Origin of the sequence: Pseudomonas sp. TR47 (assembly GCF_044143025.1) — a bacterium.
GTDB classification, from domain to species: domain Bacteria; phylum Pseudomonadota; class Gammaproteobacteria; order Pseudomonadales; family Pseudomonadaceae; genus Aquipseudomonas; species Aquipseudomonas putida_E.
In genome coordinates, this window is sequence record NZ_JBHFCS010000008.1 from 173,015 (window position 1) to 218,988 (window position 45,974).

Here is a 45,974-nt window from a genome sequence, read left to right on the forward strand (position 1 = left end):
GAGGTGCAAGAGAGAAAGCGGTAGTCATGGTCATAAACTCCTGAGATTCAGCAAGTAAAGTCACTACGCGACCCGGCTTCGGCATCGCGTACTGAATAAATAGGGCTCAGGAGATGGCTTTCAAGGGGCAAAAACAAAAAATTTTGCGGCGGCTTTACCGGCCCCAGGCAGAACTGATCACGCGACACATTCCTCGAATGCCTGCACTTCAACGCCCAGTAACCGGCTGATCCGCTGGCAATCATCTTCCCTGCGCAGCTCGGCAAACAGCAGCACCGCCTCGGGGTAGCTACGCGTCAGCATCGCCAACCACTGCTTCATCCGCCCCGGTGCGTAGCGCGGCGACAGCTTGGCCTGGGCCTGACGCCAGAACTCGCGCAGCAAAGGCAACAACGCCTCCCAACTCATCGGCTGGTACTCACGCCCGTCCCGCGCAGCCGCAATCTGCAAGGCCAGGTCCGGCCGCGACACCAGCCCCCGCCCGAGCATGATGTCCTCGGCGCCGCTCACCTCGCGGCAACGCCGCCAGTCGTCCACGGTCCAGATCTCACCGTTGGCGAACACCGGCACCTTGACCACATCCTGCACCCGCGCCACCCACTCCCAATGCGCTGGCGGCTTATAGCCCTCGACTTTGGTGCGTGCATGTACCACCAGGTGCGCCGAGCCGCCCTCAGCCAGCGCGGTCGCACAATCGAGCGCACCGTCCGGGGTATCGAAGCCAAGGCGCATCTTGGAGGTGACCGGGATGTGCGCCGGCACTGCGCGCCGCACTTCACGCACGATGGCGTGCAGCAGTTCGGGTTCCTTGAGCAGCACTGCGCCGCCGCGTGACTTGTTCACGGTCTTGGCCGGGCAACCGAAATTAAGGTCAATCACCGGCGCCCCCAGCTCACAGGCCAGCGCAGCGTTTTCGGCCAGGCAGACGGGGTCCGAGCCCAGCAACTGCACACGCATGGGTACACCGGCAGCCGTGCGCGCGCCCTGACGCAGTTCAGGTGCGAGCTTGTCGAAGGAAGAAGCAGGCAACAGGCGGTCGCACACGCGGATGAACTCGGTGACGCACCAATCGATGCCGCCCACTCGGGTCAGAACGTCGCGCAGGATGTTGTCGACCAGCCCCTCCATAGGGGCCAGGGCAATTTGCATTTCGAGGTCTCGGCGGGAAAAGCCGGCAGTCTACCAAAAAATGCCGGGTATTCAGGCGCCGATCAGCGCAGGACCGTACCCGTCGATGAACTCGGCCGGCATGCGCCTGGGTTTGCCACTGGACAACTCGATGCAGGCAAAGGTGGTCTGCGCGCGCAGCAGCGTCACACCGTCACGCGGGCGCTTGAGCTGGAAGCGCCGGGACATGCGCAGGCGCTGATCCCAATCGATGATCCAGGTTGCCAGTTGCAACTCGTCATCTTCGTAGGCTGCAGCGAGGTAGTCGATTTCATGGCGCACCACCGCCATGGCCCGGTCCAGGCGCCGGTATTCGGCCAGGTCCAGCCCCAGGCGCTGGGAGTGGCGCCAGGCGCAACGCTCCAGCCACGTGACGTAGACCGCGTTATTGGCGTGCCCGAGGCCGTCGATGTCCTCGCTGCCGACGCGCAGGTCGATGATGAATGGCGTTGCCAGGTCCCAACTCATGCCCGCTCCCAATGTCAGTGAACGGGCAGAGTGTATCGGATGTTCAAGCGCTTTGCCGGGCGGGCGCACTGACACGCGCCAGTAATTCGAGCACCGCCTCGCTCACGCGCGGGTCGGCGAGCACGCGCTGGTGGCCACCCTCCTCCAGCCGCAGCAGGCGGCTGTCGAACCAGGCCTTGTGGATGATCTCGGCCTCACCGGCGGGCACCAAGGCATCATCGGCGGCATGCACGACCAGCCCTGGCAGCTCCAACTGGTAACCACTGACATCCAGGCGATTGATCTGCATGCCGACGTCCTGTTCGACCTTGCGGATGAACGCGGCCCTGGCTCGCGCCGGCAGGCCAAGGTGGCGGGCGAAGCCGCGCAGCACACCAAGCAGCTGGGCCGGCGCTGCAATACTCACCGCAGCCTCGGCCCGGAGCCCCATCTGCAGTGCCAGCAAGACACTGGCACCGCCCATGGAATGGCCTATCACGGCACGCAACGGCGGCAGTTCGGCGGCAGCCTCCAGCAGTGCACGGGCAAACAGCACCACGTGCGCTTGCTGCCCAAGCGAACAGCCATGGGCCGGCCCCTCCAGAGAGACCACGGTATGCCCGGCCTTTACCAGGGTTTCGATCAACGCGGCAAACTGGGTCGCACGCCCTTCCCAGCCGTGCATCAGCAACACGGTCGGGCCTTGCCCCCAACGCAATGCCGACAGCCCGAAGCGCAGGGTGATGCGCTCGGCGCTCGCCAGCAATGGCAACTCCCACTGCCTTGGCGGCAGGTTGCGCGGGGTCATGAAGGCCCGGCGCATCTTGCCGGCCACATGCTCGGGGGCCAGACGCCCCAGGGTGCCATTCACGCCGCGAATCCAGCTCAGGGTAGTCATCGCCTTGCTCCAGGGTCAGAAGCTTAGATAACCGCCGATTTGGCGGCACGCAGGATGCGGTCAGAAAGCTCGCCCGTGCCCAAGGCACGCGCCAGGGCCAGGCCGCCTATCATCAGGGCCAGATCAGCCAGGGCCTTGTCGGCATCTTCAGGGCGGTCAACCATCGCCGCAGTCATCAATTCGATGTGCTCGGCCAGTACCTCGCGAAACACGTCTGGCAGGCGCTGCATCTCGCCGATCGAATTGGGCAGCGGGCAGGCATGCACCTGCGCATCGCGGTGCTTGCGCGACAGGTAGAACGCGCTCACCAGCGCCCGCCGCCCTTCCCCGTCCAGGCTCGGGTCAACGTGAGCCAGCAGGGCCCTGCGCTCGCTGAGCAACTGGCTAAATGCCTCGAGCATGAGCTCGTCCTTGCTGTCGAAGTGCGCATAGAAGCCTCCCACGGTAAGCCCTGCAGCACCCATGACCTGGCTGACGCTTGGCTCGGCGGGGCCGTGCTGGATCAACGCGCTTCGCGCAGCCTCAAGGATCCGCTCGCGGGTCTTGGTCTTCTTGTCGCTCATGGCTGGCTCACGATCAGAATATGATGATCGAAATATTATTCTCATAATATTTTTTGGCAAGCAGAATCGACCACCGCCTGTCGGTGCACATTTTTCAGGGAGGGAAAAAACAAAAGGCCCATTCAATAATCGAATGAGCCTCTAAAGTCCCGCAAAACGCGGGTAAAAATGGCGTCCCCTAGGGGACTCGAACCCCTGTTACCGCCGTGAAAGGGCGGTGTCCTAGGCCACTAGACGAAGGGGACATAACCTTCGCGAAGATCCGCTGCTGCGAACCCTGGCTAAATTGGTGGAGCTAAGCGGGATCGAACCGCTGACCTCCTGCATGCCATGCAGGCGCTCTCCCAGCTGAGCTATAGCCCCGAAAACAAAAGGCTCATCCAATATGCGAATGAGCCTCTTTAAGTCCCGCAAAACGCGGGTAAAGTGGCGTCCCCTAGGGGACTCGAACCCCTGTTACCGCCGTGAAAGGGCGGTGTCCTAGGCCACTAGACGAAGGGGACGTAACCTTCGCGAAGATTCGCTGCTGCGAACCCTGGCTAAATTGGTGGAGCTAAGCGGGATCGAACCGCTGACCTCCTGCATGCCATGCAGGCGCTCTCCCAGCTGAGCTATAGCCCCGGATTTCTAGCCTCTCGGCCCAGCGATGCATTGAACATCGCTTGTGCAAAACTGGCGTCCCCTAGGGGACTCGAACCCCTGTTACCGCCGTGAAAGGGCGGTGTCCTAGGCCACTAGACGAAGGGGACGAACCTTCTTACCTTCAAGACCCGGTTGCTGGACCCGGTCTTGCTTACCAGCCGAAGCTGTTAAGCGGAATTTGGTGGAGCTAAGCGGGATCGAACCGCTGACCTCCTGCATGCCATGCAGGCGCTCTCCCAGCTGAGCTATAGCCCCACAATGTCGCTTTGAACTGAATTACCGGCTGGGTGCCTGGCACTTCGTTTCGTTCATCGCTGTGGACGGGGCGCATATTAAGTTCGGATTGCAGGGCTGTCAAACGAAATTTTGAAAATATCCAAAAGTTTTTTCACAGATAACAACCACTTACCACCCTGCCCTGATTTGCGCACTCTGCTTTTGAGCACTTGAACCATTGCCAGCGGCATAGCCCGCTGGCAATGGCCCCGCGTCAAAGCCGCATCAAGCGATGTTGGCCAGCAGCTTTTCCCACTCTTTGTTTTCTTTCTTCGACACACCACCGAGCAGGTCCAGGGCTTGGCGCAGGCGATAGCGGGTAAGGTCAGGGCCGAGGATCTCCATGGCATCGAGCACCGACACCGAGCTGGCCTGGCCGGTGATGGCGGCGAACATCAGCGGCATGGCGTCACGCAGCTTCAGCTCCAGCGCTTCGACCACTGCCTGGATGCAGCCGGTGATACGCTCTTTTTCCCACTGGCGAAGGCTTTCCAGTTTCCACAGGATCAACTGCATCACCTGGCGCACCTGGTCGGCGGAGAGCTTCTTGCTTTCGAACAGTTTGGCGTCGAGCTTGAGCGCGCCCTCGAAGAAGAAACCACCCAGCGGAGCAACCTGGCTGAAGGTTTCGACCCGCCCCTGCACGTGCGGGGCGATTTTCATCATGTAGTCGCTGTTGAACGCCCACTTCTGCACGCGCGCGGCGAATTCTGCCACCGGCAGTTCGCGCAGCCACTGGCCGTTGAGCCACGACAGCTTCTCGATGTCGAAGATCGGGCCGCCCAGAGAGATACGCGACAGGTCGAAGTGCTCGACCATTTCGGCCAGGGAGAACTTCTCGCGCTCGTCCGGCATCGACCAGCCCATGCGGCCGAGGTAGTTGAGCATGGCCTCAGGCATGAAGCCCATGCGCTCGTAGAAGGTCACCGAGGTCGGGTTCTTGCGCTTGGAGAGCTTGCTCTTGTCCGGGTTGCGCAGCAGCGGCATGTAGCACAGCTTGGGCTGCTCCCAACCGAAGTATTCGTACAGCTTGATCAGCTTGGGTGCCGATGGCAGCCACTCTTCACCGCGCAGTACGTGGGTGATGCCCATCAGGTGGTCGTCGACCACGTTGGCCAGGAAGTAGGTCGGCAGGCCGTCGTTCTTCATCAGCACCTGCATGTCCATGCGGTCCCATGGGATCTCGACATCGCCACGGAGCATGTCCGGGACCACGCAGATACCTTCGCTCGGTACCTTCATGCGGATCACATGGGGCTCGCCAGCGGCCAGGCGGCGCTGCACTTGCTCGTCGCTCAACAGCAACGCGCGGCCATCGTAGCGCGGGGTTTCGCCACGGGCCATCTGCTCGGCGCGCATCTGCTCCAGCTCTTCGGCGGTGCAGAAGCAGTAGAACGCATGGCCGGCATCGACCAGTTGCTTGGCGTACTGGGCGTAGATCTCGCCGCGCTCGCTCTGCCGGTACGGGCCGTGCGGGCCGCCCACATCCGGGCCTTCGTTCCATTCGATGCCAAGCCAGCGCAGGGCGTCGAAGATCTGCTGCTCCGACTCGCGGGTCGAGCGCAACTGGTCGGTGTCCTCGATGCGCAGGATGAACTCACCGCCATGCTGCTTGGCGAAGCAGTAGTTGAACAGGGCGATGTAGGCGGTGCCGACATGGGGGTCGCCCGTGGGCGATGGCGCGATACGCGTGCGTACGGTGGTCATGGAGGGTCTCGAACGAAAGATGAAACAAAGGCACGATGTTAGCAGGGTGCGGGCACCGCGCTCCAGCGCGGGAGGTGGGTTATTGGGCTATCGGACGCCTGGAGACCGCCAAACATCATGCCGCTCCCCAAGGACCGAACCAGGCTTCAACTGGTAATCAACCGCTCGCGCAGCTTGGTAATCTCGTCGCGCAACTGCGCCGCCGCCTCGAATTCCAGGTCGCGGGCAAACTGCATCATTTTCTCTTCCAGTTGCTTGATGCGCTTGGTGATCTCGCCCGGCGTGCGCAGTTCGGCCTCGTAACGGGCGCTCTCCTCGGCGGCCTTGGCCATGCCCTTGCGCTTCTTGCTGCGCGACCCCGGCACGGTGGCGCCTTCCATGATATCGGTGATGTCCTTGACCACGCCCTTGGGCACGATGCCATTGGCCTGGTTGAAAGCGATCTGCTTCTCGCGGCGGCGCTCGGTTTCATCGATGGCACGCTGCATGGAGCCGGTTATCTGATCGGCATAGAGAATCGCGCGGCCATTGAGGTTGCGCGCGGCACGCCCGATGGTCTGGATGAGCGAGCGCTCGGAGCGCAGGAACCCTTCCTTGTCGGCGTCCAGGATCGCCACCAGTGACACCTCGGGCATGTCCAGGCCCTCGCGCAGCAGGTTGATGCCCACCAATACATCAAAAGTGCCCAGGCGCAGGTCACGGATGATTTCGACCCGTTCCACGGTATCGATGTCCGAGTGCAGGTAGCGCACCCGCACATCGTGATCGGCCAGGTAGTCGGAGAGATCCTCAGCCATGCGCTTGGTCAACGTGGTGGCCAGCACCCGCTCGCCCAGCGCCACGCGCTTGTGGATTTCCGACAGCAGGTCGTCGACCTGGGTCAGCGCCGGACGCACCTCGACCTGCGGGTCGACCAACCCGGTCGGGCGCACCACCTGCTCGACCACCCGCCCGGCGTGCTCGGCTTCGTAAGGCCCGGGCGTTGCCGAGACAAAGATGGTCTGCGGGCTGACCGACTCCCACTCATCGAAGCGCATCGGCCGGTTGTCCAGCGCCGATGGCAGGCGAAAGCCGTACTCGACCAGCGTTTCCTTGCGCGAGCGGTCGCCCTTGTACATCGCCCCGACCTGCGGAACGCTGACGTGGGATTCGTCGATCACCAGCAGCGCATCGTCCGGCAGGTAGTCGTAGAGGGTGGGTGGCGGCGCACCGGCCGGGCGCCCGGACAGGTAGCGCGAGTAGTTCTCGATGCCGTTGCAGTAACCCAGTTCGAGAATCATCTCCAGGTCGAACCGGGTACGCTGCTCCAGGCGCTGGGCTTCGACCAGCTTGTTGGCCTTGTGCAGGTACTCGAGGCGGCCCTTGAGCTCGTCCTTGATCCCTTCCACCGCCTCCAGCAGGGTTTCCCGCGGGGTAACGTAATGGCTCTTGGGGTAGAAGGTGAAACGCGGCAACTTGCGGAAGACTTCCCCGGTGAGCGGGTCGAACGCAGCGATGTTCTCCACCTCGTCGTCGAACAGCTCGATGCGGATGGCTTCGAGGTCCGATTCGGCCGGGAAGATATCGATGACGTCGCCGCGTACCCGGAAGGTGGCACGGGCAAAGTCCATCTCGTTGCGCGTGTACTGCAGATCGGCCAGGCGGCGCAACAGCGCGCGCTGGTCAAGCTTGTCGCCGCGGTCGACGTGCAGGACCATCTTCAGGTAGGTTTCGGGGCTGCCCAGGCCGTAGATGCACGAAACCGTGGTGACGATGATCGCATCGCGACGCTCCAGCAGCGCCTTGGTCGCAGACAGCCGCATCTGCTCGATATGATCGTTGATCGAAGCGTCCTTCTCGATGAAGGTGTCCGAGGAAGGCACGTAGGCTTCGGGCTGGTAATAGTCGTAATAGGAAACGAAATACTCGACGGCGTTGTTCGGGAAGAACGCCTTGAACTCGCCATACAACTGCGCGGCGAGCGTCTTGTTGGGCGCCAGCACCAAGGTCGGGCGCTGCACCTGCGCAATGACGTTGGCAACGCTGAAGGTCTTGCCCGAGCCGGTCACACCGAGCAGGGTCTGGTGCGACAGGCCTGCCTCGATGCCCTCTACCATCTGGCGGATAGCCTCGGGCTGGTCGCCGGCCGGCTGAAAACGGGTGACGAGCTGGAACTCGGACATGTCGGACCTCGCGGTAACGCAGCAACTGTAAATTTAGCCAGTAGTCTATACCCAAATGCGCCCGCCTGGGGCCACATTCAAGGCGGCGGTGTGAACGCTCACTGCGGTGGACCGGGCAATTCGACCAATGGTTGAAAAAAAATTGCGCAAATAGCCGGAAAAGCTGCGCCACACTGTCGCAGTGACCGGTCGGTATCACTATACTGACTCCCCGTTTGTGCACCGCTTCAGTGCATTCGGCTGGAGCGTGTACGCCCTATCACTCTCCATTCAGAGCCAAGGTAACAATGAGCCTGTTTTCCGCTGTCGAGCTGGCACCCCGCGACCCCATTCTGGGCCTCAACGAAGCATTCAACGCCGATCCCCGTACCGACAAGGTCAACCTGGGTGTGGGCGTGTACTGCAATGAGGAAGGCCGCATTCCGCTGCTGCGCGCCGTGATCGAAGCCGAAACCCAGCGTGCCGCCCAGCACGCTTCGCGCGGCTACCTGCCGATCGACGGCATCGCCACCTACGACCAGGCCGTGCAGAAACTGATCTTCGGCGCCGAGTCGCCACTGCTGGCCGCTGGCCGCGTGGTTACCGTGCAGGCCGTTGGCGGTACCGGTGCACTGAAGATCGGCGCCGACTTCCTCAAGCGCCTGTCGCCCAATGCCGTGGTCGCCATCAGCGACCCGAGCTGGGAAAACCACCGCGCCCTGTTTGAAACGGCCGGCTTCCCGGTACAGAACTACCGCTACTACGACGCCCCGAGCAACGACGTCAACCGCGCCGGCATGCTCGAAGACCTGAACAACCTGCCGTCTGGCTCGATCATTGTCCTGCACGCCTGCTGCCACAACCCGACAGGCGTCGACCTGGGCCTGGACGACTGGAAAAACGTTCTGGAAGTGGTCAAGGCCAAGGGCCACGTACCGTTCCTCGACATGGCCTACCAGGGCTTTGGCGAGGGCATCGGCGAAGACGCCTTCGCCGTGCGCCTGTTCGCCGAGTCGGGCCTGGACTTCTTCGTTTCCAGCTCGTTCTCCAAGTCGTTCTCGCTGTACGGCGAACGCGTTGGCGCACTGTCGATCGTGACCGGCAACAAAGACGAAAGCACCCGCGTGCTGTCGCAGGTCAAGCGCGTGATCCGCACCACCTACTCCAACCCGCCGACCCACGGCGCAACCATCGTTGCCACCGTACTCAACAGCGCCGAACTGCGCCAGATGTGGGAAGCCGAGCTGGGTGAAATGCGCCAGCGCATCCACGGCATGCGCAAGCAGATGGTCGAACTGCTGGCCGAATACGGCGCCAAGCGCGACTTCAGCTTCGTTGGCCGCCAAGCGGGCATGTTCTCCTATTCGGGCCTGACCGTAGAGCAAGTGGCACGCCTTAAGAACGAGTTCGGCATCTATGCACTGGATACCGGCCGCATCGCCGTGGCTGCACTGAACCAGAGCAACATCCACGTGGTCACCAAGGCCATCGTGGAAGTGCTGTAACTGCTTGATTTGGCTGGCTGATTCGCTGGGGGCGGGTTGACTTGCCCCTGGCAATCGGTAAGATATGCGCAGATTCCGCGATAGCTCAGTCGGTAGAGCAAATGACTGTTAATCATTGGGTCCCTGGTTCGAGTCCAGGTCGCGGAGCCAAATACCAAAAACCTCCAGATGCGCACGCACTGGAGGTTTTTTTATTGCTACGCCGAGGTATTCAGCAGTTGCGCCCGATGGGATAGAACTGCCCATGGCTCCAGACGCCCAGCCATTGCTCGCCATCGATCTCACGAGGCACCGCCAGCTCGACCAACTGGTAGAACACATTGCGATGGATCAACGCCTCTAGATTGTTGCGCATCAGCACATAAGGCGAAGGCTCCTGAGTGACAGGGTCAACCTCTACCCGCAGCGGATTGCGCGGCCCGGCCTCTACCTGATCCTCGACGTTGCTGGTAAAACTCAGCACCTGCTGCTCGCCCGTGCCCCGCACATCCAGCGCAACGGCAACGAACGGCGCATCGTCGACCCGAATACCCACTTTCTCTACCGGCGTGACCAGGAAGTAGTCGTCGCCATCCCGGCGGATGATGGTGGAAAACAAGCGCACCATCGGCTTGCGCCCGATCGGCGTGCCCAGGTAGTACCAGGTACCGTCACGGGCAATACGCATATCGATATCGCCACAGAAGTCCGGATTCCACAGATGCACCGGCGGCAGGCCCTTGTGCTTGGGTAACTGCGCCAGAAGATCATTGGCCTTGCCGGAATCTGTCATCACCCTGCCCTCACTCACTCATGCCCAGAAGGCTACGAGCGTACTCGCGCATCGGCGCTGCGAGCAAATCCTGCGGAGCATTGTCGTGGAACGTCAACAAACCGCCACGGCTTTTGATTCGCGCAGTGTCGATGAGGTAGCGGGTACTGGTTTCGATCAGCATCATCTGCACCACACCGGTGTCCCAGCCCAGGCGGTCGACAGCCTGCTCGTCATACCACTCATTGCCATTGCCGATACGGTCGTCGGTGCGGGCAAAACGGGTATACAGCACATAGTCGGCGCCGACCGACCGGGCCTCGGCGATGGCCTCTTCGAGGCCCAGCGGGCCCTGGGCGCGCCGTACCAGCGGGAAATACTCGACGAAGCTCTTGAAGGCCTCCTCGGCAACCACGTTCTGCTTCGGTACTGGCCCTTTGCTTGGCGGCATGAAGGCGCCCTGGCCGATGAAGATGAACGAATCGGGCTGCAGGCGAATCGACAGCGTGCGGCGTGTGTCGCTGTGATCCAGCAGGCCGGCATCGCTCATGTGGTAACGGACGCCCTCGCCCATATCGCTGACATTCATGCAGCCGCCCAGCGCCATAAGCGCCAGCAGCAAGACCAGGCTACGCATCTTTCCTCCAGTGACCGGCGACGAAAAACCGGCGAATAGCCGGCGGATGCAGCTTTTGCGCCAGATCAGCCGCCAATCACCTTCATCACCATCACGTCACCGGAAAACGCCAGCGCCTGTTTGTCGGCCAACGCCTTGACCAGCAACCGCTGCAGGGCTGGGAGCGCCTGATGACGGGGCTGCTCCAGCAGATCGCCGACAAAGTGACGGTTGCTCGACGACAGGCACCCGTGCAGCCAGCCGGTAGATGACAGGCGCAGGCGCGAGCAGCTCCGGCAGAACGGTACGCTCTCGTTGGCGATCACGCCGAAATGGCCCTTGCCCGGCACCTGGTAACGCAGCGCAGTGGCATCCAGCGGCGCATCGGCCCTCTCAAAAGCATGCGCGTGGCCAATCAGATCCAGCAGTTGGTCGAGCCCCACAAACTGCTGCAGGAATGCGTTGTGATCACGGGCCAGATGGCCCATGCGCATCAGTTCGATGAAACGCAGTTCGAAACCGCGGGCCAGGCAGTAGTCGAGCATGGGCACAACCTGGTCCAGGTTCTGCCCACGCATGGGTACCATGTTGACCTTGATCTGCATGCCCCTGGCACTGGCCTGCTGCATGCCCGCGAGAACGCTGGCCAGGTCGCCACCACGGGCGATGCGCCGAAATGCCTGGGGGTCGAGCGTATCGAGGGACACATTCAGACGACGGATGCCGGCCGCCTGCAACTGCGGCAACTTGCGCCCGAGCAACTGACCATTGGTAGTCAGGGTGATGTCCTGGAGCTCGAGCTTGGCCACTGCAGCCAAAAAAGCATCCAGCCTGGGGCTGACCAGTGGCTCACCGCCGGTAATACGCAGGCGCTCAATACCGGCTGCCTCGATCAGATAGGCCACCCCGCGGGCCAGCGCCTCGGCGGACAGCTCATCCTGCGCCGCAACCAGGCGTTTGCCGTTGGGCACGCAGTAGCTGCAGGCATAGTTGCAGGCAGCCGTCAGGCTGACGCGCAGGTTGCGAAAACGCCTGCCTTGACGATCGACAATCATGAATGACTCCGGCATGGATGAAACGGGGCCGGCAAAACCTGACTCAAAATTCAGGTTTTTGCAAGCCCCCGTTCCACACCGGATTCAACCGAGCGGGACGGAGCGCTTCAGTTCGCGGGTTCCGGGTCACGCTTGCGCTTGTTGCCCATGCGCACGCCGATGTCCATGAGGAACTGGAAGAAACCTTCCTGGTCCTCGAGCACATTGCTCCAGAATGGCGAGTGGTAGAGCGCCACGGCACCGTGCACCAAGGCCCAGGCGGCGCAGTAATGGAAGTATGGCGGCACGTCTTCGAGCTTGCCTTCGCTGATGCGGCCCTTGATCAGCTGGGTCAGCCGATCGAAGTTGGAAGCACGGATGCTGTGCAGCTCCTCGACCATCTCCGGCACCTGGTTGCCCTTGACCACCTTTTCTTCCAGGCGATCGAACAACCGGTAACGCTGCGGGTCGCGCATGCGGAACTCGAAATAGGCGCGCGACAGCGCCTCCTTGTCGCGGTCGACATCGGCCGAATGCAACAGCGCATTCAGGTCACGCTCGTAGTCGAGCATCAGGCGCAGGTAGATCTCCGCCTTGGACTTGAAGTGCTTGTAGATCGTACCTTTGCCGATACCTACAGCGTCAGCGATCATCTCGACGGTGACACTGTCTTCACCCTGTTCGAGAAACAGCTTGAGCGCAGTATCGAGGATTTCCTGTTCGCGACGGCGAAACTCACGGACCTTACGAGGTTCTTTCTGCATGGGAAGGACTGGATGACATTGAAGCGGTTTATTATGCCTAACTTGCAGCAAATTGCACGGATCATCCAACCATGTCTATGTTTCACGATGAGTTTGACCAGGCTCCGGGGCTGCGCTACCTGAACCACGCGGCCATCGCCCCCTGGCCACGCAGGGCCAGCGAAGCCGTGGCGCGCTTTGCGCGGGAAAACGTGAACCTGGGCGCCAGTGACTACCCGGCATGGTTGGCCACCGAGCGACGCCTGCGTGAGCGGCTCGCGCGCCTGCTCAACGCACCCTCACGCGGCGATATCGCGCTGGTCAAGAACACTTCCGAGGCGCTGTCACTGGTAGCTTTCGGCCTGGACTGGCAACCCGGCGACCAGGTGGTGATCAGCGACGAGGAGTTCCCCTCCAACCGGGTTGTCTGGGAGGCGCTGACCGATCGCGGCGTCGAGGTGGTTCAGGCAAGCCTCGCCGGGGCCGATCCGGAGGCTTCGTTACTGGCGGCCTGCAACCGGCGCACACGCCTGCTGGCGATCAGCGCCGTGCAGTTCGGCAGCGGCCTGCGCCTGGACCTGACGCGCCTGGGCCAGGGGTGCCGGGCACGCAAGGTACTGTTCTGCGTCGATGCCATTCAGCAAATTGGCGCCCTGCCTTTCGACGTGCAGCGCTATGAGTGTGATTTCGCCATGGCTGACGGGCACAAATGGATGCTGGGCCCTGAAGGCCTGGGGGTATTTTACTGCAGGGCCGCGCTGCGCCCGCAGCTAAGGCTCAACGCCTATGGCTGGCACATGCTGGATAATCTGGGTGACTTCGAACGCCGCCAGTGGCAACCCGCCCGCAGCGCACGGCGGTTCGAATGCGGCAGCCCGAACATGCTCGGCGCCTGCGCGCTGGAGGCCAGCCTGTCGCTGCTCGAGGAAGTCGGCATGGACGAAGTTGCCCGGCAATTGCAGCAACGTGTCGAGCAGTTGCACCAAGGGCTGGCGGGTATTTCCGGGGTCCAGTTACACAGCCCGGATAGCCCGGAGCGACGGGGTGGAATCGTCACATTCAGTATTTCCGGCCAGAACAGCGCAGACATTCATCGCACCCTGACCGCAGAGCGGACGATCTGTGCCCTACGAGGTCCAGGTGTGCGCTTTTCGCCGCACTTCTATACCAGTGAGCGGCTTATCGACGAAGCTGTGCAGCAAGTACGGCGCCTGGCCATGCGCTGAGGAAGGAAGCGGGCCCGGGCGTATTCCAAATCTGTTTAAAAAACGAACAATTGGCACTGGCACTGCGCCAAACCTGACCAATACTTGAAGTGTTGGCGCGGCGCATCCCCCCCAGTGGCGCGTCGATAAAGGTGCTCACGGACCGCGTACCTTTGTTTTACTCCTAATGGTCTTAACCCGGATTCCTCCCCCAGAACCCGGGTTTTTTTTGCCTCAATGGCGCAGCTGGGGCCACGGGCAGATTTGCAGCGCCCTTGAGAGTCAGCGCCCGGCTCAGACCACCCGGGCCAAAGGGAACAACCGCTTGAAGTTGTCGGTGGTCTGCCCGGCCAACTGCTCATAGCTGACGCCGCGCAAGGAAGCCACGTACTCGGCCACCTCACGCACATACTGCGGCAGGTTCGGCTTGCCACGGTAAGGAATCGGAGCCAGGTACGGCGAGTCGGTCTCCACCAGCAAGCGATCGACCGGCACCTGTCGCGCCACCTCGCGCAAGGCATCGGCATTGCGGAAGGTGACAATACCGGACAGCGAAATGTAGTAACCCAGGTCCAGGGCCGCCTTGGCCATCTCCCAGTCCTCGGTGAAGCAATGCAGCACACCAGCCTGCGGCAGGCTGGCCTCACGCAGCAGCGCCAAGGTGTCGGCTTTGGCTGCTCGCGTATGCACGATCACCGGCTTGCCGGTCTGGCGCGACGCCTCCAGGTGCAGGCGGAACGACGCCTGCTGCAGCTCGGCCGCCTCCGGCTCGTAGTGGTAGTCCAACCCGGTTTCACCGATCGCGACGACATGCGGGTGCGCCAATTCGCGCAGGAGCCATTCCAGCGCCGGGGTCTCGCCGGGGGCCAGGTCAAGCGGGTGCACGCCCACCGAGCAGTCGACATCGGCGTACTGCTCGCTCAGCGCCTTCACTGCCCCGGCATTTTCGGCGCTGACACCGATACACAGAAAATGCCCGACCCCGCGCTCGCGGGCCGCCTGCAGGGCGGCATCGAGGGAGCCCTGATGGGCACTGAGGTCAAGACGGTCGAGGTGGCAATGAGAATCTACGAGCATGGGAGACGTCACACATGAAAAAATGAAACATCAGCGGGAGCCGGGCAACTGCACCCAATGGGCCAACAAGGCTTCCAGCAGCAGCACGCGGTTGAGGTTGGCCTTGCCCAGCACCTTCTGGCGCTGCTCGAGAATCCACGCCTGCACCTCGAGCACCTTGGCCTGCCGGCTCTTCTGCGCAAGGTATTGCACCACCTTGCGCATATCGGCCAAGCCTAGCCCCTCCTCGTCCTGGGTCAATTGATAACGCAGGATCAGGTGCGACCAGTCGAAGAACCAGTCGAACAGCAGCAACAAGGGCACACCACTCCACGCCTCGGCCAGCTGACTGGGTGATTGCTGCTGCTTGAGCAGCTTTTTCACCCCATCGGTCACCAGCGCACGTTGCTCGCGCACACCTTGGGCCTGCAGGTTCACCGCCATCAACGGCGAGCCGGCAGCGAGGGTCAGCAGCTCGTCACGCTCGGCCTCGTCACTGCCGGCCAGCGCGGTGGCCAGCCAGGCCTGGCTCTGGGCAAGGCTCGGCTGCGGGCAGCTGACCTGCTGGCAGCGGCTCTTGATGGTCGGCAACAGCCGGCTGGGCTGGTGGCTGACCAGCAGCAGCACGGTGTCGCCGGAAGGCTCTTCCAGGCTTTTGAGCAGGGCGTTGGACGCATTGACGTTCATCGCCTCGACCGGCTCGATCAGGATGACCTTGCGCCCGCCCAACTGCGCCGTCTGCACGACGAACGACACCAGCTCGCGCACCTGATCGACCTTGATCGGCTTGTCAGCCTCTTCAGGCTCCAGCACAAAGTTGTCCGGATGGCTGCCCGCCTTGAGCAGCAAGCAGGACTTGCACTGCCCGCAGGCATCAAGCCCCTGTGGCTGCTGGCACAACAAGCGGGCCATCAGGCGCTCGGCCAAGGCGCGCTTGCCGATACCCTGCGGCCCGTGCAGCAGGTAGGCGTGGGCATGCTGCGCACGGCCCGCCAACTGCTGCCACAGCGCCTGCTGCCAAGGGTAGGCTTCAGCCACGGCAACGCTCCAGGATGCCCGGCAACAGCGCGTCAATGGCGCGCTGCACGGCTTCCAGCGGCTGCGCCGCGTCCAGCAGGTCGTAGCGCTGCGGCTCGCGCCGGGCGCGCTGCAGGTAAGCCTGGCGCACGGCCTCGAAGAAGGCCTGGCCCTCCTGCTCGAAACGATCCAGCCGCCCACGGGCGGCAGCACGGGCCAACCCTACTTCCACCGGCAGGTCGAAAACCAGCGTCAGGTCGGGGCGCAGCTCGCCTTGAACGAACTGCTCGAGCACGGCGATCCGCTCTACCGAAAGGCCGCGGCCACCGCCTTGGTAGGCGTAGGTAGCGTCCGTGAAACGATCACATAGCACCACGGCCCCACGCTCCAGCGCCGGGCGGATCACCTGCGCCAGATGCTGAGCGCGCGCGGCGAACACCAACAACAGCTCGGTGTCGGCAGCCATCACTTCATCACTCGGTGCCAACAGCAGTTCGCGGACCTTTTCAGCCAGCGGAGTACCGCCAGGCTCGCGGGTAAGCACCACATCCAGCCCCTGCTCTCGCAGGCGTGCTGCCAGGTAATCACGGTTGGTACTTTTGCCCGCGCCTTCGGGGCCTTCCAGGGTAATAAACAAGCCGCTCACAGGCAGTCCTTAATGTTGTTCGTCAGCCGCAGGCGCGTCGGCCGGCGCGGGGTCGCTGGCCGGTGCCGGGTCCTGGGCAGAGGGTTCGCCAGACTCTGGCGACGCTTGGGGAGCGGGGCTTGACCGGTAGTCTGCACGGCGCTTGAGCTGATACTCGCGCACTGCAGAATTGTGATCGTCCAAGTCATCGGAGAACACATGGCTGCCATCACCCCGGGCGACGAAGTACAGGCTGGTGCCATCGGCTGGATGGAGCGCAGCGTGGATCGCCTCTCGCCCGACCATGGCGATCGGCGTGGGCGGCAGACCAGAGATGGTATAGGTGTTGTAAGGCGTTGGCTCACGCAGGTCGGCACGGGTGATTCTGCCGTTGTAGCGTTCGCCCATACCGTAGATGACCGTAGGGTCTGTCTGCAGCATCATGCCCAGCCGCAGGCGACGAACGAACACCCCGGCAATTTGCCCGCGCTCCTGGGGGATGCCGGTTTCCTTCTCCACCAACGAGGCCATGATCAACGCCTGGTACGGGTCACGATAAGGCAGGTCGGTGGCGCGCTCGGCCCACTCTTTGGCCAGCACTTCGTCCAGCCGCATATAGGCCTGTTGCAGCAGCTCGACGTCACTCATGCCCCGCACGAAACGGTAGGTATCAGGGAAGAACCGGCCCTCCGGAAACACGCCGGTGTGGCCAAGCTTGTCCATGACTTCGGAGTCGGTAAGGCCATCGAGGGTGTGCTTGATCTTCTCGTGCCTGGCGATCGCCGAACGCACCTGGCGGAATGTCCAACCCTCCACCAGGGTCAGGTTGTACTGCACCACATCGGCACGGCGCCAGGCGTCGAACAACGCTTCGACGGTCATGCCCGGCGTGATGCGATATTCGCCGGTTTTCAGGGGTGTGCCGGCCATGTTGAAGCGCCAGTACAGGCGCAACCAGAAGGCGTCATCGAGCAACCCCTCGCCCTCCATGCGGTAGAACATGCGATTGGGGTTGGTGCCACTGGGCACGTCGAGCAGTTGCTCCTGCGTCACGCGCAAGGGCTGCTCCAGCACCGAGTTGACCTTCCAGGCAGACCAGCCCAATGCCAGGCCGGCCAGGATCAAGCCCATTTCCAGCAGCAGCAGGATTTTGCGTCTCACGAATTCAGGTATCCAGTAACGTACGGGCAAAGGCCTGCAGTTTACGGGTGAGCGGGCCCGGCGACCAGTTCAGCGCAGCAAAAGCCCGCACCGGCCAGACCCCATAAACGCTGTTGCAGATGAATACCTCATCGGCCAGCGCAAGCTCGTCGAACGGCAGGTCACGCACCTGCACCGGAATGGCCAGTGCCTGCGCCTGTTCCAGCAACGCACCGCGCATCACCCCTGCCACGCCGCAACGGCTGAGCTCGGCAGTAAGCAACACGCCGCCGCGCACCAGGAAAAGATTGCTGTAAACACCTTCGACCAGCCTGCCTTGCCCATCACACATCAAGCCTTCGGCATGTTCACTGTCCTGCCATTCGGCACGGGCCAGCACCTGCTCCAGGCGGTTGAGGTGTTTGAGGCCTGCCAGCAACGGTTGTTCCCCAAGCCGGGTCTGGCAAGGAAAAAGACGCACACCGTGTTCGGCATGTTCGGCAGGGTAGCCGGGCAGCGGGCTGCCCAGCAGGATGCGCCGCGGCGCGGCACCTGCCATCGGCGCATAGCCACGCTGGCTATCGCCCCGGGTGAGGATCAGTTTCGCGACACCGTCACCCAGTTGGCTGGCATAACGCAGGATTTCATCGCGCACCAACGCCAGGTCGGCATCGATTGCCAGGCGCTGGCAGCCCAGGGCCAGACGCGCCAGGTGACCGTCCAGCATGCTGGGGCGGCCACTGCGTACGGCGATGGTCTCGAACAGACCATCGCCGTAGGCCAGGCCACGGTTCTGCAGGTTGACCGCAGTCGCGGGCTGGCCGTCGATCCAGCTGTGCATCAGCCGGCGAACCGGCGGAACACCAGCGAGCCGTTGGTGCCACCAAAGCCGAACGAGTTGGACAGCACTACGTCGATCGGCATGCTGCGCGCCTGATGGGGCACGAAGTCGAGGTCGCAGCCTTCGTCCGGCTCATCAAGGTTGATGGTTGGCGGTGCCATCTGGCTGTTGATCGCCAGCACGCTGAAGATGGCCTCTACAGCGCCCGCAGCCCCCAGCAGGTGACCGGTCATCGACTTGGTCGAGCTGACAGCCAGCTTGTAGGCGTGCTCGCCAAACACGCGCTTGATCGCCGCGACTTCAGCGATATCGCCAGCCGGAGTCGAGGTACCGTGGGCGTTGATGTAGCTGACCTCAGCCGGCTGGATGCCAGCATCACGCAAGGCGTTGGCCATGCAGCGCGCAGCGCCTTCGCCACTGTCGGGTGGCGAAGTCATGTGGTAAGCGTCGCCGCTCATGCCGAAACCAACCAGCTCGGCATAGATGGTCGCACCACGGGCCTGGGCATGCTCCAGCTCTTCGAGCACCAGCGCACCGGCGCCGTCGGAGAGTACAAAACCGTCACGCCCCTTGTCCCACGGGCGGCTGGCACGGGCCGGCTCATCGTTGCGGGTCGACAGTGCGCGAGAAGCACCGAAGCCACCCATGCCCAAGCCGCAAGCGGCCATTTCGGCGCCACCGGCGATCATCACGTCGGCTTCACCGTAGGCGATGTTGCGAGCAGCCATGCCGATGCAGTGGGTGCCAGTGGTGCAGGCAGTGGCAATGGCATAATTGGGGCCCTGCAACCCCAGATGGATCGACAGGAAGCCGGAGATCATGTTGATGATCGAGCCTGGCACGAAGAACGGCGAAATGCGGCGCGGGCCTTGATCGTGCAAGGTGCGGCTGGTTTCTTCGATATTGGTCAGGCCGCCGATCCCAGAGCCCATGGCCACGCCAATGCGCTCGCGGTTGGCGTCGGTGACTTCCAGGCCGGCATTGCGTACCGCCTGGAAACCGGCCGCCAGGCCGTACTGGATGAACAAGTCAAGCTTGCGAGCTTCCTTGGCCGACAGGTACTGCTCGACCTCAAAGCCCTTCACCGAGCCGCCAAAACGGGTGGAGTAGGCAGAAAGGTCCGTATGCTCGATCGGACCGATGCCACTGCGGCCAGCCAGAATGCCCTGCCAGGTGCTCGGTACATCCGTACCCAGTGGCGACAGCATACCCATACCAGTGACCACGACGCGTCTACGCGACACAGTACTCTCCTTTTCTAATAACAGAGTCTCTTGCCATTGCATTCAAGGCAATGGAATGAAATGGCAACAGGCTCTCGAAGCCCGCGGATCATTGCAGGACCTTCGCAAAGAAAAAACCGCACGCCGGCAAAGGCAGTGCGGTTCTTCTCGACAAGAAGCGTCGACTACAGCGTCTTAAGCCTGGTGGGCGTTGACGTAGTCGATGGCAGCTTGAACGGTAGTGATCTTCTCGGCTTCTTCGTCAGGGATTTCGGTCTCGAATTCCTCTTCCAGAGCCATCACCAGCTCAACGGTGTCAAGCGAGTCGGCACCCAGATCATCAACGAAAGAAGATTCGTTCTTGATTTCCTCTTCCTTGACGCCCAGTTGCTCGGCGACGATTTTCTTGACGCGTTCTTCGATGGTGCTCATACCTAGTTTTCACTCCTAATGGATATATGTCAGGCAGCTGGCCGGTGACCAATTTTATAGAAAGACGTTCGCTTTTCAAGCGGAACGCACCTTCGCTTCAGTCACCCTGCCCCCTGCCTGGAATCTGGTTGCAGCTTTATAACGGATTTTAGGCTGGGAGTATGACTCTTTTTTTAAGCAATCCGTCACATTGAGTTGCAGTGTTACATGTACATCCCGCCGTTCACCGGCACGGTAGCGCCGGTGACATAGGCTGCGCCGTCGGATGCCAGGAAGGAAACCACCTTGGCGATTTCTTCGGCCTGACCCAGGCGGCCCAGCGGAATCTGGGTCTGCAGGACTTCGCGCTGCGCTTCTGGCAATTCGCGGGTCATGTCGGTATCGATGAAGCCTGGGGTCACCGAATTGACGGTGATGCCGCGCGAGCCGACTTCACGCGCCAGGGCGCGGCTGAAGCCTTCCAGGCCGGCCTTGGCGGCCGCATAGTTGGCCTGGCCAGCGTTACCCATGGCACCGACGACCGAGCCGATGCTGATGATACGACCCCAACGCGCCTTGGTCATGCCACGCAGCACGCCCTTGGACAAACGGTAGAGGCTGTTCAGGTTGGTGTCGATCACGTCGAACCACTCGTCGTCCTTCATGCGCAGCATGAGGTTGTCGCGGGTGATGCCAGCGTTGTTGACCAGAATGGCCGGGGCACCGAACTGCTCGCCGATGGCACCCAGTACCGCCTCCACCGACTCGGCGCTGGTGACGTTCAGCTCCATGCCGGTACCGGTGATACCGTGCTCTTTCAGGGTGGCAGCGATGCGCTCGGCACCGGAAGCCGAGGTGGCGGTACCGATCACGGTAGCGCCCTGGCGGCCCAGCTCGAGGGCGATGGCCTGGCCGATACCTCGGCTGGCGCCGGTAACCAATGCAACTTTACCTTGCAGGCTCATGCAAGCTTCTCCAAATTCAGGCCAGCGCCGCACGGGTGGCGGCGACGGCGTCGGGGGTATTGAGGTTGTAGGTGGTCACACCGTCGGCGCAACGCTTGTTCAGGCCAGCCAGCACCTTGCCCGGGCCACATTCGACCAGGTTGACCGCGCCGTTCGCAGCGAGGGTCTGCACGCATTCAACCCAGCGAACCGGCTGATACAGCTGCGCCAGCAGATCCTGCTTGAGGGTGTCGAGGTCGGCGGCGACGGCGGCAGTAACGTTCTGCACTACCGGAATCTGCGGCGCCTTCCATTCGACGGCATTGACGTGCTCGGCGAAACGATCGGCAGCCGGCTTCATCAGGGCGCAGTGCGACGGCACGCTGACCGGCAGCGGCAAGGCGCGCTTGGCGCCCTTGGCCTTGCACAGCTCGATGGCACGATTGACCGCCGCGACGTTGCCGGCGATGACCACCTGGCCCGGCGAGTTGAAGTTGACTGCGCTGACCACTTCATCTTCGGCCGCTTCGGCGCAAATGGCCTTCACATCATCGTCGCCCAGGCCGAGGATGGCGGCCATGGCGCCATGACCGGCCGGCACGGCTTCCTGCATCAGTTCGCCACGGCGCTTGACCAGCTTGACGGCGTCTTTGAGCGACAGGCTGCCAGCAGCGACCAGAGCGCTGTACTCGCCCAGGCTGTGGCCCGACACGAAGGCCGGCTGCGCGCCACCCTCCTCCAGCCACAGGCGCCACAGGGCGATGGAGGCAGTGAGAATGGCCGGTTGGGTCTTGTCGGTTTGATTGAGTTGCTCTTCCGGGCCTTCCTGGACCAGCTCCCACAGGTCGTAACCCAGAGCCTCGGAGGCTTCCTTGAAGGTCTCAACGATCACCGGCTTTTCAGCGCCCAGTTCTTTGAGCATGCCCAGCGACTGGGAACCTTGACCGGGGAAGACGAATGCGAGGGATGCAGACATTGAACAAGCCCTTATGATCTTGTCGTCGGATAGGGTGCGCCGAGCCAAAGACTAGACGCGGAAACTGAAAACTTGGATGGAAACGCGGACCAAGCGGTCACATTTAAGCACTTCATCGGCGAAATGCCTAAGGCAACAGGTCTTCAAGGCGCCCGTGCAAGCGCTGCGGGAGGTTTTCCTGGATCTCGATCAGCGCACGCTGGATGGCGCTTTGAAAGCCCTGCACGCCGGCCGAGCCATGGCTCTTGATGACGATACCCTGCAGCCCCAGAAAACTTGCCCCATTATGCCGCGCCGGCGCCAGGTCGGCCTGCAGACGCTTGAGCAGCGGCATCGCGACGGCCCCGGCAACACGTGACAACGGGCCACCCTTGAACAGTTTTTCGATGCGCGCAGCGATCATCGTCGCCAGGCCCTCGCTGGACTTGAGCAGGATATTGCCAACAAAGCCGTCGCACACCACCACGTCCGCCTCCCCCCGATAAAGGCCATCACCCTCGACGAAGCCGACATAATTGAGGCCGCGAGCGTTCTGCAACAGCGTGGCAGCCAGCTTGACCTGCTGATTGCCCTTGATGTCCTCGGTGCCGATATTCAACAGTGCCACCCGCGGGCGCTGGACACCCAAGGCCTGTGCGGCCACCGAGCCCATTACAGCGAACTGGTAGAGGTTTTCGGCACTGCAGTCGACATTGGCACCCAGGTCGAGCAACTGGCAGTACCCCGCCTGAGTCGGGATAGCCGCGACCATGGCAGGCCGATCGATACCCGGCAGCGTCTTGAGCACCAAGCGCGACAACGCCATCAGCGCGCCGGTATTGCCGGCACTGACGCAGGCCTGGGCCTTGCCATCACGCACCAGTTCAAGGGCGATGCGCATCGACGAGTCCGGCTTGCCGCGCAGCGCCTGGGATGGCCGCTCGTCCATACCGATCACCTCACTGGCAGCGACAATCTGCAGGCGCGCACGATCCGCAGCCGCAAGGCCACTGACAAGATCTTCTAGGAGGGATGGTTGACCGACGAGGGTCAGGTGCAGCGAGGGGGTAGCCGAAAGGCAGGCTATGCTAGCCTGGACAATGCTGCGGGGACCGAAGTCCCCGCCCATTGCGTCGATCGCGATGATCTGAGCAGACAAGGATTACTCGTCAGCGCCCTTGTCGATCACTTTACGACCACGGTATACGCCTTCTGGCGATACGTGGTGACGCAGGTGTACTTCACCGGTGGTCTTTTCTACCGACAGCGCGTTTTCCGACAGAGCGTCGTGCGAACGGCGCATGTCACGGGCAGAGCGGGATTTTTTGTTCTGCTGAACAGCCATAATTGATTAACTCCTAAACGTTTGGGTCACGCTTTAACTGCGCCAAAACACTGAACGGGTTGGACCGCGATACCTCGTCCTTGCTCGATTCGGGCTCGTCTGCGCCCGCCGGCTGCTGGCATTCTTCCGGATGATGAGCAGGCACGATGGGCAAGGCGAGCAGAAGCTCCTCCTCGATCAAGGCCTGCAGATCCAAAGGATCTTCGCCCAGTTCCAGCACGTCATAGCCTTTCGGCAACGACTGGGTATTCGCACCCTCCTTCACCACAGCGTAAGTGCATTCGCTGTGAATCGGCAGGGTGACCAGCTCAAGACAACGCTGGCAAACCATTTTGACTTCGACATCCAGCTCGCTGTGGATAACCACCACGTGCTGTTCATCTCGTTCAAAATCGAACTTCGCCTGCACCGTACCGACATTGTCGGAAAGCGGGTCGCAGAGTCTTTCCAAATCAGCGAGTTGCAGCGAACCGTTAAGGGTTACGCCACGATCGGCTAATTTGCGCGGGTCAACGTGAGGTGGAATCGGGTCATTCAACATAGGCGCAGCATTCTAGGGATGCCCCCTGCACCTGTCAAAGGAAATTCGGCGGTATGTTGCATGTTAGAATCGGGATCAACTGATCAGGAGTCTACCATGCTGCCTTTGTTGCTGGCTTCCAGCTCCCCTTACCGGCGCGAACTGCTCGCGCGCCTGGGCCTGCCTTTCACCTGGGCAAGCCCCGACCTTGACGAGCGGCGGCTCGCTGACGAGCCCGCCACAGAGCTGGTGCGACGCCTGGCCAGGCAGAAGGCCGAGGCACTGGCCGGCAGCCACCCGCAGCACCTGATCATCGGCTCCGACCAGGTCGCGGTACTGGGCGAGCAGATTCTGGGCAAGCCGCACAGTTTCGAGCGCGCCTGCGAGCAATTGCTGGAGGCCAGCGGACAGCACGTCACCTTCCTGACCGGGGTGGCACTGCTGAACACCGCCACAGGGCAATGCCAGGTCGATTGCGTGCCGTTTACCGTAACGATGCGGGAACTGGACCGGGAGCGCGTGGAGCGCTACGTGACGGCCGAGCAGCCGCTCGATTGCGCAGGCAGCTTCAAGGCCGAGGGGCTGGGTGTGAGCTTGTTCAAGAGCACCCACGGGTGCGATGCCACCAGCCTGATCGGGCTGCCGTTGATCCGGCTGGTGGATATGCTGAGCACGGAAGGCGTGACAGTGCCCTGAGACCACCAGAGGCGGTCTTGCGCCCCATCACCCGCAAGCCTTATGCAGCAATTGCCGGCGATGGGGCCAGGCAAGCACTCAGCGCAAGGCAGGCCCCTGGAAGCCCATGTACATGGCCAACTTCTCCGCCACGCTGGCACCAATGCGCTTGGAGAAGCGATCGAACGGTGACTCTTCGACCGTGAAATCGACCAACTCCTTCTCCCCCACGATCTCACGCGCCACATAGCTCGCGCTACCCAGGCCATCGACAAGCCCCAGCGCCTTGGCCTGCTCACCCGACCACACCAGGCCACTGAACAGCTCAGGGTGCTCCTTGTCTTTGAGGCGATCACCCCTGCCCTGCTTGACCATGGCAATGAACTGCTGATGGGTGGTATTCAGCACGCCCTGCCAGAACGCCCGCTCTTCAGGCTTCTCCGGCGAGAACGGATCCAGGAAGGCCTTGTGCTCACCGGCGGTATACGTGCGCCGTTCCACACCAAGCTTCTCCATCGACCCCACAAAGCCATACCCGGCCGCCGTCACACCAATGGAACCCACCAGGCTGGCCTTGTCGGCATAGATCTCGTCCGCCGCACTGGCAATGTAATAAGCACCCGACGCACCCAGGTCAGCGATTACCGCGTACAGCTTGATGTCCGGATACTCGCCGCGCAGCCGGCGAATCTCGTCATAGACATAGCCTGCCTGCACCGGGCTGCCTCCGGGGCTATTGATACGCATGACCACGGCCTTGGTCTTTGGATCCTTGAACGCCTCGCGCAGGCTCTTGACCAGATTGTCGGCACTGGCAGCTTCCTGATCGGCGATCACCCCGCGCACTTCCACCAATGCGGTATGGCTGGTGCTGCGCGAAGCGGCCTTGTCCATATCCGTCCAAGGCAGGAACAGGGCCAATACACCGAAGAGGTAGACGAAGGTCAGCAGCTTGAAGAAGATCCCCCAGCGACGCGCCCTGCGCTGCTCCTGGACACCGGCCAGCAGGGTCTTCTCCAGCAGCTTCCAGCTTTTGCGCTCTACACGCTCATCCTCTTGACGGTCTTCGCGCGCCAGGCGCTCTTCTTCAGTCTCGGAACCGGGTGCTTTCCACTCGTCAACCATGCTCACCTACCTTGGAATTGGATTTGCGCAGAACCTGCCAGCCACTCGCGCAGCTGGGAAAAGTGATCGATGCACACTTGCGGACCGAACTCGGCCAACGCCTGCAGCGACATGGCACCATAGCCCACGGCCACAGAATGCATACCGGCGTTATTGGCCATCAGCAGATCGAATGCCGAATCTCCGACCATCAGCGCCCGCCCAGGTTCGACACCGCAATGCCCTAGAATTTCCTCGAGCATCAGCGGGTGCGGCTTGCCACGGGTCTCATCAGCGGCGCGGGTGATGTCGAAAAACCGCTCCCAGCCATTGGCCTTGAGCACCCGATCCAGACCACGACGCGCCTTGCCGGTCGCCACTGCCAGGCGATAACCCTCGACCCGGAAGGCATCCAGCGACTCGACCACCCCCTCGAACAACGGAGAAGGCTGCTGATCAAGCGCCGTATAGATGTCGGCATAGTGCTGACGGAAGGTTTCGACCTGCACAGGATCGAGGTGCGGATAGAGGGTTGAAATGGCTTCACCAAGCGCCAGGCCGATGATGCCCTTGACCGCCTCCTCCGGGCTTGGCGCCTCACCGGCGCGCTCGGCGGCGGCATTCATCGCCTCGACGATCCGCCCGATCGAGTCGGCCAAGGTGCCGTCCCAGTCGAAGATCAGCAACTCGTAAGACTTTTTCATGAATCAGGACGCCCCCAGACGCTCCACGGTTTTCGCCCAGACTTCGTCCACAGGCGCTTCGAGCTTGAGCTCACCACCATCAGGCAGCGGCACCGTGAGGGCATAGGCGTGCAGGAACAGGCGCTTGCCTCCCAAGTCACGAATCTCGCGACTGAAATCCTCGTCGCCGTACTTGCTGTCACCAGCGATCATGTGGCCAGCGTGCAGAGTATGTACGCGAATCTGATGGGTACGCCCCGTGATGGGGCGCGCCTCGACAATGGTGGCGAACTCGCCGAAACGGCGAAGCACACGGAACATGGTGAGCGCCTCCTTGCCCTCGTCATTCACCTCGACCATACGCTCGCCCGAACGCAGGTTGCTCTTGAGCAACGGGGCATTGACCTGCTTCTTCGAGGTAGGCCAGTGCCCACGCACAAGCGCCATGTAGCGCTTGTCGACCCCATCGCCACGCAGCGCGGCATGCAGATGGCGCAGCATGCTGCGCTTCTTGGCAATCATCAGCAGGCCCGAGGTGTCGCGGTCCAGGCGGTGCACCAGCTCCAGCTCCTTGGCATCGGGGCGCAACTGGCGCAGCGCCTCGATCACACCGAAGCTCAGGCCACTGCCGCCATGCACGGCGATACCGGCCGGCTTGTTCATCACGATCAGCGCCTTGTCTTCGTAGACGATGGCGGCTTCCAGGCGCTGCAGCAGCCCCTGGGCAACCGGGGCCGGCTCGTCACGCTCGGGGAGGCGCACAGGGGGCACACGGACGATGTCACCCGCCTGGATCTTGTACTCAGGCTTGACACGGCCCTTGTTGACCCGGACCTCGCCTTTGCGCAGGATGCGGTAGACCAGCGTTCTGGGTACACCCTTGAGCGCCGTGATGAGGAAATTGTCGATGCGTTGGCCGGCAAGCTCCGGCGCGACTTCGATCAGCTGAACGCCGGAAGTCGGAGGGGTATTGGTCGTCATCAAGGGATCATAACAATTTTTTATGGAATTGAAGCACTTAATCATTACTGCTATAGTCGCGAACGCCGCCAAAAGCGGCAGGCCAGCGGAACCAGGCCCTTGGCCGGTCCCTGACCAACGCAATTCTGCAGGACGCGAGGCCGTCCTACGGGGTTTTCGCCAGTTTACCGAATTGCCTGGAATCGCCACCAGCGCTGTGTAGAGAAGACCGAAAAAAAACGACAAGTGCGGTGTTTCACCTGCTTACCCGCTTCTTTTCGCTGCACCTCTGCCCGCCCCGACGCTTGCACGCAACGCACGGCGAATGCTTCGGAAATACCTGCCTTGGACATGAATGGCGTCAGCGCGGAAACTGCGCTGGCGAAAAATGCAACCCGTTGCGGATTCAGCGCGCGGCAGCACCCGAATTATCAGGGATACGTGCAGGGTGGAGATGCACAGCCCTCGGACCGTGTAGCACCGCGTCCGGCCACCGGCCCAGTGAATGGCCGGCGAGCGGATAAGGTCCTGAACAGATGCCCCATGGGCGTCCACGGCTGACGGTTGATTCCTCCTCCTGACTGAGTGCACGAGGCCTGCTGGGTTGATTCGGATATCGATTCGGATATCTCTGCAGATACCGCAGGGGCCTCTTGGCACCGCAGCAAACAGGACGCGTCGTCGCGACAACGGCAGGCTGGGAAACCGGCTGGTGCCGAACGTTGCTCGACACGGGGGTGGCCCGGCCACCCTTTGCGCACCTTGGCACCGACCATGAGAAGTCGTGTGTGCCGAACGCCGTTTCCGGCAGCCCGGAAACCGACGGTACAACATGAAAAGAATGCTGATTAACGCAACTCAACCCGAAGAGTTGCGTGTAGCCCTGGTGGACGGCCAACGTCTCTACGACCTGGACATCGAGTCCGGCGCGCGTGAGCAGAAAAAGGCCAACATCTACAAAGGCAAGATCACCCGGATCGAGCCCAGCCTCGAAGCCGCCTTCGTCGACTTCGGCTCCGAACGTCACGGCTTCCTGCCGCTGAAGGAAATCTCCCGCGAGTACTTCAAGAAAGCCCCTGAAGGCCGCGTCAACATCAAGGATGTCCTGAGCGAAGGCCAGGAAGTCATCGTCCAGGTCGAGAAGGAAGAGCGCGGCAACAAAGGCGCCGCCCTGACCACCTTCATCAGCCTGGCAGGTCGCTACCTGGTGCTGATGCCCAACAACCCACGCGCTGGCGGCATCTCCCGCCGCATCGAAGGCGAAGAGCGCAACGAACTGCGTGAAGCCCTCAACGGCCTGACCGTGCCAGGCGACATGGGCCTGATCGTGCGCACCGCTGGCCTTGGCCGCAGCAGCGAAGAAATGCAGTGGGACCTCGATTACCTGCTGCAGCTGTGGACCGCCATCAAGGAAGCATCCCTGGATCGCGCTGCACCCTTCCTGATCTACCAGGAAAGCAACGTCATCATCCGCGCCATCCGCGACTACCTGCGCCAGGACATCGGCGAAGTGCTGATCGACAGCATCGATGCCCAGGAAGAAGCCCTGACCTTCATCCGCCAGGTGATGCCGCAGTACGCCAGCAAGGTCAAGCTGTACGAAGACAGCGTGCCGCTGTTCAACCGCTTCCAGATCGAAAGCCAGATCGAGACCGCCTTCCAGCGCGTCGTCGACCTGCCATCGGGCGGCTCGATCGTGATCGACCCGACCGAGGCCCTGGTTTCCATCGACATCAACTCGGCGCGCGCCACCAAGGGCAGCGACATCGAGGAAACCGCCCTGCAGACCAACCTGGAAGCGGCCGAGGAAATCGCCCGCCAGCTGCGCCTGCGTGACATCGGCGGCCTGATCGTCATCGACTTCATCGACATGACGCCGGCGAAAAACCAGCGCGCCGTCGAAGAACGAGTACGCGAAGCCCTCGAGGCAGACCGCGCCCGCGTGCAGGTCGGCCGCATCTCGCGCTTCGGCCTGCTGGAAATGTCCCGTCAGCGCCTGCGCCCGTCGCTGGGCGAAAGCAGCGGCATCGTCTGCCCGCGCTGCTCCGGCACCGGCATCATCCGTGATGTCGAGTCGCTGTCCCTGGCCATCCTGCGCCTGATCGAAGAAGAAGCCCTGAAGGACCGTACTGCCGAAGTACGCGCCCAGGTACCGATTCCGGTGGCCGCCTTCCTGCTCAACGAGAAGCGCAACTCGATCACCAAGATCGAACTGCGCACCCGTGCCCGCATCATCATTCTGCCGAACGACCACCTGGAAACCCCGCACTTCGAAGTCCAGCGCCTGCGCGACGACAACCCGGAAGTGCTGAACAACCAGTCCAGCTACGAAATCGCCGCCACCGAAACCGAAGAAGCGCCGCAGCCGACCGCCACGCGCACCCTGGTGCGCCAGGAAGCAGCGGTCAAGACCGCACCGGCCCGCGCCAACGCTCCGGTACCGAGCGCTGTCGAAGAACAGCAGCCTGCCGCACCGGCAGCCCCGGCACCCAGCGTACCGGAACCAAGCCTGTTCAAAGGCCTGGTGAAGTCGCTGGTCAGCCTGTTCGCCGGCAAGGAAGAGCCTGCCGCCGCACCGGTGGTCGCCGCCGAGAAGCCTGCCACCGAGCGCACTCAGCGTAACGAAGAGCGTCGCAACGGCCGCCAGCAGAGCCGCAACCGCAACGGCCGCCGTGACGAAGAGCGCAAACCTCGTGAAGAGCGCGCCGAGCGTGCGCCGCGTGAAGAGCGCCAGCCGCGTGAAGAGCGCGCACCTCGTGAAGAACGTGCCCCTCGTGAAGAACGCGCACCTCGCCAGCCACGCGAAGACCGCCGCGGCAACCGCGAAGAGCGCGTCCGCGAACTGCGTGAGCCTCTGGATGCAGCACCGGCCGCTCGTGAAGAGCGCCAGCCACGTGAAGAGCGTGCTCCACGCGAAGAACGTGCGCCTCGCGAAGAACGTGCTCCACGTGAAGAGCGCGCACCTCGCGAAGAACGTGCGCCTCGTGAAGAGCGTGCCCCACGCGAAGAACGCGCTCCACGTGAAGAGCGTGCACCTCGCGAAGAACGCGCTCCACGTGAAGAGCGTCAGCCTCGCCCGCCACGCGAAGAGCGCCAGCCACGTGAAGCTGAGCAGGCTGCAGAGAAGGCTGCAGAGGTCGCCGATGAGCAACTGCCGAACGAGGAGCTGCAACAGGACGAGCAGGAAGGTTCCGATGACGAGCGTCCGCGCCGCCGCTCCCGCGGCCAGCGTCGCCGCAGCAACCGTCGTGAGCGCCAGCGCAACGCCAATGGCGAGCTGATCGAAGGCAGCGAGGAAGACGGCAGCGACGAGCAACCGCAACAGCACCAGGCCACCGAGCTGGGTTCCGAACTGGCTGCTGGTCTGGCCGTCACCGCCGCTGTCGCCAGCAGCAACATCAGTGCCGGCGCCGAAGCGCAAGCCAACCAGCAGGCTGAACGCGCCAGTGCCGAAGCCGCGACCACCGACAACAGCGAAGTCGCTCAGCCGGCCGAGCAGGTCGAAGCCGTCGCCAAGGCCGAGGAAGTCGCCATTGCACCTGTGGTCGAGCAGCCGCTCAGCGAGCCGGTCGCCGCGGTCCAAGCCAGTGCCGAGCCTGTGGTTGAAGTTGCGCCTGAACCGGTAGTCGAACAGGCCCCTGCGGTCGAGCCGGTAGTGGTTGCCGAGGCGCCTGTAGAGGCACCTGTCGAAGCACCGGCCATCGAAGCAGGTGAAGCAGAGAAAGCCCAGGCCGCCGCTGAACAAGCGCCGGCTGCCGAGCTGCCTTCTGCTGTCGTCGAAACCCAGCCAGAAGTAGCTGCCGAGCCTGTAGCAACCGTAGTTGAAGCAGCACCTGTAGTCGCCGAGCCTGCCCCGGTAGAAGCACCGGCAGCGGTCGAAGCGGCCACCGTCATGCTGCCTAACGGCCGCGCCCCTAACGACCCACGCGAAGTGCGTCGTCGCAAGCGTGAGGCCGAAGCGGCAGCCAAGGCTGCGCAGGAAGCGGCCGCTGCTGGCACGCCAGCGCTGGAGACCGCCGATGAGCACAAGCCTCATCACGGTTGATAGCCACGGCTGAATGAAAAAGCCCCGCCAGTGTGAACTGGCGGGGCTTTTTCTTGGCCGTTTGTCGTGCCTGCACCGGCCTCAGTACAGGTTGGGCTCCATCTCCAGCTCAACCCCGAACCGCGCCAGGATATCCGCCTGGATGCGCTGCGCCAGGCCATGCAACTGCGCCCCGCTCGCCTGGCCATAATTGACCAGCACCAGCGACTGCAAGCGGTGCACGCCGGCATCGCCATCCCGATAACCCTTCCAGCCGGCCTGCTCGATCAACCAGCCTGCGGCCAGCTTCACCTGCCCGTCAGCCTGGGGATAAGCCACCACACCTGGAAACTCAGCGCGGATGCGCGCCACCTGTTCGACGGCAACGACCGGGTTCTTGAAAAAGCTGCCGGCATTGCCCAACTCTGCCGGGTCGGGCAGCTTCTCGCGGCGAATGCTGCAAATAGCGTCGCTGATCGCCTGCGCCGTCGGCTCCTGCACGCCCTGCTCGGCCAGACGCTGACGCACCGGGCCGTACTCCAGATGGGCCTGCAGCTGGTGGCTCAGGGCAAAACGCACCCGCAGGATCAACCAACGCCCAGGGTTACGCTTGAACAGGCTGTCGCGGTAACCGAAGGCGCATTCCTCAAGCCCGAAGTCACGCAGCTCGCCCGTCTGCCGGTCCAGTGCCGTCAAGCCGGCGAACACATCCTTGATCTCCACCCCATAGGCACCCACATTCTGCATTGGCGCCGCGCCCACCGTGCCCGGGATAAGGCTGAGGTTTTCAAGGCCACAAAGGCCTTGCTGCAACGACCATTGCACGAAGGGATGCCAGGGCTCACCCGCCTCGGCCTCCACCAGCACACGCCCCGCGTCATCGCCAAGGACGTGGCGGCCACGGCTGGCCATGTGCAGCACCAGCGCGTCGACATCACGGGTCAGCAGCACGTTGCTGCCGCCGCCGATCACCATCACCGCAAGCCCTCGCTGGCGCGCTTGCGCCAGGGCCTCGCGCACCTCATCGTCGGTATGTACCTGGGCGAAGTAGCGGGCTTTAACATCGATGCCGAAGGTGTTGTAAGGCTTGAGCGAAACCTGCTCCTGCCAGTGCGCCGTCATAACCGCCCCTTGATTTCGACAACCAGCTCACGGCAGGCCGCCTCGATCAGGTCCAGCACCTGCTCGAAGCCCTCTGCACCGCCGTAGTAAGGGTCCGGCACTTCATCCACAGCCGCCTCATAGCGGCGCAGGAACAGGTCCAGCTCGCCAGTCGCATTGTGCGGACGCATGGCGCGCAAGTGGCCCAGGTTGCTTTCATCCATGGCCAGAATCAGGTCGTACTCGGCAAAGTGCTCAGCCTTGACTTGCTGGGCACGCTGTCGCGACAGGTCATAGCCCCGCGCCAGGGCGGCCTTGCAGGTGCGGCTGTCAGGCCCCTTGCCCACGTGCCAGTCACCGGTACCGGCAGAGGCCACGTGAACCTGCCCAGCCAGGCCTGCGGCCTGCAACTGATGACGCAGCACACCTTCGGCGGTGGGCGACCGGCAGATATTGCCCAGGCAAACGAACAGGACGCGCATCAGGCCTCCAGCAAGCGCCGTACGCGCTCGAGGTCTTGTGCAGTATCGACACCCACTGCTGGCGCCTCGATGGCGTCCGCCACATGAATACGCACGCCATGCCACAGCGCACGCAGCTGCTCAAGCGCCTCGGTCTGCTCGAGCCAGCACGGGCCCCAGCTGACGAAGTCCTGAAGGAAACCGACGCGGTAGGCGTACATGCCGATATGGCGACGGTAAGGCACGCCCTGCGGCAGTTGATCGCGGTCCTTGGCGAAAGCGTCACGCGCCCACGGCAGCGGCGCACGGCTGAAGCTCAAGGCCAGGCCGTTCTTGTCGCTGACCACCTTGACCGCATTGGGGTTGAACACGGTTTCGGGGTCGTGGATCGGCTCGGCCAGGGTCGCAATACCTGCCTCCGGATGCGCCGCCAGGTTGGCTGCGACCTGATCGATGATCACCGGCGGAATAAGCGGCTCGTCACCCTGGACGTTGACCACGATGGCGTCGGCAGGCAGGCCAAGCTGCGCAGCCACTTCAGCCAGGCGGTCGGTACCCGACTCATGGTCGGCGCGGGTCATCAGCACTTCGGCGCCAAAGGCCTGACAAGCCTCGACGATACCGGCGTCGTCGGTGGCGATGACCACACGGCCGGCACCGCTCTTGCGCGCCTGCTCCCAGACATGCTGAACCATCGGCTTGCCGGCGATCAGCAGCAACGGCTTGCCCGGCAGGCGCGTCGAACGCAGACGGGCGGGAATGACCACGGTGAAGTTCAGGCTCATTTGTCCAGACGCTCGTCGTCGGTCAGGGTACGCGCCTCGCTTTCCAGCATCACCGGGATGCCATCGCGAATCGGATAGGCCAGGCCTGCGCCCTTGCTGATCAGCTCGGTCTTGTCAGCGCTGAGCTTGAGCGGGCCCTTGGTGATCGGGCAGGCCAGGATGTCGAGCAGTTTGGTGTCCATGGAAGCGTCCTTGAGGCCAGATGGCCGGAAATTGAAAAACGGGCTCAGGGCGTTCGATGCCCAGGCAGCAAGCGTTGCAGCTGGCTGTCGAACCAGTCGCAGAAGGCCGGCGTAGGCAGGGCCTCCACGGCCAGGTACCACCAGTCATCGGCAGCGAAGGCCCGGCACTTCACCGCATCCTTCTCGGTCATCACCAACGGCAGCGGCGGGCTGAAAGCCAGGCTCTGAGCGCTGAACTGGGCGTGGTCGGCGAACGGATGCGGCACCGGCTGCCAGTTTAGCCCCAGCAGGGTATTGAAGAAACGTTGCGGGTTGCCGATACCGGCTACCGCATGCAGGCGCTGGCCCGCCGGGAAGAAGTCGAGCGCGCGGCGCTCGCCACTGCGCAGGTTGACCAGCGCACTGGGTTGCAGACGAAAGGCGAAGCCCTCCGGGCGGTCGGCGCTGGCGCCGTTGAACAGCACCGCATCAGCCTCTTGCAGGCGCTCGGCAGGCTCGCGCAGGGGCCCGGCCGGCAAGCAGCGGCCATTGCCCAGGCCACGCGCAGCGTCGATCAGCACCAGTTCCAGGTCGCGTGCCAGGCGGTAATGCTGCATACCGTCGTCACACAGGATCAGGTCCAACGGCTCGCTGGCCAGCAATGCCTGCACGGCGCGGGAGCGGTCGGGGTCGATCATCAGCGGCACACCCGTGCGCTGAACGATCAGCAACGGTTCATCGCCGGCCTGCTCGGCACTCTGCGAGGCTTCGACACGCCAGGGCAAGCGAGGCGGTTCTGCACCGTAACCGCGGCTGACCACCCCCACCTTCAGCCCTTGGCGCCGGCAATGCTCGATCAACCAGAGGATCATCGGCGTCTTGCCGGTGCCACCAATGGTGATGTTGCCCACCACGATGACCGGTACCGGGGCGCGGTAGCTGGCGCTTTCGCCACTGAGAAACCGTGCGCGCTTGCGCGTCACTACCCGCCGGTAAAGCGCCTCGAGCGGGTGAAGCAGGGCAAGGGCCGGGTGCCCGGCGTACCAGGCGGCTAGCAGACGGTCGGCGAGCGCCATCAAGGTGTCCCCTGGGCGGCCTCGACGGTGGTCATGCGCAGCTGGCTGAAACCGAGCTTGCCGGCGGCATCCATCGCAGTGATCACGGCCTGGTGCGGGGTCTTGCCATCAGCACTGATGGCCAGCGGCAGCGTGTTGTCACCGCCCGATTCGCGCTGGATCGCCTCGGTCAGGGTCGCCAGGTCGCTCTTGGGCAACAGGTGATTGTTCACCGAATACACGCCGTCGGCACTGATGGTGACCTCCACCAGCTTTTCCGGGTCTGCGACGGGCTGTTCGGCGCTGACGGCCTCGGGCAGTTCCACACGCAGCTGGGTCTCACGGGTAAAGGTGGTGGTGACCACGAAGAACAGCAGCAGGACAAACACCACGTCGATCAACGACGCCAGGTTGATGTCGACGTTCTCCCGCTGGCGATTGCGCCGGAACTTCACGCCTTGCCTCCGGCCACTTCGACTTCGCGGTCGCCCTGGATGACCTCCACCAGCTTGATCGCCTCCTGCTCCATGCCCACCACCAGCTCGTCGATGCGGCGCAACAGGAAGCGGTGGAAGAACACTGCCGGGATGCCGACCATCAGGCCGGCTGCCGTAGTGACAAGGGCCTTGGAGATACCACTGGCCAGCACCGCCGCATTGGCGGTCATCTGCGACCCCATGAAGGCGCTGAAGATATCGATCATGCCCAGCACGGTACCCAGCAGGCCGAGCAGCGGGGCCATCGCGGCGATGGTACCGAGGGTGCTGATGTAGCGCTCCAGTTCATGGATGACCCGCGAGGCAGACTCCTCGATGCACTCTTTCATGATTTCACGGCCATGGCGCGAGTTGGCCAGGCCCGCAGCGAGGATTTCACCCAGCGGCGAATCGGCGCGCAGAGTCTTGAGCTTGTCACTGGTGAGCTGCTTGTCCTTGATCCACATCCACACCTGGCCCAGCAGGTGCGGCGGGGTAACGCGGCTGGCGCGCAGGGTCCACAGGCGCTCGACGACGATAGCCATGGCAGCGATGGAGCTCAGAATGATCGGCAGCATCATCCAACCACCGGACTTGACCAATTCCCACACAGTAAACGCCCCCTCGGAAAAAGGCCGCCACTCTAACATAGGCGCGCGGGGTGCTCATCTGCCGAAGGTCAGGGAATTGTGTGGCTATACCCAGGGCAGGCTCATCAACCATCACGGCGCGCTGCCCCGCCAAAAGCGCTTTTGCGCCCGCACCCCTTCCACTTCGCCATGGTTGCCCAGCAGCAACCGCAACGCCCCCTCCACCGCCGTATCGTGAATGGCCATCCCATGCCGCCGATAGCGCTCGACCACCTGCACATGCGGATGCCCAAAACCGTTGTTGCGCCCCCGTGAAATCAGCACGCCGCGCGGCGCCGTGGCGCGGATGAATGCCTCGGTCGAGGAACTACGGCTACCATGGTGCGGTGACTGCAGCCAATCGATACGTGGCGTCGCGTGGGCCGCCAACCACGCGCGCTCGGCGCCCGCCTCCATATCGCCTGCCAACAGCAGCCGCTCCCCCTGCGCCTCGACCAGCAACACGCAAGAGCGGTCGTTGCTGCTCTGCCCTTGGGCCCAACGCCACAGCGAAAAGCGCACGCCATCCCATTCCCACTGCTCATCACTGGCACAAGGCTGCAGTGCAAGGTCCCCGAGCACTTCGCCGCCCAGCACACGCAACACCGGCAACCCACGGTAGACAGCTGGCGCGCCACCTGCATGGTCGGCATGGGCATGGCTGATCAGCATGATGTCCAGGCGCTTTACGCCCAACTTGTGCAGGGTCGGCAACACCACCCGTTCACCCAGATCGCTATCGCCCCGCGCCGGGCCGGCGTCGTAAAGCAGGCTGTGGTTTTGCGTGCGCAGCAGTACCGCCAAGCCCTGCCCGACATCCAACTGCCAGACCTCCACCTGCCCCTGCGGCACAGCCTCCCTGGGCACCCACAACGCCAGCAGCATCGCCCCGCCCAGGCTGCGCAGGGGCACACCGGACGGCAGCAGCACCAGCAACGCCCCCAAACAGACCATCAGCCAGGCCCAGACCGGCAAAGCAGGCGGTATCCACGCCGGGCGCCAGTCCGCCACCCAAGCCAGCAACCGGAACAAGACATCCAGCAGCCCACCCGCCAACCACAACAGGCCTTCACCAACCCCTGCCAAGGGCAGCAGCAACGTTCCAAGCAGCGCCAAGGGCAATACCGCAAGGCTGACCCAGGGCACTGCCAGCAAGTTGGCCAGTGGGGCACTCAGGCTGACCGGCAAACCGGTGGCGATCAGTACCGGCAGCAAGCCGATGGCGATCACCCACTGGGCGCGGGTCCATCCTTGCCAGGGCCGCCAGCGGCCCAGACGTGAGCTGAAGCAGTAGACCAGGGTCGCCACCGCCGCAAACGACAACCAGAACCCTGGCAGCAGCGGCGCCAGCGGCTCGGCGACCAGCACCCCGATGAGGGCCAGCAGCAAAGGGAACAGCGCCCGAAGATGGCGAAAGCGCAGGCGCCAGAGCAGAACCACCGCCAGCATCAGGCAGGCGCGCTGCACCGGCACCCCCGCACCGGCCAGCCAGCCATAGGCCAGCGCCGCGCCCAGTGCCAGGCCGCACGCACACGGCAACCAGGGTAGCGCCCGTGGCCACAGGCCCCAGCGCGCCAGGCCGGCGACCAAGGCGTAAAGCAGGCCGGCGACCAGGCCGATGTGCTGACCCGAAATCACCAACAGGTGTACCGTGCCCGTGGCCTGCAGCGCTTGCCAGTCCTCACGGGCCAGGCCGGCGCCATCGCCGAGCACCAACGCGACAAGGGCCGCTTCCCGGCCATGCGCGGCGACGCTCAACAAGCGCTGGCGCAGTGCGTCACGCCAACCCGGCTGCGCGGCGTCCAGCACATGGCCCGCCTTGACCGTACCAGTGGCGCCGATACGCCTGGCCAACAACTGCGCCTCCCGGTCCGGACCGTGCGGGTTGAGCAGCCCGGCCGGGCGCTGCAAGGTCGCGGCCAGGCGCCAGCGCTCGCCAGCCCGCACCGGCGGGCCATCGAACCAGTGCAATTGCAGGCGCTGGGGCAACGCAGCGCGGCGCGAGCGAGGTTGCTCCAACTCAAAGCGCACACCACTCAGCGTATGGGCCGGCAAGCCGACCACCCTGCCCTCCAGCCACAGCGTTCGGCCATCCAGGCCTGGGGCCAGGCGATCATCCAGTGCCTGCTGCGCCGACCAGCAAGCCCAGCACATACCCAGCACGCAGCAGCCCAGCGGCCACAGCCGTGTGCCCAGGCAAACCAGGCCGCCGCCGAGCAGCAGCCACAGCCACCCGACCGATGGCAATTCGGGGAGAACGCCCAGGCACAACAGCCCGAGCGCCAGCGCAAACATCCCTGTGCGCATGAGTTAGAGCTCCAGAAACGCAGTTACCCCTCAGGCATAGACGAAATGACGCCAAGGCTCGCTCAACAATTGTCACAAACTCTGAACAAGGCTGAGACGGAATCAAGGCATACTTCCCCGATGACCGCTCGGGGAGCCTACATGCCGCGCCGCCTTTTCAAACGCTACATGCCGGACCCGACCAGCATTCGGGAACACAAGTCCTTACGCTTTTTCGGCAAGTTGCTGCACGACCCGAATCTCTGGCACCTGAACCGCCACTCGGTGGCCCGGGCCATGGGTGTGGGCCTGTTCGCGGCGTTGATTCCCGTCCCCATGCAGATGCTGCTGGCGGCAGCGCTGGCGATACCGGTGCGTGGCAACCTGCCGATCGCCGTCAGCCTGGTGTGGCTGACCAACCCGCTGACCATGCCGCCCGTGTTCTTCGTCACCTACATGACCGGCGCCTGGTTGCTGGGCACGCCGCCGCGCAGCCTGCCCGAAGACCTTACCTTCGAATGGATCACCGGCCAGCTGGCAACGCTCTGGCAGCCGTTCCTGCTGGGCTCGGTAGTGTGCGGTGTGGTGCTGGGCATCATCGCCTGGTTCACCACCCTTCTGTACTGGCGCTGGTGGATTGGCCGGCAATGGCGCCGGCGCAAGCACAGGGTCTCAGGCGCGCATGCCGCGGCCACTGACCAGCAGGCGGACGCACAGCGCGTAGAGCACTGCGGTGGCGACCAGCATGAAGGTGATCGCCGTACCAATGCTGATATCCGACACCCCTAGGATGCCGTAGCGGAACGAGTTGACCATGTGCAGCACCGGGTTGGCCAGCGACACGGTCTGCCAGAACGGCGGCAGCAGGTTGATCGAATAGAACACCCCACCCAGGTAGGTCAGCGGCGTCAGCACGAACGTCGGGATGATCGAGATATCGTCAAAGTTGCGTGCAAACACGGCGTTGACGAAGCCAAGCAGCGAAAAAATGGTCGCCGTCAGCAACACCACGACCACCGTCACGCCCAGGTGATGGACCTGCAGGTGGGTGAAGAACAGCGACAGGATGGTCACGATCACCCCCACTGCCAGGCCTCGCAGCACCCCGCCCAGCACGTAGCCGACCAGAATGATGTGTGGCGATACCGGCGACACCATCAACTCTTCGATCGAGCGCTGGAACTTGCTGCCGAAAAAGCTCGACACCACGTTGCCGTAGGAGTTGGTGATCACCGACATCATGATCAGCCCGGGAACGATGTACTCCATGTAGGTGAAGCCGCCCATGTCGCCGATCTGCCGGCCGATCAGGTTACCGAAGATGACGAAGTACAGGACCATGGTGATGGCCGGCGGCAGCAAGGTCTGCGGCCAGATACGCAGGAAGCGCCGCACTTCGCGGTAGACGATGGTGTTCAGGGCGACCCAGTTGGTGCGCAGTTCCACACTCATACGGCCACCTTCGACAGGTTCTTTTCAACCAGGGACACGAACAGCTCCTCGAGACGGTTGGTCTTGTTGCGCAGGCTCTGCACTTCGATGTTCTGCAGGGCCAACTGGCCGAACAGCGCGGTAATGCCGATGTCCTTGTCCACCTGCACCTCAAGGGTATGGGGTGTCAGCAGGCGGCATGGGTAGCCCTGCAGCGTGGGCGCCTGGGCCAGGTCCTGCCTGAGGTCGAGGACGAAGGTCTCGACATGCAGCTTGCCCAGCAGCTTGCGCATGCTGGTGTTCTCGACAATCGTGCCGTGGTCGATGATGCCGATGTTGCGGCACAACTGCTCGGCCTCCTCCAGGTAATGCGTGGTCAGGATGATGGTGATGCCCTTCTGGTTGAGCTCGGTGAGAAAGCTCCACATCGAACGGCGCAGCTCGATGTCCACCCCCGCTGTCGGCTCATCGAGGATCAGCAGGCGCGGTTCGTGGATCAACGCCCGGGCGATCATCAAGCGGCGCTTCATGCCACCGGACAGCGAACGCGACTGCACGTCACGCTTGTCCCACAGCCCCAGCTGGGTCAGGTATTGCTCGGCGCGCTCCTTGGCCAGTTTCGGCGGGATGCCGTAATAGCCGGCCTGGGTCACGACGATGTCGAAGGTTTTCTCGAACTGGTTGAAGTTGAACTCCTGGGGCACCACGCCCAGGCAGCGCTTGAGCGCCGAGGGTTCGCGATCAAGGTCATGGCCAAACACGTTCACCGTGCCGCTGGTCTTGTTGACCAGGGTCGAGAGGATGCCGATGGTGGTGGATTTGCCGGCGCCATTGGGGCCCAGCAGGGCGAAGAAGTCACCTTCGGCGACGTCCAGATCGATGCCTTTGAGGGCCTGGAAGCCGTTGCCGTAGGTTTTGGTCAGCTGTCGGATGGACAGGGCAGAACTCATAGCGGGTCACGTACCGAGTGAAAAGGTCAGGACACGCCAGGGCAAGTCACTGGCGCAGTGAGTGCGGCCATGGTGCAAGGCCTGGCCGCACAAGTACAGTCATGTGTATTGATAGTGACTATCGAAGCAGGTTCAGGTCAGTGCCGTCATCACCGCCGCCTGGTAGGCCGGGCGTTGCTTCAGCCGCTCGTACCAGGCTTGCAGGTGGGGCATGGCCGGGCGCTCGATGGGCATTTCGAACCAGGCGTACACGAAGCTCCCCAGTGGGATGTCGCCCATGCCGATCTGGTCACCGGAAAGGTACGGTTGGTGCGCCAGGGTTTCATCGGCGATCGACAGCAACTGCGCGCACTGTTTGTGCGCGGCATTGATCGCGACCCAGTCGCGCTGGTCTTCGGGGGTGCGCAGCAGGCCCCAGAACAACGGGCGGAACGCCCCTGCAAAGGACGAGGTGGTCCAGTCCATCCACTTGTCCGCCAAGGCGCGCTGGCGCGGGTCTTTCAGGTACCAGCCCTGCTCTGCGCCGTACTCGGCGCACAGGTAGCGCACGATGGTGTTGGACTCCCACAGGGTAAGGTCGCCGTCTTCGAGCATCGGCACCAGGCCATTGGGGTTGCGGGTGCGGTAGTGCGGCTCGTTGACGACACCGAAGGCGCCGCCGGCGTCGATGGATTCGAAATCCAGGCCCAGCTCGTGGGCGATCCACAGTGCCTTGCGCACATTGCTCGAATTCTTGCGACCCCAGATCTTCAGCATGACGACGTCCTTATGAATGCGAAGGGGTGAGTCTACTCCAGGCCTCTGTCGCCTGCATCGGCGAGTGGGTCGATACAGACGAACAATGAGCTGAAACTCCCACAGCCACACCCTGTCACTGTTCTGATACTGCCGTTCACTGTGTTGCGTCTAAGCTCTGTGAGACGGCCCAAGCCCCTGGTTCCAAGGAGGAAGGATTATGTTGCTGTTGTGGTTGCTGGTCCTGGTGATCGGCACGGCGTACCTCACCCACCGGCGTCTGCCACCGCTGCAGATACTCGCCATCGTTGCCGGCTATACCCTGCTGATGGGCATCTTCAGCTCGGCGCCCGGCTGGCTGCTGGCGTTGATCTGGCTGGTTCTGGCCGCCAAGGCTGCCCTGCTGTTGCTACCCGAGTGGCGGCGTAAGGTATTCACCGGCCCTGTGTTCAAGTGGTTCCAGCGCACCCTGCCGCCCATGTCGCAGACCGAACGCGAAGCCATCGACGCCGGCACCGTATGGTGGGACGGCGAGTTGTTCAGCGGCCGCCCCGACTGGCGCACGCTGCTCGACTACCCTGCGCCAACACTTACCGAAGAAGAACAGGCCTTCATCGATGGCCCGACCGAGGCGCTGTGCGCGATGGTCAGCGACTGGCAAATCGGTCAGGATCTCGACCTGCCGCCCGAGGCTTGGGCCCATATCAAATCGCAGGGGTTCTTTGCCCTGATCATTCCCAAGGAATACGGCGGCAAAGGTTTCTCCGCTTACGCTCATTCTCAGGTCGCCATGAAGCTCGCCACGCGCAGTGGTGACCTAGCCTCCACGGTGATGGTACCCAATTCCCTCGGCCCGGCTGAGCTGTTGCTGCATTACGGCACCGACGAGCAACGCAACCACTACCTGCCACGCCTGGCCCGGGGCGACGACATTCCGTGCTTCGCGCTCACGGGCCCCCTGGCCGGCTCCGATGCAGGCGCAATGCCGGATACCGGTGTCATCTGCAAAGGCCAATGGCAAGGTGAGGAGGTCATCGGCCTGCGCCTGAACTGGGAAAAGCGCTACATCACCCTCGGCCCGGTCGCCACCCTGCTCGGCCTGGCCTTCAAGGCCTACGACCCGGATCACCTGCTGGGCGAAGAAGAAGAGCTGGGCATCAGCCTGGCGCTGATCCCCACCGACACCCCCGGTGTGGAAATCGGCAAACGCCACCTGCCACTGGGCGCGGCCTTCATGAACGGCCCCAACAGCGGCAAGGACGTGTTCATCCCGCTTGAATTTCTCATCGGCGGCCAGGCCATGCTTGGCAAGGGCTGGATGATGCTGATGAACTGCCTGTCGGTGGGCCGCTCCATCTCCCTCCCTGCTGTGGGCACAGGTGCTGCCAAATACACCAGCCTGGTCACCGGCCAGTACGCCAACATCCGCGAGCAATTCAATGTGCCACTGGCGGCTTTCGAAGGCATCCAGGAATCATTGGCGCGCATCGGCGGCAACGCCTGGCTGATGGACAGCGCCCGCCTGCTGACCGCCAAGGCCGTGGACCTTGGCGAAAAGCCTTCGGTGCTGTCGGCAATCCTCAAGTACCACCTCACTGAACGTGGGCGAGAATGCATCCAGCACGCCATGGACGTGCACGGCGGCAAGGGCATCATCATGGGCCCGAACAATTATCTGGGCCGCAACTGGCAAGGGGCGCCGATCTTCATCACGGTCGAGGGCGCCAACATTCTTTCGCGCAACTTGATGATCTTCGGCCAGGGTGCCATCCGCTGCCATCCGTTCGTGCTGAAAGAAATGGCTTTGGCTGGCCGTGATGACCGGGAGCAGGCTCTGAAGGAGTTCGACGAACTGCTGATGAAGCACATCATGTTCGCCGCAGGCAACGCGGCCAGCACGCTGATCTTCAACCTGGGGCTGGGGCGCTTCGAGCCGGAGCCCGGTGATGCCTTGAGCCAAGGTTATTTCCGCGCCCTCAATCGCCAAGCCGCCGCCTTCGCCCTGCTGGCCGACCTGTCGATGATGCTGCTGGGGGGTGCGCTCAAGCGCCGCGAGCGCCTGAGCGCGCGCCTGGGCGATGTGCTCAGCTACCTGTACCTGTCCAGCGCCGCGCTCAAGCGCTACCACGACCTGGGCTCACCCGAGCACATGCAGCCACTGCTGCGCTGGGCCATGGAAGAAAGCCTGGGCCAGGCGGAAAAGGCGCTGGACCGGCTCCTCGACAACTTCCCCAACCGCTTTGTCGGTTGCGCACTGCGCGTGCTGGTGTTCCCCTTCGGCCGCCGTCATGCCGGGCCCAGCGATGAACTGGATGCCGAGGTGGCGGCGCTGATTGGCCGCAGCAAGGGCGACCCGGCACTGGAGGAGTTGCTCGCCGGCTGCTTCCGGCCGCAGGCCGAAGGTGACCCGGTGGCAGCATTGCAACGGGCCTGCAACCTGCTGGACGAAGCAGCGCCACTGCACAAATTGCTGCATCAGGCGATCAAGGAGGGCAAGGTACAGCCCGCACCTGGGCAGTCGGCCATCGATGCGGCAGTTCAGTGTGGTGCACTGCAAGTCGAAGAGGGACAACGCCTGCATGCAGCCGAAAAGGCACGCAGGGCCGTGATCGATGTGGATGCATTCGACAAGGAGCAATTACTGCCTGAACAAGGCAAGGTGCGCTGAATGCAGGGGGCCGTTTTGCGGCCCCCTGCCCACCGGCGTATACTCCGCACCCGTTTCAACCACCTCAAGGACCATCCACATGGCCAACCCCCACCTGGAATACCACCTGCAACTGCTGAACCACCTGCGCACCATCCTGGTGGCGCTGGGTGAAGCCGACCAGGTACCGGAGGAAAGCCACGCCCTGTTCCTCGAACGCTTCGATGAACTGCTGACCCTGCTGCCGCAGGACCCGCTGCAAAGCCAGTACCTGGGCCAGGACCTAATCTGCCAGGTCATCCAGCGCTACCCACAGATCGCCCATCTGGTGCCACGCGACTTGCTATGGTTCTTCGCCGGCGACTGCTTGCACTTCATGCCTGATGAAGAGCTGGAACTGTATCAACGCCTTGAAGAGCGCCGGTACGAAGCCGAACAGAACGATGAGCCCTTCGACTGGCACCAGGAGAAGCAACTGCTCAATGGGCAACCGGGCAGCCAACACTAGACTGGGCTGGCCCGGGGGGCAAAGTCGAATGTGGCAAAACGCTTCAGGCTTGTTGTAGCCGCATTACATCGCGCAGAGACAGCAGCGGCATAGGAATGATCGTTACCGCGAATCGCCATTCAGTGTCTACACGAAGATCTTCAGCCATCAGGATTGTCACAGGAGTTGGTGCTGCCGACAGGGGTGTGAATATCCCTTGCGTCGATACCTCACCGTTGCCAGCAAGGATATGCCACTTGACATGCTCCGGCTGTAACACCGCCTCCTCCTGATAGCGGTTGAAATAGCAACAACTCAAGCGTAAAGCGGCGCCCTCAGCGTGAAATCTGATGAAGTGAGTCGGCCCAACGAATGTCGTGACGTAAAGTGCTGAGGCCGAGGCTCCTCCTCCAGCAGCCGTCACCACATCGGTGCGCGCAGGTAGCAACGAATAGCTTGATTTCAAAACAGCGGGGATCAGCGTTTCCCCCGGCTCGCTGAACAAGATGCCAGGCGGCTTTGTTGCGGGCTCATAAAAGTGATCGCTGCCTTCTTTGACAATACGTCCACCTGCATCACCCGCCACACTCCAGACCGCACCGGGTACGGGAGTGCCGACAAACCCCAATTGCTGCCTTAGCTCACCGGCGGGAAAAATCCGTGCCTGCGGAGCGATTTTGTGCACTGTACCAGCACTCGCAACCGTTAAGGGATTCCACGGCCTTTCAGGGCCGACCTTGTAGTTGCTTAGCCACCCCGTGGAGAGCTTCGTTCCTCCATCAGGTACGCAGGCGCCCGGTGGCGTAACCAGATGGCTGAACCACGCATTGTCTGCGGGGGGGGAACCTGCAGAAACTTCTGGAAAATTGGTTTGTGAAAACTGCGCAGACAAGACTGTCTGCACTTCAGGCGTAGGGGCCTGTAGCCTCCGACCTGCAAGGTTTTTGTATGCTTGAGGTTGTTGATGAAACAGGAAATGCCGATCTGCCAGACTCTCAGTCGTCAACATGTAAATGTAGAGGTCCTGAAGCCGCGAATCGACAGCCCGCGGCATCATCGCGATTTCAATTTTTTCTTGCCGATCATAATAATCCTCATACTCCGCAGGCACTGCTGTAGGGATTCTGGACTCCTTTGGGTAGTAATAGGCGTAACTGGCGTCCCCGTTCCATTCGAGGCTCAGCACACTTTGATCTTGCGCACGGTACCTGAGGTAGCTGCTAGCGAGAGGCAGCGTCACCCTCAGCCTCGCAGCGGGGAGCGGTACCTCGGTCAACCGAAGGATCTGCTCGTCACCCCTATTACCGAGCTTCTTGGTGTCGGCGACAACGTCATACGCCGGGTACAGATTAACTTCGCTATAAACATTGCCCGTCGCAATAATTTCAATGCGCGAAAACTTTCTCATCGTCGTCTCCATGATCCCGCCCGGCATAGGCGTGACCGTAACAATCGACTCGATCAGAAAGTCATCATGATTGACATCTCTCCACAACGCATTGGCAGTGGACAGGTCCATCCACATGGACAGTAGCACTGAGCCCCCAGAGGC

The 45,974-nt window shown here is 62.8% G+C and carries 45 protein-coding genes and 7 tRNA genes (1 of these 52 cut by a window edge); 8 read left to right on the forward strand and 44 right to left on the reverse strand.

Going from position 1 to position 45,974, the window contains the following annotated elements; all coding sequences use genetic code 11:
- From ACEWE8_RS11535 to uvrB, 13 genes are all read right to left on the reverse strand, one after another.
- Positions 1 to 28, reverse strand: the 5' portion of a protein-coding gene (locus ACEWE8_RS11535; RefSeq protein WP_012313453.1) for an Hsp20 family protein. 416 nt of this gene lie to the left of the window's left edge; 28 of the gene's 444 nt are visible here — the first part of the coding sequence; its start codon is at positions 26 to 28; its stop codon lies off the left edge, out of view.
- A gap of 149 nt (positions 29 to 177) precedes the next feature.
- On the reverse strand, positions 178 to 1,149 hold the full coding sequence (locus ACEWE8_RS11540) for a tRNA-dihydrouridine synthase (RefSeq protein ID WP_046786541.1): 972 nt from the start codon (positions 1,147 to 1,149) through the stop codon (positions 178 to 180).
- Between the two features lie 51 nt (positions 1,150 to 1,200).
- Positions 1,201 to 1,635, reverse strand: coding sequence for a thioesterase family protein (locus tag ACEWE8_RS11545; RefSeq protein ID WP_046786542.1), 435 nt, complete (start codon positions 1,633 to 1,635; stop codon positions 1,201 to 1,203).
- Positions 1,636 to 1,678: 43 nt separating this feature from the next.
- Positions 1,679 to 2,512: an alpha/beta fold hydrolase gene (locus ACEWE8_RS11550; RefSeq protein ID WP_046786543.1), complete on the reverse strand. Its 834-nt coding sequence runs from the start codon at positions 2,510 to 2,512 to the stop codon at positions 1,679 to 1,681.
- A 23-nt stretch (positions 2,513 to 2,535) separates the two neighbouring features.
- Positions 2,536 to 3,075 (reverse strand): TetR/AcrR family transcriptional regulator, encoded by a 540-nt coding sequence (locus ACEWE8_RS11555; protein WP_046786544.1) that lies wholly within the window; start codon positions 3,073 to 3,075, stop codon positions 2,536 to 2,538.
- A gap of 169 nt (positions 3,076 to 3,244) precedes the next feature.
- Positions 3,245 to 3,320, reverse strand: a tRNA-Glu gene (locus ACEWE8_RS11560).
- Positions 3,321 to 3,362: 42 nt separating this feature from the next.
- Positions 3,363 to 3,438, reverse strand: a tRNA-Ala gene (locus ACEWE8_RS11565).
- Between the two features lie 64 nt (positions 3,439 to 3,502).
- Positions 3,503 to 3,578, reverse strand: a tRNA-Glu gene (locus ACEWE8_RS11570).
- A 42-nt stretch (positions 3,579 to 3,620) separates the two neighbouring features.
- Positions 3,621 to 3,696: transfer RNA gene (locus ACEWE8_RS11575), tRNA-Ala, on the reverse strand.
- 52 nt (positions 3,697 to 3,748) lie between these two features.
- Positions 3,749 to 3,824: transfer RNA gene (locus tag ACEWE8_RS11580), tRNA-Glu, on the reverse strand.
- Between the two features lie 72 nt (positions 3,825 to 3,896).
- Positions 3,897 to 3,972, reverse strand: a tRNA-Ala gene (locus ACEWE8_RS11585).
- A 246-nt stretch (positions 3,973 to 4,218) separates the two neighbouring features.
- Entirely contained in the window at positions 4,219 to 5,700 is a 1,482-nt protein-coding gene (gene gltX, locus ACEWE8_RS11590; protein ID WP_046786545.1) for a glutamate--tRNA ligase, read from the reverse strand.
- 146 nt (positions 5,701 to 5,846) lie between these two features.
- On the reverse strand, positions 5,847 to 7,862 hold the full coding sequence (gene uvrB / locus ACEWE8_RS11595; RefSeq protein WP_046786546.1) for an excinuclease ABC subunit UvrB: 2,016 nt from the start codon (positions 7,860 to 7,862) through the stop codon (positions 5,847 to 5,849).
- A 287-nt stretch (positions 7,863 to 8,149) separates the two neighbouring features.
- On the opposite strand from uvrB, the gene ACEWE8_RS11600 reads away from it, so the two are divergent.
- Entirely contained in the window at positions 8,150 to 9,346 is a 1,197-nt protein-coding gene (locus ACEWE8_RS11600; protein ID WP_039604031.1) for an amino acid aminotransferase, read from the forward strand.
- Between the two features lie 74 nt (positions 9,347 to 9,420).
- A tRNA-Asn gene (locus ACEWE8_RS11605) sits at positions 9,421 to 9,496 on the forward strand.
- 61 nt (positions 9,497 to 9,557) lie between these two features.
- Here the strand turns inward: ACEWE8_RS11605 and ACEWE8_RS11610 are convergent.
- The 4 genes from ACEWE8_RS11610 to ACEWE8_RS11625 all read right to left on the reverse strand — a co-directional run bounded on the left by ACEWE8_RS11610 (position 9,558) and on the right by ACEWE8_RS11625 (position 12,511).
- Positions 9,558 to 10,118 (reverse strand): DUF1285 domain-containing protein, encoded by a 561-nt coding sequence (locus tag ACEWE8_RS11610; RefSeq protein WP_046786547.1) that lies wholly within the window; start codon positions 10,116 to 10,118, stop codon positions 9,558 to 9,560.
- 10 nt (positions 10,119 to 10,128) lie between these two features.
- Positions 10,129 to 10,734 carry a DUF4823 domain-containing protein gene (locus ACEWE8_RS11615; protein WP_046786548.1) on the reverse strand — a complete coding sequence of 202 codons (606 nt, stop codon included), beginning with the start codon at positions 10,732 to 10,734 and terminating at the stop codon, positions 10,129 to 10,131.
- A 65-nt stretch (positions 10,735 to 10,799) separates the two neighbouring features.
- Positions 10,800 to 11,768 (reverse strand): GTP 3',8-cyclase MoaA, encoded by a 969-nt coding sequence (locus tag ACEWE8_RS11620; RefSeq protein WP_046786549.1) that lies wholly within the window; start codon positions 11,766 to 11,768, stop codon positions 10,800 to 10,802.
- Between the two features lie 107 nt (positions 11,769 to 11,875).
- On the reverse strand, positions 11,876 to 12,511 hold the full coding sequence (locus tag ACEWE8_RS11625; RefSeq protein ID WP_046786550.1) for a TetR/AcrR family transcriptional regulator: 636 nt from the start codon (positions 12,509 to 12,511) through the stop codon (positions 11,876 to 11,878).
- 71 nt (positions 12,512 to 12,582) lie between these two features.
- Between ACEWE8_RS11625 and ACEWE8_RS11630 the strand changes: the two genes are divergently transcribed.
- Complete coding sequence (locus ACEWE8_RS11630; protein WP_046786551.1) at positions 12,583 to 13,716, forward strand: aminotransferase class V-fold PLP-dependent enzyme; 1,134 nt, start codon at positions 12,583 to 12,585, stop codon at positions 13,714 to 13,716.
- Between the two features lie 273 nt (positions 13,717 to 13,989).
- Here the strand turns inward: ACEWE8_RS11630 and ACEWE8_RS11635 are convergent, their stop codons facing one another.
- From ACEWE8_RS11635 to ACEWE8_RS11690, 12 genes are all read right to left on the reverse strand, one after another.
- Positions 13,990 to 14,772 (reverse strand): TatD family hydrolase, encoded by a 783-nt coding sequence (locus ACEWE8_RS11635; protein WP_046786552.1) that lies wholly within the window; start codon positions 14,770 to 14,772, stop codon positions 13,990 to 13,992.
- 30 nt (positions 14,773 to 14,802) lie between these two features.
- Positions 14,803 to 15,789, reverse strand: coding sequence for a DNA polymerase III subunit delta' (locus ACEWE8_RS11640; protein ID WP_046786553.1), 987 nt, complete (start codon positions 15,787 to 15,789; stop codon positions 14,803 to 14,805).
- Positions 15,782 to 16,414, reverse strand: a complete 633-nt coding sequence (gene tmk / locus ACEWE8_RS11645) for a dTMP kinase (RefSeq protein WP_046786554.1) — start codon at positions 16,412 to 16,414, stop codon at positions 15,782 to 15,784. Before tmk ends, ACEWE8_RS11640 begins: the two co-directional genes overlap by 8 nt.
- Before the next feature lie 9 nt (positions 16,415 to 16,423).
- Complete coding sequence (gene mltG / locus ACEWE8_RS11650; protein ID WP_046786555.1) at positions 16,424 to 17,554, reverse strand: endolytic transglycosylase MltG; 1,131 nt, start codon at positions 17,552 to 17,554, stop codon at positions 16,424 to 16,426.
- 4 nt (positions 17,555 to 17,558) lie between these two features.
- Positions 17,559 to 18,374, reverse strand: a complete 816-nt coding sequence (gene pabC, locus ACEWE8_RS11655) for an aminodeoxychorismate lyase (protein ID WP_046786556.1) — start codon at positions 18,372 to 18,374, stop codon at positions 17,559 to 17,561.
- Positions 18,374 to 19,618: a beta-ketoacyl-ACP synthase II gene (fabF, locus tag ACEWE8_RS11660; RefSeq protein WP_046786557.1), complete on the reverse strand. Its 1,245-nt coding sequence runs from the start codon at positions 19,616 to 19,618 to the stop codon at positions 18,374 to 18,376. The genes pabC and fabF overlap by 1 nt, the downstream gene beginning before the upstream one ends.
- 174 nt (positions 19,619 to 19,792) lie before the next feature.
- Positions 19,793 to 20,029 (reverse strand): acyl carrier protein, encoded by a 237-nt coding sequence (gene acpP / locus ACEWE8_RS11665; protein WP_039603098.1) that lies wholly within the window; start codon positions 20,027 to 20,029, stop codon positions 19,793 to 19,795.
- A gap of 203 nt (positions 20,030 to 20,232) precedes the next feature.
- On the reverse strand, positions 20,233 to 20,973 hold the full coding sequence (fabG, locus tag ACEWE8_RS11670) for a 3-oxoacyl-ACP reductase FabG (RefSeq protein ID WP_046786558.1): 741 nt from the start codon (positions 20,971 to 20,973) through the stop codon (positions 20,233 to 20,235).
- Positions 20,974 to 20,989: 16 nt separating this feature from the next.
- A complete protein-coding gene (fabD, locus tag ACEWE8_RS11675) occupies positions 20,990 to 21,928 on the reverse strand; it encodes an ACP S-malonyltransferase (protein WP_046786559.1) in 939 nt (312 codons plus the stop codon).
- Positions 21,929 to 22,055: 127 nt separating this feature from the next.
- Entirely contained in the window at positions 22,056 to 23,066 is a 1,011-nt protein-coding gene (gene plsX / locus ACEWE8_RS11680) for a phosphate acyltransferase PlsX (RefSeq protein WP_080952128.1), read from the reverse strand.
- 3 nt (positions 23,067 to 23,069) lie between these two features.
- Positions 23,070 to 23,252: a 50S ribosomal protein L32 gene (gene rpmF / locus ACEWE8_RS11685; RefSeq protein ID WP_010223221.1), complete on the reverse strand. Its 183-nt coding sequence runs from the start codon at positions 23,250 to 23,252 to the stop codon at positions 23,070 to 23,072.
- A gap of 13 nt (positions 23,253 to 23,265) precedes the next feature.
- Positions 23,266 to 23,793, reverse strand: coding sequence for a YceD family protein (locus ACEWE8_RS11690; RefSeq protein ID WP_012313431.1), 528 nt, complete (start codon positions 23,791 to 23,793; stop codon positions 23,266 to 23,268).
- A 96-nt stretch (positions 23,794 to 23,889) separates the two neighbouring features.
- On the opposite strand from ACEWE8_RS11690, the gene ACEWE8_RS11695 reads away from it, so the two are divergent.
- On the forward strand, positions 23,890 to 24,468 hold the full coding sequence (locus ACEWE8_RS11695) for a nucleoside triphosphate pyrophosphatase (RefSeq protein WP_046786561.1): 579 nt from the start codon (positions 23,890 to 23,892) through the stop codon (positions 24,466 to 24,468).
- A gap of 78 nt (positions 24,469 to 24,546) precedes the next feature.
- Here ACEWE8_RS11695 and ACEWE8_RS11700 read toward each other — a convergent pair whose 3' ends face one another.
- From ACEWE8_RS11700 to rluC, 3 genes are read right to left on the reverse strand one after another with little or no spacing between them, the layout of a single operon-like run.
- Positions 24,547 to 25,572, reverse strand: coding sequence for a S49 family peptidase (locus tag ACEWE8_RS11700; RefSeq protein ID WP_046786562.1), 1,026 nt, complete (start codon positions 25,570 to 25,572; stop codon positions 24,547 to 24,549).
- A gap of 2 nt (positions 25,573 to 25,574) precedes the next feature.
- Positions 25,575 to 26,255 carry an HAD family hydrolase gene (locus ACEWE8_RS11705; protein WP_046786563.1) on the reverse strand — a complete coding sequence of 227 codons (681 nt, stop codon included), beginning with the start codon at positions 26,253 to 26,255 and terminating at the stop codon, positions 25,575 to 25,577.
- A 3-nt stretch (positions 26,256 to 26,258) separates the two neighbouring features.
- Positions 26,259 to 27,215 (reverse strand): 23S rRNA pseudouridine(955/2504/2580) synthase RluC, encoded by a 957-nt coding sequence (rluC, locus tag ACEWE8_RS11710; RefSeq protein ID WP_046786564.1) that lies wholly within the window; start codon positions 27,213 to 27,215, stop codon positions 26,259 to 26,261.
- 811 nt (positions 27,216 to 28,026) lie between these two features.
- Here rluC and rne point away from each other — a divergent pair.
- The gene (rne, locus tag ACEWE8_RS11715; RefSeq protein ID WP_189339963.1) at positions 28,027 to 31,239 is read left to right on the forward strand and encodes a ribonuclease E; all 3,213 of its coding nucleotides are present in this window, start codon (positions 28,027 to 28,029) and stop codon (positions 31,237 to 31,239) included.
- Positions 31,240 to 31,320: 81 nt separating this feature from the next.
- On the opposite strand, the gene murB is transcribed toward rne, so the two are convergent.
- The 8 genes from murB to ACEWE8_RS11755 all read right to left on the reverse strand — a co-directional run bounded on the left by murB (position 31,321) and on the right by ACEWE8_RS11755 (position 38,193).
- Positions 31,321 to 32,340, reverse strand: coding sequence for a UDP-N-acetylmuramate dehydrogenase (gene murB / locus ACEWE8_RS11720; RefSeq protein ID WP_046786566.1), 1,020 nt, complete (start codon positions 32,338 to 32,340; stop codon positions 31,321 to 31,323).
- The gene (locus ACEWE8_RS11725; protein ID WP_046786567.1) at positions 32,337 to 32,801 is read right to left on the reverse strand and encodes a low molecular weight protein-tyrosine-phosphatase; all 465 of its coding nucleotides are present in this window, start codon (positions 32,799 to 32,801) and stop codon (positions 32,337 to 32,339) included. The genes murB and ACEWE8_RS11725 overlap by 4 nt, the downstream gene beginning before the upstream one ends.
- Entirely contained in the window at positions 32,801 to 33,565 is a 765-nt protein-coding gene (gene kdsB / locus ACEWE8_RS11730; protein WP_046786568.1) for a 3-deoxy-manno-octulosonate cytidylyltransferase, read from the reverse strand. The genes ACEWE8_RS11725 and kdsB overlap by 1 nt, the downstream gene beginning before the upstream one ends.
- Positions 33,562 to 33,747: a Trm112 family protein gene (locus ACEWE8_RS11735; RefSeq protein ID WP_003247142.1), complete on the reverse strand. Its 186-nt coding sequence runs from the start codon at positions 33,745 to 33,747 to the stop codon at positions 33,562 to 33,564. Before ACEWE8_RS11735 ends, kdsB begins: the two co-directional genes overlap by 4 nt.
- 44 nt (positions 33,748 to 33,791) lie before the next feature.
- A complete protein-coding gene (gene lpxK / locus ACEWE8_RS11740) occupies positions 33,792 to 34,802 on the reverse strand; it encodes a tetraacyldisaccharide 4'-kinase (RefSeq protein ID WP_046786569.1) in 1,011 nt (336 codons plus the stop codon).
- A complete protein-coding gene (locus ACEWE8_RS11745; RefSeq protein WP_012313421.1) occupies positions 34,802 to 35,236 on the reverse strand; it encodes a biopolymer transporter ExbD in 435 nt (144 codons plus the stop codon). Before ACEWE8_RS11745 ends, lpxK begins: the two co-directional genes overlap by 1 nt.
- The gene (locus tag ACEWE8_RS11750; protein ID WP_046786570.1) at positions 35,233 to 35,868 is read right to left on the reverse strand and encodes a MotA/TolQ/ExbB proton channel family protein; all 636 of its coding nucleotides are present in this window, start codon (positions 35,866 to 35,868) and stop codon (positions 35,233 to 35,235) included. The genes ACEWE8_RS11745 and ACEWE8_RS11750 overlap by 4 nt, the downstream gene beginning before the upstream one ends.
- 111 nt (positions 35,869 to 35,979) lie before the next feature.
- On the reverse strand, positions 35,980 to 38,193 hold the full coding sequence (locus ACEWE8_RS11755) for a DNA internalization-related competence protein ComEC/Rec2 (protein WP_046786571.1): 2,214 nt from the start codon (positions 38,191 to 38,193) through the stop codon (positions 35,980 to 35,982).
- A gap of 141 nt (positions 38,194 to 38,334) precedes the next feature.
- Here ACEWE8_RS11755 and ACEWE8_RS11760 point away from each other — a divergent pair, with 141 nt between their 5' ends.
- The gene (locus tag ACEWE8_RS11760; RefSeq protein WP_119688512.1) at positions 38,335 to 38,961 is read left to right on the forward strand and encodes a DUF2062 domain-containing protein; all 627 of its coding nucleotides are present in this window, start codon (positions 38,335 to 38,337) and stop codon (positions 38,959 to 38,961) included.
- On the opposite strand, the gene ACEWE8_RS11765 is transcribed toward ACEWE8_RS11760, so the two are convergent.
- The 3 genes from ACEWE8_RS11765 to ACEWE8_RS11775 form a co-directional block, all read right to left on the reverse strand.
- Positions 38,845 to 39,624 carry an ABC transporter permease gene (locus tag ACEWE8_RS11765; RefSeq protein WP_012313417.1) on the reverse strand — a complete coding sequence of 260 codons (780 nt, stop codon included), beginning with the start codon at positions 39,622 to 39,624 and terminating at the stop codon, positions 38,845 to 38,847. The genes ACEWE8_RS11760 and ACEWE8_RS11765 overlap by 117 nt on opposite strands.
- Entirely contained in the window at positions 39,621 to 40,553 is a 933-nt protein-coding gene (locus ACEWE8_RS11770) for an ABC transporter ATP-binding protein (RefSeq protein WP_039601023.1), read from the reverse strand. The genes ACEWE8_RS11765 and ACEWE8_RS11770 overlap by 4 nt, the downstream gene beginning before the upstream one ends.
- A 132-nt stretch (positions 40,554 to 40,685) precedes the next feature.
- Positions 40,686 to 41,309, reverse strand: a complete 624-nt coding sequence (locus ACEWE8_RS11775) for a glutathione S-transferase (RefSeq protein WP_046786572.1) — start codon at positions 41,307 to 41,309, stop codon at positions 40,686 to 40,688.
- 199 nt (positions 41,310 to 41,508) lie between these two features.
- Here ACEWE8_RS11775 and ACEWE8_RS11780 point away from each other — a divergent pair, with 199 nt between their 5' ends.
- On the forward strand, positions 41,509 to 43,956 hold the full coding sequence (locus ACEWE8_RS11780) for an acyl-CoA dehydrogenase (protein WP_046786573.1): 2,448 nt from the start codon (positions 41,509 to 41,511) through the stop codon (positions 43,954 to 43,956).
- A 79-nt stretch (positions 43,957 to 44,035) separates the two neighbouring features.
- Positions 44,036 to 44,443, forward strand: coding sequence for a PA2817 family protein (locus ACEWE8_RS11785; RefSeq protein WP_039601026.1), 408 nt, complete (start codon positions 44,036 to 44,038; stop codon positions 44,441 to 44,443).
- A gap of 43 nt (positions 44,444 to 44,486) precedes the next feature.
- Here ACEWE8_RS11785 and ACEWE8_RS11790 read toward each other — a convergent pair.
- The coding region (locus ACEWE8_RS11790) for a hypothetical protein (protein WP_395589307.1) at positions 44,487 to 45,974 on the reverse strand (1,488 nt) is incomplete at its 5' end.

Excerpts from the sequence above, each read along its gene's own strand:
- ACEWE8_RS11540 (WP_046786541.1), bottom strand. The coding sequence starts at position 1,149 with ATGCAAATTGCCCTGGCCCCTATGGAGGGGCTGGTCGACAACATCCTG.
- ACEWE8_RS11545 (WP_046786542.1), bottom strand. The coding sequence starts at position 1,635 with ATGAGTTGGGACCTGGCAACGCCATTCATCATCGACCTGCGCGTCGGC.
- ACEWE8_RS11550 (WP_046786543.1), bottom strand. The coding sequence starts at position 2,512 with ATGACTACCCTGAGCTGGATTCGCGGCGTGAATGGCACCCTGGGGCGT.
- ACEWE8_RS11555 (WP_046786544.1), bottom strand. The coding sequence starts at position 3,075 with ATGAGCGACAAGAAGACCAAGACCCGCGAGCGGATCCTTGAGGCTGCG.
- gltX (WP_046786545.1), bottom strand. The coding sequence starts at position 5,700 with ATGACCACCGTACGCACGCGTATCGCGCCATCGCCCACGGGCGACCCC.
- uvrB (WP_046786546.1), bottom strand. The coding sequence starts at position 7,862 with ATGTCCGAGTTCCAGCTCGTCACCCGTTTTCAGCCGGCCGGCGACCAG.
- ACEWE8_RS11600 (WP_039604031.1), top strand. The coding sequence starts at position 8,150 with ATGAGCCTGTTTTCCGCTGTCGAGCTGGCACCCCGCGACCCCATTCTG.
- ACEWE8_RS11610 (WP_046786547.1), bottom strand. The coding sequence starts at position 10,118 with ATGACAGATTCCGGCAAGGCCAATGATCTTCTGGCGCAGTTACCCAAG.
- ACEWE8_RS11615 (WP_046786548.1), bottom strand. The coding sequence starts at position 10,734 with ATGCGTAGCCTGGTCTTGCTGCTGGCGCTTATGGCGCTGGGCGGCTGC.
- ACEWE8_RS11620 (WP_046786549.1), bottom strand. The coding sequence starts at position 11,768 with ATGATTGTCGATCGTCAAGGCAGGCGTTTTCGCAACCTGCGCGTCAGC.
- ACEWE8_RS11625 (WP_046786550.1), bottom strand. The coding sequence starts at position 12,511 with ATGCAGAAAGAACCTCGTAAGGTCCGTGAGTTTCGCCGTCGCGAACAG.
- ACEWE8_RS11630 (WP_046786551.1), top strand. The coding sequence starts at position 12,583 with ATGTCTATGTTTCACGATGAGTTTGACCAGGCTCCGGGGCTGCGCTAC.
- ACEWE8_RS11635 (WP_046786552.1), bottom strand. The coding sequence starts at position 14,772 with ATGCTCGTAGATTCTCATTGCCACCTCGACCGTCTTGACCTCAGTGCC.
- pabC (WP_046786556.1), bottom strand. The coding sequence starts at position 18,374 with ATGCACAGCTGGATCGACGGCCAGCCCGCGACTGCGGTCAACCTGCAG.
- acpP (WP_039603098.1), bottom strand. The coding sequence starts at position 20,029 with ATGAGCACCATCGAAGAACGCGTCAAGAAAATCGTCGCCGAGCAACTG.
- fabG (WP_046786558.1), bottom strand. The coding sequence starts at position 20,973 with ATGAGCCTGCAAGGTAAAGTTGCATTGGTTACCGGCGCCAGCCGAGGT.
- fabD (WP_046786559.1), bottom strand. The coding sequence starts at position 21,928 with ATGTCTGCATCCCTCGCATTCGTCTTCCCCGGTCAAGGTTCCCAGTCG.
- rpmF (WP_010223221.1), bottom strand. The coding sequence starts at position 23,252 with ATGGCTGTTCAGCAGAACAAAAAATCCCGCTCTGCCCGTGACATGCGC.
- ACEWE8_RS11690 (WP_012313431.1), bottom strand. The coding sequence starts at position 23,793 with ATGTTGAATGACCCGATTCCACCTCACGTTGACCCGCGCAAATTAGCC.
- ACEWE8_RS11695 (WP_046786561.1), top strand. The coding sequence starts at position 23,890 with ATGCTGCCTTTGTTGCTGGCTTCCAGCTCCCCTTACCGGCGCGAACTG.
- ACEWE8_RS11700 (WP_046786562.1), bottom strand. The coding sequence starts at position 25,572 with ATGGTTGACGAGTGGAAAGCACCCGGTTCCGAGACTGAAGAAGAGCGC.
- ACEWE8_RS11705 (WP_046786563.1), bottom strand. The coding sequence starts at position 26,255 with ATGAAAAAGTCTTACGAGTTGCTGATCTTCGACTGGGACGGCACCTTG.
- rluC (WP_046786564.1), bottom strand. The coding sequence starts at position 27,215 with ATGACGACCAATACCCCTCCGACTTCCGGCGTTCAGCTGATCGAAGTC.
- rne (WP_189339963.1), top strand. The coding sequence starts at position 28,027 with ATGAAAAGAATGCTGATTAACGCAACTCAACCCGAAGAGTTGCGTGTA.
- murB (WP_046786566.1), bottom strand. The coding sequence starts at position 32,340 with ATGACGGCGCACTGGCAGGAGCAGGTTTCGCTCAAGCCTTACAACACC.
- ACEWE8_RS11725 (WP_046786567.1), bottom strand. The coding sequence starts at position 32,801 with ATGCGCGTCCTGTTCGTTTGCCTGGGCAATATCTGCCGGTCGCCCACC.
- kdsB (WP_046786568.1), bottom strand. The coding sequence starts at position 33,565 with ATGAGCCTGAACTTCACCGTGGTCATTCCCGCCCGTCTGCGTTCGACG.
- ACEWE8_RS11735 (WP_003247142.1), bottom strand. The coding sequence starts at position 33,747 with ATGGACACCAAACTGCTCGACATCCTGGCCTGCCCGATCACCAAGGGC.
- lpxK (WP_046786569.1), bottom strand. The coding sequence starts at position 34,802 with ATGGCGCTCGCCGACCGTCTGCTAGCCGCCTGGTACGCCGGGCACCCG.
- ACEWE8_RS11755 (WP_046786571.1), bottom strand. The coding sequence starts at position 38,193 with ATGCGCACAGGGATGTTTGCGCTGGCGCTCGGGCTGTTGTGCCTGGGC.
- ACEWE8_RS11760 (WP_119688512.1), top strand. The coding sequence starts at position 38,335 with ATGCCGCGCCGCCTTTTCAAACGCTACATGCCGGACCCGACCAGCATT.
- ACEWE8_RS11765 (WP_012313417.1), bottom strand. The coding sequence starts at position 39,624 with ATGAGTGTGGAACTGCGCACCAACTGGGTCGCCCTGAACACCATCGTC.
- ACEWE8_RS11770 (WP_039601023.1), bottom strand. The coding sequence starts at position 40,553 with ATGAGTTCTGCCCTGTCCATCCGACAGCTGACCAAAACCTACGGCAAC.
- ACEWE8_RS11775 (WP_046786572.1), bottom strand. The coding sequence starts at position 41,309 with ATGCTGAAGATCTGGGGTCGCAAGAATTCGAGCAATGTGCGCAAGGCA.
- ACEWE8_RS11780 (WP_046786573.1), top strand. The coding sequence starts at position 41,509 with ATGTTGCTGTTGTGGTTGCTGGTCCTGGTGATCGGCACGGCGTACCTC.
- ACEWE8_RS11785 (WP_039601026.1), top strand. The coding sequence starts at position 44,036 with ATGGCCAACCCCCACCTGGAATACCACCTGCAACTGCTGAACCACCTG.